The sequence below is a fragment of the Streptomyces sp. NPDC002306 genome, from assembly GCF_053593435.1.
Genome location: NZ_JBSFCK010000003.1, coordinates 1 through 57671, shown reverse-complemented (window position 1 = coordinate 57671; position 57671 = coordinate 1). Strand labels below are relative to the sequence as shown.

The following is a 57671-nucleotide window of genomic DNA, read 5'->3' as shown; positions in this document are numbered from 1 at the left end:
CGAGGGTTCATGGGGGCAACTCCGAGCAGTTTCGGGAAAGCGGTCCCGCTGCCGAACTCTAAGTGGCTCCATACCGAGGGGTACGAGGTTTGAGTTATTGCGTTGTTATCAAAGGACAATGAGCCTGGGTCTGGTGTCCCTTAGTGGCTGTTACGCGAAGTAATCTTTGACCTTGGTTCAGCTTTCGTCGGGCGTTCCTGCTGTCCAGGAGACATACGGAAGCGCGTCGCGGCGTGCTCAGGGCCTGCGGTACCCTAACTCCATGCGTGCTGTACGCCTTCTGCTTAGCGAGCCGCGCTGATCAGTCCCGACCACCGGTGAGATCGTGGTCGGCATCGGCGCGGCGTCCCCTCCTGTGCGAGGGGCTTTTTTGTTTCCGCAGGCAGAGACGATCGATGGAGCTTTGAGGATCATGAGCGAGACGAACCCCGCTGCCGCCGCCGTGCCGGCGGAGGCCGCGCCGCACCGCTACACGGCAGTCATGGCCGCCGAGATCGAGGCACGCTGGCAGGACTTCTGGGACGCCGACGGCACCTACGCGGCGCCGAACCCGAAGGGCGACCTGGCCGGTGACCCCGAGCTGGTCGCCAAGCCCGAGAAGTTCATCATGGACATGTTCCCGTACCCGTCCGGTGCGGGCCTGCACGTCGGTCACCCCCTCGGTTACATCGCCACCGATGTCTTCGCCCGGTTCCAGCGCATGACCGGCCACAACGTCCTGCACACCCTGGGCTTCGACGCCTTCGGCCTGCCCGCCGAGCAGTACGCCGTGCAGACCGGCACGCACCCGCGCGTGTCGACCGAGGCCAACATCGAGAACATGAAGGACCAGCTGCGCAGGCTGGGCCTGGGCCACGACAGGCGCCGGTCGTTCGCCACGATCGACCCGGACTACTACAAGTGGACCCAGTGGATCTTCCTGCAGATCTTCAACTCCTGGTACGACGACGAGGCGGACAAGGCCCGTCCGATCGCCGAGCTGATCACGCAGTTCGCGTCCGGTGACCGTGCCGTACCGGGCCACACGCGCGCGTGGAACGAACTGACCTCCGTCGAGCGCGCCGACGTCCTGAGCGACTTCCGCCTGGCGTACGCCTCCGAGGCGCCGGTCAACTGGTCTCCCGGACTGGGCACCGTGCTGGCCAACGAGGAGGTCACGGCCGACGGCCGCTCCGAGCGCGGCAACTTCCCCGTCTTCAAGGCCAAGCTGCGCCAGTGGAACATGCGCATCACCGCCTACGCCGACCGGCTGCTGGACGACCTGGACGCGCTGGACTGGCCCGAGGCCATCAAGCTGCAACAGCGCAACTGGATCGGCCGTTCCGAGGGCGCCCGCGTCGACTTCCCCATCGACGGCGACCACGTCACGATCTTCACCACGCGCCAGGACACCCTGTTCGGCGCGACCTACATGGTGCTGGCGCCCGAGCACCCGCTGGTCGACAAGTTCACCCCGGCCGCCTGGCCGGAGGGCACCCACGAGGTGTGGACCGGCGCGCACGCGACCCCGGCCGAGGCCGTCGCCGCGTACCGCGCGCAGGCCGCGTCGAAGTCCGACGTCGAGCGCCAGGCCGAGGCCAAGGACAAGACCGGTGTCTTCACCGGCGCGTTCGCGACCAACCCGGTCAACGGCGAGCGGATCCCGGTCTTCATCGCCGACTACGTACTGATGGGCTACGGCACCGGCGCGATCATGGCCGTCCCGGCGCACGACAGCCGCGACTTCGCCTTCGCCCGCGCCTTCGAGCTGCCGATGCGCTGTGTCGTCGAGCCGAGTGACGACCGGGGCACGGACGCCTCGACCTGGGACGACGCCTTCGCGTCCTACGACGCCAGGATCGTCAACTCGGCGAGCGACGCGGTCTCCCTGGACGGCCTGGGCGTCGCCGACGCCAAGGCGCGCATCACCGAGTGGCTGGCCCGCAAGGGCATCGGCGAGGGCACCGTCAACTTCCGCCTGCGCGACTGGCTGTTCAGCCGCCAGCGTTACTGGGGCGAGCCCTTCCCGATCGTCTACGACGAGGAGGGCACCGCCCACGCCCTGCCCGAGTCGATGCTGCCGCTGGAGCTGCCGGAGGTCGAGGACTACTCGCCGCGCACCTTCGACCCGGACGACGCCGACACCCAGCCCGAGACCCCGCTGTCGCGCAACGAGGACTGGGTCAACGTCACCCTGGACCTGGGCGACGGGCCGAGGAAGTACCGGCGCGAGACCAACACCATGCCCAACTGGGCCGGTTCCTGCTGGTACGAACTGCGCTACCTGGACCCGCACAACGACCGTCAGCTGGTCGACCCGGAGATCGAGCGCTACTGGATGGGCCCGCGCGAGGGCCGGCCGCACGGCGGTGTCGACCTGTACGTGGGCGGTGCCGAACACGCCGTGCTGCACCTGCTGTACGCGCGCTTCTGGTCCAAGGTGCTGTACGACCTGGGTCACGTCTCCTCGGCCGAACCGTTCCACAAGCTGTTCAACCAGGGGATGATCCAGGCCTACGTCTACCGCGACAGCCGCGGTATCGCGGTACCGGCCGCCGAGGTGGAGGAGCGCGACGGCGCGTTCTACTACCAGGACGAGCGGGTCACCCGGCTGCTGGGCAAGATGGGCAAGTCCCTGAAGAACGCGGTCACCCCGGACGAGATCTGCGCCGAGTACGGGGCGGACACCCTGCGCCTGTACGAGATGGCGATGGGCCCGCTGGATGTCTCCCGCCCGTGGGACACGCGCGCGGTGGTGGGCCAGTTCCGGCTGCTGCAGCGGCTGTGGCGCAACATCGTCGACGAGGCGACGGGCGAGGTCACCGTCTCCGACGCCGAGCCCGACGAGGAGGCGCTGCGCGCCCTGCACAAGGCGATCGACGGTGTCCGCCAGGACCTGGAGGGGCTGCGCTTCAACACCGCCATCGCCAAGGTCACCGAGCTGAACAACCACCTGACCAAGGCGGGCGGCGCGCTGTCGCGGTCCGTCGCCGAGCCGCTGGTGCTGCTGGTCGCCCCGCTGGCCCCGCACATCGCCGAGGAGCTGTGGCGCAGGCTGGGCCACACCGACTCGGTCGTCCACCGGGACTTCCCGGTCGCCGATCCGGCGTACGTCGTGGACGAGACCGTGACCTGCGTCGTGCAGATCAAGGGCAAGGTCAAGGCCCGCCTGGAGGTCTCCCCGGCCATCTCCGACGAGGAGCTGGAGAAGGTGGCGCTGGCCGACGAGAAGGTCGTGGCGGCGCTGGACGGCGCGGGGATCCGCAAGGTGATCGTGCGGGCGCCGAAGCTGGTGAACATCGTTCCGGCGTAGGCGCCTGGATCCGGGCCGGGGTCCGGACCTGGACCCGCGTCGGCGTCCGGGCCGGGGTCTGAGCTCGGGGTAGTCCCCTACGGGCAGGTTCGGGGTTCCGTCGGAACTCCGGGCCTGCCCTTTGCGTTTACCGTTGAAGAGCGTCGCGGTGTGTGCCGCGGCAGTCCGAGGAGGAGCACCGTGGCAACAGTGATCACCATCTTCGCCGTGCTCTTCCTGCTCTTCGTGGTGCTCGGCGCCTACGCGACGGTGAAGGCGGTCGGCGCCGCCAAGCGCGGTGTGGACCGCACCCTCATCCAGGCGCGCCGCACGGTCGAGGACCACACCCTGCGGGCCAAGTCGTTCGCCCAGCCGGGACCGGCGGGCGAGATCGCCCAGCTCCGGCTCCAGCTGCGCACCTCGATGCGCGCCACTCAGGAGGCACTGCACGCGGGCGTGGCGGAGGACGAGTCGCTCAAGGAGTCCCTCGGCCTCTTCGAGCGGCTCAGCTCGCACGGGCGCGAACTGGACCACGACCTCAAACGCATGGAGTCCGAGCCGGACCGGGCCACACTGGCCGAGCGGCTGCCCGGACTGCGGGAGCGCACGGAGCGCGTCACCAGGTCGGCGGACTCCCTGCGCTGGGCGGTCCGCGACCGGGCACGCCAGTTCGCGGACGACGACCTCGACTCCCTGAGCGCGCAGATCGACGTCGAGGCGGGCGCACTGCGCCATTGGACCACCACGGAACCCACCCCCGCGTCGGCCCCGTGGCCCGAGACGCCCGAGGCCGACGCCACGACGAACAGCCAGACCTGGCCCGAGCCCCCGCGGTCCGCCGCGCCGGACGAGCCGACGCGGCCCGCCATCACTCCGCCGGGCCGACGCCCCGCGTACCCCTGGCAGAAGAAGCCCCGCCCCGAGAGCACCACCTGATCCGGCCACACCGGTCCGGGGGACGGGGCCGGGCTGCCGCCCAGGCGCTACGGCAGGTAACCTCCAGCTCATGTCCCGCCATGTCGCGATCGTCACCGATTCAACGGCCTACCTGCCGCCCCGGACGATGGAGCGCCACGGCATCACCGCGGTACCCCTGACCGTGGTCCTCGGCGGCCAGGCGTTCGAAGAGGGGACCGAGATCTCGACCCGCTCGCTGGCCCAGGCACTTCAGAAGCGGCGCCCCGTCACCACGTCGCGCCCCAGCCCCCAGCAGTTCGCGGAAACCTATCGCCGGGTCGCCGAGGCCGGTGCCACCGGCATCGTCTCGCTCCATCTCTCGGCCGAACTGTCCGGGACCTACGATGCCGCGGTCGTCGCGGCACGCGAGGCACCGGTGCCCGTGCGAGTGGTGGACACCAGCATGATCGCGATGGCGCTCGGTTTCTGCGCGCTCGCCGCGGCCCGGGCGGCGGAGTCGGGTGGCACCGTCGACGAGGCCGTCGCGGCGGCGGAGAAGCGGGCCGCCGGCACCTGCGCCTACTTCTACGTCGACACCCTCGACTATCTGCGTCGCGGCGGCCGGATCGGCGCCGCGCAGGCCCTGCTGGGTTCCGCGCTCGCGGTGAAGCCGCTGCTGCAACTGGACGGCGGCCGGATCGAGCCGCTGGAGAAGGTCCGCACGGCGTCGAAGGCGATCGCCCGCCTCGAGGAACTCGTGGCCGACCGGGCGGGCAGCGCCCCCGTCGACATCGCCGTCCACCATCTCGCCGCCCCCGACCGGGCCTCCGCCCTCGCGGACCGCCTGAGGACGCGACTGGCCGGGCTCGCCGACCTGCACGTGAGCGAGGTCGGAGCGGTGATCGGGGCGCACACGGGGCCAGGCCTGCTGGGGGTCGTGGTCTCGCCGCGGTGACGGGCTGGAGGCCCGGTCGGGGGCGGCGAGATGGCTGAGACCCGCCCTCCGCTTCCGGCAGGTGATTCACCCGTGTGAGGGGTGGAGTTATCCATAATCGGGCGCTGATCCCCTGAATTCGAGCAAGATCATCGCAAATTGCCGAGATGTCGGATCCTCGTGCCATGGCACTTCGATCACGCTCACGCACACGATCCGCGACCAGCGGCCCAGGCCGCGGCCCCACTTCGGACGGCCGGACCCGAACTCGCTCCGACATCGGCCCCCACCCCCACCCCCGTTCCCGCCCCGGCCGAGCGGCCGCCCGCCACCGCTCCCGCCATCGGCACGCACCCGCGGAGGAACTCCGCCGACGGGCGGAGATCCTCTTCGCCGAACACGCGGGGAAGCGGCGGGAACCGGAGACGCATGCCGGTGAGGGTGGGGCGGAGGCGGATCCCCGCGCCGGGGATGGGCCGGAGTTCGAGGCGGATGTCCGCGCGGGGAATGGACCCGAGTCCGAGGGGGATGTCCGCGCAGGGAATGGACCCGAGTCCGAGGCGGATCTTCAGCCTGCGGCGGCCTCTCGGCCCGGGATGGCTCTCCGCGACGGCTTAGGACACCGATCCGGGACGGATCCCCGTGCCGAAGCGGCCTCTTGGTCCGGGGCAGATCTCCGCGTCGACGGGGGACCCCGGCCCGGGGCGGGGCCCGAGTCCCAGGCGGTGGTGGGCACAGACGCCGATGTCAGCGCCGACTCCGCTCGTGCGCCCGGGACTTGGCGGGAGCGTGTGGGGCCCGCGTTGCGGGAGCGCATGCCGGTGTGGTTGCAGACGAGGTGCGGTCTGGAGCGCGGGAACGTGGTCGCGCTCACGGTGCTGCTCGTCGTCGCCGCGGGTTTCGCCGTACAGCACTTCTGGACCGGGCGTACCCAGTCCGTAAGGGCACCCGAGGTGGTGCGGGCGGCTGCCGCGTACGGGGAACGGGTGCCGGGCGGGCGAACCGACCCCGCCGCCTCGGCCGGTGCGTCGAACACGGCGGGCACGGAGGCGAGTAGGGAAGAAAGGGCGGCCGGTCCCGGTGCGGCCGGGACCGAGATCGTGGTGGACGTCAGCGGCAAGGTCCGTGTCCCCGGGATCCATCGGCTGCCCGCCGGCTCCCGGGTGGCCGACGCGCTCCGCGCGGCCGGCGGAGTGCGCCCCGGAACCCCCACCGACGGCCTCAACCGCGCCCGGTTCCTCGTGGACGGGGAACAGGTGGTCGTCGGCGGCCCCGCACCGGTCGCGGTGGCCGGGACCGGCGTGGGCGGCGCCACCGAGGGGCTGGGTGGTGGCACCCCGCCCGGGGCGCCGGTTTCGCTGAACACCGCCACCGTGGACCAGCTCGACACCCTGCCCGGCGTGGGGCCCGTACTGGCCCGGCACATCCTCGACTACCGCGCGCGGCAAGGCGGTTTCCGCTCCGTGGACGAGCTGCGTGAGGTCAACGGCATCGGCGAGCGCCGCTTCGCCGATCTACGCGATCTCGTACGGCCATGAACGCTCGTACGGCCATGAACGCCGCCCCGCGCCCCGGTTCCCGGGGTTCCCCCTCGCACCCCCGCCGAGCCGTGCACGCCGACTCCGGTGCCCGGCTGGGAGCCGCCCACCCACGGCAGGAAGGACCGACGGATCTCCGGCTGGTGCCACCGGCGCTCGCGGCCTGGGCGACGGCCGCGCTGACGCTGGACGCACCGCCCGCGCGGGTCATCGGCATCGTGGTCGTCTGCCTGTCCGCGGCCGGCGTCCTGCTGGCGGCACGTCGGCGGGCCGGATCCGGCCGACGCGCGTACGGGCCGGGCACCTGGCCGCGGGTGACGATCGCGGCCGCGCTGCTCTGCGTCGCCGCGGCCGCCGCCTCGGCAGGGCTGCACGGAGCGGATCTGCGCCGGGGGCCGGTGCCCGGACTTGCCCGGCAGTACGCCACTGTCACCGCCGAGGTCGAGGTCACCTCGGACCCTCGGCTCACCAGGCCGCGGGCCGCGGGCGACCGGGCGGCTCCGGTCTCCGCACTGATCGAGGCCGACGTGCGAGGTATTGAGGAGGCGGGAGGGCCGTCGGCGTCGGCCCGGACACCGGTGCTGCTCATCGTCGAGGTGGGCGCGCGGGACCCGGGACCGGATGAGCGCGCGCGGCTCACCGAGGAGGGCCCGGCGGGCTCACCCTGGCTGGGACTGCTGCCGTCGACACGACTGCGGGTGACCGGGCGGCTGGCTCCGCCGACGACGGGCGGCGACCGGGTCGCGGCCGTGCTGCGGGTGCGGGAGCGGGCGGCGCCGGAGGTGGTGGACGGACCGTCGGCGGCCCAGCGGTTCGCGGGGCGGTTGAGAGCGGGGCTGCGGGAGGCCACCGACGGGTTGCCGGCCGACGCGCGGGCGCTGCTGCCGGGCCTGGTCGTCGGGGACACCTCACGGATCACCCCTGAACTGGACGAGGCTTTCGAGGCCACCGACCTGACGCACACGCTGGCGGTCTCCGGAAGCAACCTGACGATCCTCCTGGCCCTGCTCCTCGGGCCGCCCGGTCTGGCCCAGCACGTCGAGCGGCGCGGCCTGGCACCCCGCCTCGGCGTCCCGCTGCGCACGACGGCGCTGCTCGGCGGTGCGCTCGCCCTCGCGTTCGTGGTCGTGTGCCGACCCGATCCGAGTGTGCTGCGGGCGGCGGCCTGCGGCACGGTCGCGCTGCTCGCCCTGGCGACGGGCCGCCGCAGATCGCTGCTCCCGGCGCTGGCGACGGCGGTGCTGCTGCTGGTGCTGTACGACCCGTGGCTGGCGCGCAGCTACGGCTTCCTGCTCTCCGTGCTGGCCACGGGCGCGCTGCTCACACTGGCGCCGCGCTGGAGCGCCGGGTTGCGGCGGCGCCGGGTGCCGCCGCGTCTGGCGGAGGCGTCGGCCGCCGCGGCCGCGGCCCAGGTGGTGTGCGCGCCGGTCGTCGCCGTGCTGTCGGCGCGGGTGAGCCTGGTGGCGGTGCCGTGCAATCTGCTCGCGGAGTTCGCGGTCGCGCCGGCCACCGTGCTGGGCTTCGCGGCGCTGGCGGCGGCACCGGTGGTGATGCCGGTGGCCAAGGCGCTGGCCTGGTGCGCGAGTTGGCCCGCCGGGTGGATCGCGGACGTGGCCCGGTTCGGGGCGGCGCTGCCCGGCGGGGGAGTGGACTGGCCCGGCGACTGGACGGGCGCGCTGTTGCTCGCCCTCGTCACGGCGGTGGTCGTGGGCGCGGGACGGCCACTGTCGCGCAGGCCCCGGCTGGCCGCTGCCTGCGGGGTGGCGCTGCTGCTCGTGGTGGTGCAGCCACCGCCACTGACCAGGGTGATCACGGGGTGGCCGCCGCCGGGCTGGCGGTTCGCCATGTGCGATGTGGGACAGGGCGACGCGACGGTGCTGGCGGCGGGCAAGGGCACCGGCGTGGTGGTGGACGCGGGGCCCGACGCGGTGCTGGTCGACCGGTGTCTGCGCACGCTCGGCGTCACCAGGGTCCCGCTGGTGGTGCTCACCCACTTCCACGCCGACCATGTCGCCGGACTGCCGGGCGTGCTGCGCGGACGTGAGGTGGGCGCGATCGAGACGACCGGCTTCGCGGAGCCCGTGGAACAGGCCGAGTTCGTGCGGAGGGAGGCCTCGGCGCACGGTGTGCCGCTCACCGTGGCCGCCGCCGGGGAGCGGCGGCGCATCGGTGACCTCGCGTGGGAGGTGCTGTGGCCGCGGTCGTGGCCCGCACCGGACCCGGACGGCCCCAACGACGCCAGTGTCACGCTGCTGGTGCGGTCGGGCGGCCTGCGGCTGCTGTTGCTCGGAGACCTCGAACCCCCGGCCCAGCAGGCGCTGCTGCGATCGACGGCGGGCGGGTCGCTGGGCGGGGTGGACGTGCTCAAGGTGGCCCATCACGGCTCGGCCTATCAGGACCCGGATCTGATACGGGCGGTGTCGCCCCGGGTGGCGCTGATCTCGACGGGCGCGGACAACACGTACGGGCACCCGGCCCCCAGCACGGTCGCGGCACTGCGGGCCGGGGGAGCGGTGGTGCTGCGGACGGACGTGGACGGGGCGTTGGCGGTGACCGGTGTGGGAGCGGAGTTGCGGGTGAGGGGAGACTGAGGCCATGCATTCTACCCAGGTTCTCGCTTATCTCCACCGCCTCGGGGTCGAGCGACCCGAGCACCCCACCGCCGATGTCCTGCGGCGACTGCACCTGCGCCACCTGCGGACCGTGCCCTTCGAGAACCTGTCGATCCATCTCGGCGAGGAGATCGTGCTGGAGGAGGAGCGACTGGTGGACAAGCTGGTCGGCGCCGGACGGGGAGGGTTCTGCTACGAGGTCAACGGGGCGTTCGGGGCGCTGCTGGCCGCGCTGGGGTTCGAGGTCACGCTGCTGGCGGCGCGGTCGTACGGGGAGGAAGGGCGGCTGGGGATCCCGTACGACCATCTCGCGCTGCGGGTGGGGACGCGGGACGAGGGCGAGTGGCTGGCCGACGTGGGCTTCGGGACGCACAGCCACCTTCCGTTGCGGTTCGGGGAGCGGGGCGCGCAGGAGGATCCCGGTGGGGTGTTCCGTATCGCCGAGGCGGGGCCGGACGCGGCCGGAGCGCGGGGCGGGGCGGCAGGGGAGGCCGCGGCCCGCGACCTGGACGTGATCCGGGACGGCAAGCTCCGGTACCGCCTGGAGACGCGCCCCCGGGTGCTCGCCGACTTCACGGCCGGGGCCTGGTGGCACAGCACCTCGCCCGCGTCGCACTTCACCCGGTCACTCGTCTGTTCGCGGCTCACGGAGGACGGAGGGAGGATCACGCTCGGCGGGCGGCGGCTCACGGAGACGTCCGCCGACGCGCGGCGCACCGAACGCGACCTGGGCGGCGACGAGGAGGTGCTCGCGGTGTACCGGGAGCGGTTCGGGATCGAACTCCGCGCGGTGCCCGTTGTCGCCGGTCGTGTGTGACGGCGACGCGCCCGGTGCGGTGCGACAGCCGGCTCCGTGGCGGCGCGGACCGTGCGGGCGGGGCTCGCGGTCGTGTGGGCGGACAGGGATGCGCGGCCGGGTGAGGCGAGCGGGGTGCGCGCGGAGTCGGGAGAGGGAGGCTCGGCCGGCTCGTGGGGACGGGGCGGGCAGGGCAGGGGATCGGCGGGTGTCGCCGTGCCGGAGAATGGCTCCGTGAGTGATGTGAGACATGTGCTGGTGCTGCCCGACCGCGATGCCGCGGAGGAGGCGGCGGAGGCGCTCGGGGAGCGGTTCGCGCTCGACGAGGAGCCGCAGTTGGTGCGGGACGCGCTGGCCGGTGAGGACGACGCCGAGGACGCGCAGTGGCTTCTCGTCCTGCGGGACGAGGCCGGCCGGCTGGATCCGAGGGAGCTGGACGCGTTCGTGGGGGAATGGGACGGCTGGCGCGAGGAGCCGTAGCCCCGGGGGTCGGTCTGACGGCCCCCGGCCACGGCCGGCTCGGGCGCGCGGGCACCGGCGCTGTGCGATGGCCGTCCGGCCGTCCCGCCGTCCGCGCCGTCCCGCCGTCCGCGCCGTCCCGCCGTTCGTTGTCAGTGGGGCGTGCCATGCTTGGCGCGATGGCCAGGAAGACTGCGAATGACGATCCTCTCGCCCCCGTGACGCTTGCCGTGGGCCAGGAGGACCTCCTGCTCGACCGTGCCGTGCGGGAGGTGGTGGCCGCCGCGCGGGCCGCCGACGCCGACACGGACGTACGGGATTTGACCTCGGACCAGTTGCAGCCCGGCACGCTCGCCGAGCTGACGAGTCCGTCGCTCTTCGCGGAGCGCAAGGTCGTGGTCGTACGCAATGCGCAGGATCTGTCCGCCGACACGGTCAAGGACGTGAAGGCGTATCTCGGGGCGCCCGCCGAGGAGATCACGCTCGTTCTGCTGCACGCGGGCGGCGCCAAGGGCAAGGGGCTGCTGGACGCCGCGCGCAAGGTGGGGGCGCGGGAGGTGGCGTGCCCCAAGATGACGAAGCCGGCGGACCGGCTGGCGTTCGTGCGGGGCGAGTTCCGGGTGCTGGGCCGGTCGGCCACGCCCGAGGCGTGCCAGACCCTCGTCGAGGCCATCGGGAGCGATCTGCGGGAGTTGGCGGCGGCGGCGGCCCAGCTGGTCGCCGACATCGAGGGCACGATCGACGAGGCCGTCGTCGGGCGGTACTACACCGGGCGGGCCGAGGCGTCGAGCTTCACGGTGGCCGACCGGGCCGTCGAGGGGCGGGCGGCGGAGGCGCTGGAGGCGCTGCGGTGGTCGCTGGCGACCGGGGTGGCGCCGGTGTTGATCACGAGCGCGCTGGCCCAGGGGGTGCGGGCGATCGGGAAACTGTCCTCGGCCCGCGGTGGGCGGCCGGCCGATCTGGCGCGGGAGCTGGGGATGCCGCCGTGGAAGATCGACCGGGTGCGGCAGCAGATGCGGGGGTGGACTCCGGACGGGGTCGCCGTGGCCCTGCGGGCGGTGGCCGAGGCCGACGCCGGGGTCAAGGGCGGCGGTGACGATCCGGAGTACGCCCTGGAGAAGGCGGTCGTGACGATCGCCCGCGCGGCACGTTCCAGGGGACGGGCGTAGGTCCACGCGAGGTCGGGGTCCCTCGCCCGCGCGGCTGAGTCCGGGGGGACGCCGAAGGCCCCGGCGCTCGTCCTGGGGAAGGACGGGCTCCGGGGCCTTCGGTTCAAACCGGGAGATCCGCGCCCGCGTGGCGAACGCAGGCCGCGCGCGGATCGATGGGTGCCGGACGGGAGCGGATGAGAGAGGGCCCGCTCTGGGTCCTTCCGGCGGTCAGATCAAAGAAGAGGTTCAGCCCTTGAGGGACGCGACCTTGGTGGCCAGCGCCGACTTCTTGTTGGCGGCCTGGTTCTTGTGGATGACACCCTTGGCGACGGCCTTGTCGAGCTGACGCGCGGCAGCGCGCTGGTACTCGGTGGCCTTCTCGGTGTCACCCGCGGCAGCGGCCTCGCGGGCCTTGCGGATCGCGGTCTTCAGGGAGGACTTGACGGCCTTGTTGCGCAGCCGGGCCTTCTCGTTGGTCTTGATCCGCTTGATCTGGGACTTGATGTTCGCCACGAATGAGCCTTTGCAGGTTCTGGCACGGGGCCGCTCGGGTCCCGTGCCGATGATTTTCTTGGGGTGTGTCTCGTGCTGAGAGGGCAAGAGACACAGCTATTCACACTACCAGGGGCTCTCCGAGTGGCCCAAACCGGTCCCAGGTCGCCGCGCGTGGGACCATGGAGGCTACGTAACGATCCGACCCGAGACCGCAGACACTGCGGACGCCTCAAGAATCAGGACCCTGCGTGCCCGCGATCCCTAGCCATGTGCCCGAGCCGAGCCGTACCGACCCGGCGCTGATCCGCAACTTCTGCATCATCGCGCACATCGACCATGGCAAGTCCACGCTCGCCGACCGGATGCTCCAGCTGACGGGTGTGGTCGACCAGCGGCAGATGCGCGCTCAGTACCTCGACCGCATGGACATCGAGCGCGAGCGCGGCATCACGATCAAGTCCCAGGCGGTGCGTCTGCCCTGGGCCCCGACCACGGGTCCCGACCAGGGTGCGACGCACATCCTCAACATGATCGACACCCCCGGGCACGTCGACTTCACCTACGAGGTCTCACGGTCGCTGGCCGCCTGTGAGGGAACCGTCCTCCTCGTCGACGCCGCCCAGGGCATCGAGGCGCAGACCCTCGCCAACCTGTACCTGGCGATGGAGAACGATCTCGCGATCGTGCCCGTGCTGAACAAGATCGACCTGCCGGCCGCGCAGCCCGAGAAGTTCGCCGAGGAGCTCGCCAACCTGGTCGGGTGCGATCCCGACGACGTGCTGCGGGTGTCCGCCAAGACCGGCCTCGGTGTGGACGCGCTGCTGGACAAGGTCGTCGCGACCGTTCCGGCGCCGGTCGGGGTCGCCGACGCGCCCGCCCGCGCGATGATCTTCGACTCGGTGTACGACTCCTACCGGGGCGTCGTGACGTATGTGCGTGTCATCGACGGCCAGCTCACCAAGCGTGAGCGGATCCGGATGATGTCCACCAACGCCACGCACGAACTGCTGGAGATCGGCACCAACTCGCCGGAGATGCTGCCGGCCGACGGTCTCGGCGTCGGCGAGGTGGGCTACCTCATCACCGGTGTGAAGGACGTCCGCCAGTCCAAGGTCGGTGACACCATCACCACCCTGCACAAGGGGGCGACCGAGGCGCTCGGCGGGTACAAGGACCCCAAGCCGATGGTGTTCTCGGGGCTCTATCCGCTCGACGGCTCCGACTACCCCGAGCTGCGTGACGCGCTGGACAAGCTCCAGCTCAACGACGCCGCGCTGGTGTACGAGCCGGAGACCTCCGCGGCCCTCGGTTTCGGGTTCCGCGTCGGCTTCCTGGGCCTGCTGCACCTCGATGTGATCCGGGAGCGGCTGGAGCGCGAGTTCGGGCTCGACCTCATCGCCACCGCGCCGAACGTGGTTTACCGCGTCCTCATGGAGGACGGCAGCGAGCACACGGTCACCAACCCGAGCGAGTTCCCCGAGGGGAAGATCAACGACGTGTACGAGCCGGTCGTGCGCGCCACGATCCTCGCGCCGTCCGAGTTCATCGGCTCGATCATGGAGCTGTGCCAGACCCGGCGCGGCACTCTCCTGGGCATGGACTACCTGTCCGAGGACCGGGTCGAGATCCGCTACACGCTCCCGCTGGCCGAGATCGTCTTCGACTTCTTCGACCAGCTGAAGTCCAAGACCCGCGGTTACGCCTCGCTCGACTACGAGCCCACCGGCGAGCAGACCTCCAGCCTGGTCAAGGTCGACATCCTGCTGCACGGCGACAAGGTGGACGCCTTCTCGGCGATCACGCACAAGGACGCGGCGTACGCGTACGGCGTGCGGCTCGTCGCCAAGCTGCGAGAGCTCATCCCGCGGCAGGCCTTCGAGGTGCCCATCCAGGCCGCGGTCGGCTCCCGGGTCATCGCGCGCGAGACCATCCGCGCCATCCGCAAGGACGTCCTCGCCAAGTGCTACGGCGGTGACATCTCCCGTAAGCGGAAGCTGCTGGAGAAGCAGAAGGAGGGCAAGAAGCGGATGAAGATGGTGGGTTCCGTGGAAGTTCCGCAGGAGGCCTTCATCGCCGTGCTCTCCAGCGATGACAGCGCGGGAGCGGGCAAGGGCAAGAAGTAACCACGGGTTACCCGCGGGTACATCGCCGAAACGGACGCAATCGGGGCCCGTCGTACGAAAGTGCGGCGGGCCCCCGTGCATGCGGGCGGTCGCTCTCTGTACGAAGTGACAGGCCGCGGCCTCTTACGCAGCCGCCGGTCGCGGCTTAGTCTGATCTCTGCTCGCTAGTTACTCGCGAGTTAAACAACAGTCACAACCACACCCCGTGAGCAGACCCAGCCGCACTGAGCCAGCCGCACCGTCGCGGGCCCCGGAGGATGTCGTGAGCGACACACAGACACTGATCGAGAACCGTCCGCCGTCCGTCGCGGGCCTCTTCCTGGACCGCGTGGCGGCCACCCCGGACGCCGAGGCCTACCGCTATCCGGTGGTCGCGGCCCCGGGGCAGGGCCCGGACGACTGGAAGTCGCTCACCTGGGCGCAGGCCGCCGAGCGGGTCTACGCGATCGCCGCGGGCCTGATCGAGCTGGGTGTGGGGCCCGAGCAGCGGGTGGCCCTGGCCTCCTCGACCCGCGTCGAGTGGATCCTCGCCGACCTGGGCATCCTGTGCGCCGGTGCCGCCACCACCACGGTCTACCCGCAGACCAACGCCGACGAATCGGCGTTCATCCTCTCCGACTCCGCGAGCCGGGTGCTGATCGCCGAGGACGCGGCGCAGCTCGCCAAGGTGCGGGAGAAGCGCGCCGAGCTGCCCGAGCTGACCCATGTCGTGGTGATCGACCCGGCCGGCGTCGAGACCGGCGACTGGGTGCTCTCGCTGGCCGAGCTGGAGCAGCGCGGTGCCGCGTACCTGGAGAAGCACCCCGAGCTGATCAAGGAGCGGGTCGCGGCGATCACCAAGGACCAGCTCGCCACCCTCATCTACACCTCCGGCACCACCGGCCGCCCGAAGGGCGTGCGTCTGCCGCACGACAACTGGTCGTACATGGCGAAGGCGATCGCCTCGACCGGCCTGGTCGGCGCCGACGACGTCCAGTACCTGTGGCTGCCGCTCGCGCACGTCTTCGGCAAGGTGCTCATCTCCGGCCAGATCGAGGTCGGGCACGTCACCGCCGTCGACGGCCGCGTCGACAAGATCATCGAGAACCTTCCGGTGGTCCAGCCGACGTACATGGCGGCCGTGCCGCGCATCTTCGAGAAGGTCTACAACGGGGTCGCGGCCAAGGCGCGGGCCGGTGGCGGCGCCAAGTACAAGATCTTCCAGTGGGCCGCCGAGGTGGCCCGCGAGTACGCCAAGGTCACCCAGGACAACTTCCGGCGCACCGGCAACCGCACGGCGCCGTTCGGGCTGTCCGCCAAGCACAAGGTCGCCGACGCGCTCGTCTACGCCAAGATCCGCGAGGCCTTCGGCGGCAAGCTGCGTGCCTGTGTCTCGGGCAGTGCCGCCCTCGCGCCCGAGATCGGCTACTTCTTCGCCGGCGCCGGCATCCACGTCCTCGAGGGCTACGGGCTCACCGAGTCCTCCGCGGCCTCCTTCGTCAACCCCGGCGAGGCCTACCGCACCGGCACGGTCGGCAAGCCGCTGCCCGGCACGGAGGTGCGCATCGCGGAGGACGGCGAGATCCTGCTGCGCGGCCCCGGCATCATGGAGGGCTACCACGGGCTGCCCGACAAGACCGCCGAGGTGCTGGAGTCGGACGGCTGGTTCCACACCGGCGACATCGGCGAGCTGTCGGCCGACGGCTATCTGCGGATCACCGACCGCAAGAAGGACCTCATCAAGACGTCCGGCGGCAAGTACATCGCGCCCGCCGAGGTCGAGGGCCAGTTCAAGGCGGTGTGCCCGTACGTCTCCAACATCCTCGTGCACGGCGCCGACCGTAACTTCTGCACGGCGCTCATCGCGCTCGACGAGCCGTCGATCCTGGAGTGGGCGAAGGAGAACGGGCTCGCGGGCAAGTCGTACGCCGAGGTCGTCGCCGCGCCCGCGACGGTCGCCCTCGTCGAGGGGTACGTCACGGAGCTCAACGAGGGGCTCCAGCGCTGGCAGACCATCAAGAAGTTCCGGCTGCTGCCGCGGGACCTCGATGTGGAGCACGGCGAGATCACGCCCAGCCTGAAGCTGAAGCGGCCGGTGGTGGAGCGGGAGTACAAGCATCTGATCGACGAGATGTACTCCGGGTCGCGCGAGGCGTAGGGATTCGCGAGGCGTAGGGATTCGCGAGGCGTAGGGATTCGCGAGGAGCGAGGGAGGCGGGGAACTGTTCGTGGCCACGGGTTCGCCGTGGCCGGCCGCACGGTTCACCGCGCCCCGCCCCACGCTCCCACCTCAGGAGTCGTGCTCCCAGGTCAGGACACGCGCTCCCGCGTCAGGACACGCGGCCTCTGCCGATCAGGTGACGTAGCTCCCTGACCCGGGTGCGCAGGGTCTCCAGGTCCGGGGGATCGTCCCCGGACAGCTGGTCCTCCAGCGCGGCCAGTTCTCTGCTCAGCCGGCCGAAGCCGGCCTGTTCTCCGGCCAGCAGCCGCTCCAGCTGGCGGTTCTTGCGGTGCAGGTCCAGGAAGACCGAGACCTTGGCGCGCAGCACCCACGGGTCGAACGGTTTCGTCAGATAGTCGGCGGCGCCGGTCGCGTAGCCGCGGAAGGCGTAGCCGGAGTCGTCGTCCGCGCCGGTCAGGAAGATGATCGGGACGTCCTTGGTCTGGTCGAGCCGTTTGATGTTGGCGGCGGTCTCGAAGCCGTCCATGCCCGGCATGCGGACGTCGAGCAGGACGAGCGCGAACCGCTGCCGCAGCAGCGCCTTCATCGCCTCCTCGCCCGAGCGGGCCCGGACGAGCGGCTGGTTGAGAGACCCCAGGATGGCTTCCAGCGCGATCAGGTTGTCCTCCATGTCGTCGACGAGGAGGATGCCCGCGCGTTCGTCGGTCGTTGCCCCAGCACTCATGATCACGGTGCCTCACTCGATGCGTGCCCCTCCGACTCCTCGGGCGCATCGGGCTCCGCGGGGCCGGTGTTCCCGGGGTCGAGGAGGGCGCAGACGACCGTCAGCAGCCGGTCCACGTCCACCGGTTTGGGGACGTAGTCGTTGGCGCCCCGCGCGATGGACTTCTCGCGGTCGCCGGGCATCGCCTTGGCCGTCAGGGCGACGATGGGCAGCCCGGTCCAGCGCGGGGTGCGGCGGATCGCGGCGATGGTCTCGTAGCCGTCCATCTCCGGCATCATGATGTCCATCAGGACGAGTTCGACGTCCGGGTTGCGCTCCAGGGTCTCGATGCCCTCGCGGCCGTTCTCCGCGTAGAGGACCGGCATGCCGACCCGGCCCAGGACGTGGGTGAGCGCGAAGACGTTGCGGATGTCGTCGTCCACGATCAGCACCCGCCTGCCGTGCAGCACCTGACTCGCGCGGCCGGACTGCCAGGCCTCCAGCTTGGTCGGCAACGGCCAGGAGTCGTCGCTCTCGTGCGGGGCCGCGTACGGCTCGGCGGCCGACTGCTCGGGGACGGCGACCGGGACGCGCTCGTCCAGCGCGTGCTCGTCGAGGGCGCGACCGTCCAGCGCGCGCTCGTCCAAGGCACGTTCGTCCAGAGCGCGTTCGTTCAGGACTCGGTCCCGCGTGGCTCGGTCTCGTGTGGCTCGGTCCTGCGGGGCGTGGCCGTTCGCCGAGCGACCGGGGCTGGCCACGGGGACGTACAGGGTGAAGGTCGAACCCTTGCCCGGGTCGCTCTCCGCGACGATCCGGCCGCCGAGCAGGCCCGCGATCTCCCGGCTGATCGACAGGCCGAGGCCCGTGCCGCCGTACTTGCGGTTGGTCGTGCCGTCGGCCTGCTGGAACGCCTCGAAGATCACCGGGAGTTTCTCGGGGGCGATACCGATACCGGTGTCCGACACCGCGAACGCGATCACCTCGTCGCTGACCTGGACGAAGCGGTGCTCGGGGTCCGCCACCCGGCTCACCCGCAGTTCCACCCGGCCGGACGCGGTGAACTTGATCGCGTTGGAGAGCAGGTTGCGCAGGATCTGCTGGAGGCGCTGCTCGTCCGAGTACATCTCGCGCGGCACGGCCTCCCCCACCGACAGCTCGAAGGCGAGGCCCCGGTCGAGGGTGAGCGGGCGGAAGGTGGCGTGGACGTAGTCCAGCAGCTTGATGAGGGGGAGCTTCTTGGGCCGTACGTCCATCCGGCCGGCCTCGATCTTCGACAGGTCCAGGATGTCGTTGATCAGCTGGAGCAGGTCCGAGCCCGAGCGGTGGATCGTCGACGCGAACTGGACCTCCTGGTCGGAGAGATGGCCGTCCGGGTTGTCGGACAGCAAGCGAGCCAGGATCAGCAGGGAGTTCAGCGGGGTGCGCAGCTCGTGCGACATGTTGGCCAGGAACTCCGACTTGTACTGCGAGGACGTCGCCAGGAGCGCGGCCTTCTCCTCCAGTTCCGCGTTTGAGCGCTGCAACTCGGCCTGCTGCTTCTGGAGTTCGTCCGAGCGGTCCTGGAGCTGCGTCGCCAGTCGCTGGGACTCGCCGAGCAGTGACTCCGTGCGGGAGTTGGCGATGATCGTGTTGATGGCCACGCCGATGGTGTTCACGAACTGGTCGAAGAAGGCCAGGTGCACGTCCGAGAAGCGGGAGAAGGACGCCAGCTCGATCACACCGAGGAGCTTGTCCTCGAACAGGATCGGGATGATGACGATCGTGGTGGGGGCCGCCTCCCCCAGACCGCTGTTGATCTTGATGTAGTGCGGCGGGGCCTCCTCGACGAGGATCCGTTTCTTCTCCCGGGCCGCCTGACGGACCAGGCCGTGCACCGGGAGGCCGCCCGTCTCGACGGTCGCGCCCTGCGCCGAGCCGTAGCCCGCGATGAACGCGAGACCCTTGGCCGGAACGGCGGTGCGCACGCCCGCGCCGTCCTCGGGATCGGCCAGGTAGAAGGCGCCGTACTGGGCGTTGACCAGCGGGGTCAGCTCGCGCAGGATCAGGTCGGCGACCTCCATCAGGTCGCGGTGGCCCTGCATCAGGGCGGCCAGCCGGGCGAGGTTCGACTCCAGCCAGTCCTTCGCGCGGGTCGTCTCGCGCAGGTTGGCCACCATCAGGTTGATGTTGTCCTTCAGCTCGGCGACCTCGCCCTGCGTCTCCACCGTGATCGAGCGGGACATGTCGCCCTGCGCCACCGCCGAGGCCACCTCGGCGATCGCCCGGACCTGGGTGGTCAGGTTCAGGGCGAGTTCGTTCACGTTCGTCGTCAGCCGCTTCCAGGTGCCGTACACGCCCTCCACCCGTGCCTGGCCGCCCAGTTGTCCCTCGGAGCCGACCTCACGGGCCACCCGGGTCACCTCGGAGGAGAACGAGGAGAGCGTGTCCACCATGGTGTTGATGGTGGTCTTCAGCTCCAGGATCTCGCCGCGCGCGTCCACGTCGATCTTCTTCGACAGGTCGCCCTGCGCCACCGCCGTCGCCACCTGGGCGATGTTGCGGACCTGTGAGGTCAGGTTGTCGGCCATGTAGTTGACGTTGTCGGTCAGGTCCCGCCACACGCCCGACACGCCCAGCACCTGGGCGCGTCCGCCCAGCCGCCCGTCGGTGCCGACCTCGCGGGCCACCCGGGTGACCTCGTCGGCGAAGGCGCGCAGCTGCTCCACCATCGTGTTGACGGTGTCCTTGAGTTCGAGGATCTCGCCGCGCGCGTCGACGGTGATCTTCTTTGACAGGTCGCCGTTGGCCACGGCCGTGGTCACCTGGGCGATGTTGCGCACCTGCGAGGTCAGGTTCAGCGCCATGAAGTTGACGTTGTCGGTGAGGTCCTTCCAGACCCCCGACACGCCCCGCACCTGCGCCTGGCCGCCGAGGTTGCCCTCGGTGCCGACCTCGCGGGCGACGCGGGTGACCTCGTCGGCGAAGGCGGAGAGCTGGTCGACCATGGTGTTGATGGTCGACTTCAGTTCGAGGATCTCGCCCTTCGCCTCGACGGTGATCTTCTTGCCCAGGTCGCCCTGGGCGACGGCGGTGGACACCAGGGCGATGTTGCGGACCTGCGAGGTCAGGTTGTCCGCCATGAAGTTGACGTTGTCGGTGAGGTCCTTCCAGACCCCGGAGACGCCCCGCACCTGGGCCCGCCCGCCGAGGTTGCCCTCGGTGCCGACCTCGCGGGCGACGCGGGTGACCTCGTCGGCGAAGGCGGAGAGCTGGTCGACCATGGTGTTGATGGTCGACTTCAGTTCGAGGATCTCGCCCTTCGCGTCGACGGTGATCTTCTGGCTCAGGTCGCCGTTGGCCACCGCCGTGGTCACCTGGGCGATGTTGCGGACCTGAGAAGTGAGGTTCGAGGCCATGAAGTTGACGTTGTCGGTGAGGTCCTTCCAGACGCCGGAGACGCCCCGCACCTGGGCCCGGCCGCCCAACTGGCCCTCGGTACCGACCTCGCGGGCCACCCGGGTGACCTCGTCGGCGAAGGCGGAGAGCTGGTCGACCATCGTGTTCACGGTCAGCTTCAGTTCGAGCAGCTCACCGGTCGCCTCGACGGTGACCGTGCGGGTCAGGTCGCCCCGGGCCACCGCCGTGGTCACCAAGGCGATGTCACGGACCTGGGCGGTCAGCCGGGACGCCATCGTGTTGACCGCCTCGGTCACGTCCCGCCAGCTTCCCGACAGGCCCTGCACCTTGGCCCGGCCGCCGAGCCGGCCCTCGGTGCCGACCTCGCGGGCCACCCGGGTCACCTCGCCGGTGAACAGCGACAGCTGGTCGACCATCTTGTTCACGGTCCGGCCCAGCCGGCGCAGATCACCGCGCAGCTGCCGGCTGCCGTCGTGCAGGTCGACCCGCTGGGTCAGATCGCCGCCCGCCACCGCGTCCAGCACCCGCGTGGCGTTCGCGGCCGGCGCCACCAGGGCGTCGAGCACCTGGTTCACGTCGTTCACCCGGGAGGTCCAGGCGCCCGGACCCGGGCTCGCCGACACCCGCTCGTCGAGCCGGCCGTGCCGGACGAGCTCCCTCTTGACGCGCTGCACCTCGGAGTTGAAGTGCGTGCTGCGATCCATGATCTGGTTGAAGGCCGCGATGAGTTCGGCGACCATCCCCTGGCCGGATTCCGGCACCTTGGTGAAGTCGCCGTCCCGTGCCGCGGTCATCGCGGCGAGCAGAGGGCGCAGTTCGGATGCTCGGATATGGTCGGGTTTCTGTCCGTCTTCGAGCACACGCGTAGCACTGTTCTCACTCATGGCGGCCCACTTCGGTAACTCGGTGCTTATGGGCGTGGCCAGTCTGTCACTCTGTCGGCATCGACCGAGGCGTATTCGTCCGAACCGTTCGGGGAGCTGTCCATGGGGGCCATTCCGACGCAACGGGAGACCCTTCCCCTTGCCTCCGAAGCTTCCGGCGCCTCCGACGTGTGCGCGCCGGAGCGCGCGCAGGTGCGCGCGACCCTGTCCGGAAGTTCCCTGGCGCCCGGCTCCGCCCGCGCCCTCGTGCGCGCCGCGCTCGGCGAGTGGGCCACCCGCGGCCTGCCCGGCACCGCCCACCTCACCGACCTCCTGGCCGACGACGTCACGCTCGTCGTCAGCGAACTCGTCACCAACGCCGTCGTCCACGCCGGCACCGACGTCGGGCTGGTGTGCCGTCTGGAGGAGCCGACGGGCGCCGTCGTCGTGGAGGTCTCCGACCAGCACCCCTCACGTCCTCCGCGCGACGGCGCCGCCGAACCGCCCTTCGAGACACCGGAGTACGGGCGCGGCCTGCGCCTGGTCGCCACCCTCGCCGAGGCCTGGGGCGTCACCTACAGCCGGGGCACCAAGACGGTGTGGGCACGGCTGCCCGCCGAGCCGGAGGCGGACCCGCGGGCGTACGACCCCGAGCGCGCTCCGGCGTTCGCGCTGGGCGTGGCCGAGAGCCTCGCCCCCGAGCCCCATCGGGCCGACCGGGACCGGGACTGGCTGGGCCGCGGCGCCCTGTCCTTCCTCGCCGAGGCTTCCGACCTGCTCGCGGGCCAGCTCGACGAGGACCTGGTGGCCGCGCTCACCGGCCAGCTGATCGTGCCGCGGCTGGCCGACTGGTGCGCGGTGTGGCTGGAGGACGAGGCCACCGGCCGGGGCGGCTGGAGCGACGCGGCGGGCGCCGGGCCACGGCTGGCCCGGGTCTGGCACGGCAGCGAGAACGTCATCGAGGAGCTGCGCACGGCCCTGGAGAAGGACCCGCCGCGACCGCCGGACGCGATACGTTCCGGGCCCGTGCCGTTTCCCTGGCCCGGGGTGGCGCCGGGCGGGAGCGTCGCCCGCGGGTCCCGGGGGGCGCACGGTACGGCGCTCGCCTACCGCCTGGTCGCCGGCGGGCGCCCGCTGGGCACCCTGGTCATCGGGCGGGCCGGACTGGCCCGCTTCCCCGACGAGGTCACCGGACTGGTGGAGGACCTCAGCCGCCGGGTGGCGCTGGCCATCGGGGCCGCCCGCCAGTACGCCCGCCAGGCCACCATCAGCGCCGTCCTCCAGCGCGGCCTGCTGCCCGGCGCCGTCGCCGAGATCCCCGGGGTGCGCAGCGCCCTCGTCTACGAGCCCTGCGACAAGGGCGGCCCCAGCGGCGACTTCTACGACCTCTTCCCGGCCGGTGACGGCCGCTGGTGCTTCGCCGTCGGCGACGTCCAGGGCAAGGGCCCCGAGGCGGCCGTCGTGATCGGCCTCGCCCGGCCCTGGCTGCGGCTGCTGGCCCGCGAGGGCTACCGCGTCGCCGACGTCCTGGACCGGCTCAACCAGCTCCTCCTGGACGACGCGACGGAGGCCGCCGACGCCGCCGCCCGCGCCCTCGTCGGCCCGGCCGGCCCGGGCGACGGCCCGCAGACCCGCTTCCTCTCCCTGCTCTACGGCGAGCTCGTCCCCTTCGACGGCGGTGTCCGCTGCACCCTCGCCTCCGCCGGACACCCGCTGCCGCTGCTCCTCGGCCCCGACGGCGGCGTCCGTACGGTCGCCCGGCCGCAGACCCTCCTCGGGGTCGTCGAGGACGAGACGTACACCAGTGACGCCTTCGAGCTGCTCCCCGGCGACAGCCTGCTCTGCGTCACGGACGGGGTGACCGAGCGGCGCTGCGGTCCGCGCCAGTTCGACGACGGCGACGGCCTCGCCACGGCGTTCGCCGGCTGCGCGGGTCTCGACGCGGAACTGATCGCTGAGCGCATCAGGCGCCTGGTCCACGAGTTCGGCGGCCGGCCACCGGAGGACGACCTGGCCCTGCTGGTGCTCCAGGCGGAATAGCCAGGGCGTCCCGGGGCCACGGCGTGGCCGGTGCGGGTGCGGGTGCGGGTGCGGGTGCGGGTCCGCGCTCCGCCCGGTTCGGTCCGCCTGGCCCGGGGACCATCCGAGCGTGCGGGACAATGGGGGACATGCCTTCCGCACTCCCCGACGGCGAGCCCGTCCCCGGCGACGGCGTGCTCCCCGCCTCCGCGCTCGCCGGAGCCGCCGGCCGCCCCCTCGGGTTCTACCTGCACGTCCCCTACTGCGCGACCCGCTGCGGCTACTGCGACTTCAACACCTACACCGCGACCGAGCTGCGCGGCACCGGCGGCGTCCTCGCCTCCCGCGAGAACTACGCCGACACCCTGATCGACGAGATCCGCCTGGCCCGCAAGGTCCTCGGTGACGACCCGCGCGAGGTGCGCACGGTCTTCGTCGGCGGCGGCACGCCCACCCTGCTGCCCGCGGACGATCTCGTCCGGATGCTGGACGCGATCCGCGCCGAGTTCGGGCTGGCGGCGGACGCGGAGATCACGACGGAGGCGAACCCGGAGTCGGTGGACCCGGCCTATCTCGCCACGCTCCGGCACGGCGGCTTCAACCGGATCTCCTTCGGCATGCAGAGCGCCAGGCAGCACGTCCTGAAGATCCTCGACCGCACCCACACCCCCGGCCGGCCGGAGGCCTGTGTCGCCGAGGCGCGCGCGGCGGGCTTCGCACACGTCAACCTGGACCTGATCTACGGCACACCCGGCGAGTCGGACGACGACTGGCGGGCCTCCCTGGACGCGGCGCTGGGGGCCGGCCCCGACCACGTCAGCGCGTACGCCCTGATCGTCGAGGAGGGCACCCAGCTCGCCCGCCGCATCCGGCGCGGCGAGGTCCCCATGACGGACGACGACGTCCACGCGGACCGGTACCTGATCGCGGACGAGGCGCTGTCGGCGGCGGGCTTCGACTGGTACGAGGTGTCGAACTGGGCGACCTCCGAGGCGGCCCGCTGCCTGCACAACGAGCTGTACTGGCGCGGAGCCGACTGGTGGGGCGCGGGACCCGGCGCGCACAGCCACGTCGGCGGGGTGCGCTGGTGGAACGTGAAGCACCCGGGGGCGTACGCGGCGGCGCTGGGGGGCGGCCGTTCACCGGGCGCCGGGCGGGAGATCCTCTCCGACGAGGACCGGCGGGTGGAGCGGATTTTGCTGGAGCTGCGGCTGCGGGAGGGCGTACCGCTGGACCTGCTCCACGAGGCCGGCCGCACGGCCGCGCGACGGGCCCTGTCGGACGGGCTGCTGTCGCCGGAGCCGTACGAGGCGGGCCGCGCGGTGCTCACCCTGCGCGGGCGACTGCTGGCCGACGCGGTGGTGCGGGACCTCGTGGACTGAGGCGGCGACGCGGGGATCCGGCGGACCGAGGCGGTCGTACGGGACCTCGTGGACCGAAGGGGCGTCCGCGGCCGGGCCGCCACACCCTCCGACCACGAGGCCTTGTGGCCGCCACACCCTCCGACCACGAGGCCCTGTGGCCGTCAGACCGTCACGAAGTCGATCAGTTCCTCGACCCGCCCCAGCAGCTCCGGCTCCAGATCCTTGTACGACCGCACGCGGGACAGGATCGCCTGCCACGCGGCCCCCGTGTTCTGCGGCCACCCCAGTTCCCGGCACACGCCGGTCTTCCAGTCCTGCCCGCGCGGGATCCGGGGCCAGGCCTCGATCCCCAGGGACGACGGCTTCACCGCCTCCCAGATGTCGATGTACGGGTGGCCCACCACCAGTGCGTGCGCGCTCGTCACCGACGCGGCGATCCGGGACTCCTTGGAGCCCGGCACCAGGTGGTCCACCAGCACGCCCAGCCGGGCGTCCGGTCCGGGGGAGAAGGCGGCCACGATCGAGGGCAGGTCGTCCACGCCCTCCAGGTACTCCACGACCACGCCCTCGATGCGCAGGTCGTCCCCCCACACCTTCTCGACCAGCTCGGCGTCGTGCCGGCCCTCGACGTAGATGCGCCCGGCGCGGGCCACCCGGGCCCGTGCGCCGGGCACGGCGACCGAGCCGGACGCCGTACGGGCGGGGCGCGGCGGGCCGCCCGCGGCGGGCCGGACCAGCGTCACCACCCTGCCCTCCAGGAGGAAGCCCCGCGGCTCCAGGGGGAACACCCGGTGCTTGCCGAAGCGGTCCTCCAGCGTCACCGTGCCCGCCTCGCAGCGGATCACCGCGCCGCAGAAGCCCGTACCGGGCTCCTCGACCACCAGACCGGGCTCGGCGGGGACCTCCGGCACCGGCTTGGGCTTCTTCCACGGCGGCGTCAGGTCGGCTGAGTACGAGCGCATTCGGATGACGATAGGAGAAGCCGTCGGCGAGGGCTCACGACACGCCGAAACGCTCCGCGAGCGCGTCCCGCTGCGCCCGCACGAAGGCCGCGTCCACCACCGCCCCGTGACCGGGCACGTACAGCGCGTCCTCGCCGCCCAGGGCCAGCAGCCGGTCCAGCGCCGCGGGCCAGCGCGCCGGAACCGCGTCGGGGCCGGCCTGCGGCGCGCCGGACTCCTCGACCAGGTCGCCACAGAACACCACCACCGGGTCGCCCGGCACCACGACCGCGAGGTCCCGGGCGGAGTGCCCCGGGCCCACGTCGGCCAGCAGGACGGACGGGCCACCGGCCGGTTCCAGGCGCAGACCGCCCCGGACGGCGTGATGCGGACGCGCGAGAGCGTCGGCCGCCTCCCGCGCGGCCGTGGCGTCGAGGCCGTTGCGCACCGCGTCCGCGCGCATCTCCTCACGCCCGTCCCCGAAAGCGTCACGTGCGACGGCGTCACGTCCGACTGCGTCACGTCCGACGGCGTCCGGTCCGTCGACGGCGTCCGGTCCCGCGAGGCCGTCCGGTCCCGCGTCCGCGCTCTCGCCCGCCGCCGCCCACACCGTTGCGTCCGCGAACGCCGCCGCCCCGAAGACGTGGTCGAAGTGGGGGTGGGTGAGTGCGAGAAAGCGCACACGGCACCCGGCGATCGCCTCCGCCTGCCCGCGCAGCCGGGCGCCCTCCGCCAGACTCGAACCGGCGTCGACCAGCAACGCGGAACCGGCCCCCACGACCAGCCCCACCGTGCAGTCCCACACCGGCAGACGGCACCGGCCGACCCCCTCGGCCAGCCGCTCCCACCCCAGCTCTTCCCAAGTCACCGTCATGCGGCGACGCTAGCGGTAGGAGCGGGCCCGCCACGACGTCGCAGGCCCAGCCTTGCCCGGGGCGTACCCCACGGCCGTACACTGGCTCGGGGAACGCTGGCACTCGCACGCGCAGAGTGCCAGGAACCGGGACGACACGGGAAGACGGCCGAGGCGACGACATGCTGGAGGTGTGCGCGAGATGCTGAGCGAACGCAGGCTCCAGGTGCTGCGCGCCATCGTCCAGGACTACGTCGGCACCGAGGAGCCGGTGGGCTCCAAGGCGCTCACCGAGCGGCACAACCTCGGTGTCTCGCCGGCCACCGTGCGCAACGACATGGCCGCCCTGGAGGACGAGGGGTACATCGCCCAGCCGCACACCAGTGCCGGGCGCATCCCCACCGACAAGGGCTACCGGCTGTTCGTCGACAAGCTCGCGGGCGTCAAACCGATGACGGCGCCCGAGCGGCGCGCGATCCAGAACTTCCTCGACGGGGCCGTCGACCTCGACGACGTAGTGGCCCGGACCGTGCGGCTGCTCGCGCAGCTGACGCGGCAGGTCGCCGTCGTGCAGTACCCGTCGCTGACCCGGTCCACGGTGCGGCACGTGGAGCTGCTGTCGCTGGCCCCGGCGCGCGTGATGCTGGTGCTGATCACCGACACCGGCCGGGTCGAGCAGCGGGTGGTCGACTGCCCGGCGCCGTTCGGCGAGACCTCCCTGGCGGATCTGCGGGCCCGGCTGAACAGCAGGGTCGCGGGGCGCCGGTTCGCGGACGTGCCGCGGCTGCTGGAGGACCTCCCGGACGCCTTCGAGGCGGAGGACCGCGGTACGGTCTCGACGGTGCTCTCCACCCTGCTGGAGACGCTCGTCGAGGAGAACGAGGAGCGGCTGATGATCGGCGGCACCGCCAATCTGACCCGCTTCGGACATGACTTCCCTCTCACGATCCGCCCGGTGCTGGAGGCGCTGGAGGAGCAGGTCGTGCTGCTGAAGTTGCTTGGCGAGGCGGGTGATTCGGGCATGACCGTACGCATCGGTCACGAGAACGCCTATGAGGGACTCAACTCCACTTCCGTGGTCTCGGTCGGCTACGGTTCGGGCAACGAGGCGGTCGCCAAGCTCGGTGTGGTGGGACCGACCCGCATGGATTACCCGGGAACGATGGGAGCGGTACGCGCAGTGGCACGGTACGTCGGACAGATCCTGGCGGAGTCGTAGGTGGCCACGGACTACTACGCCGTTCTCGGCGTGCGCCGCGACGCGTCGCAGGAAGAGATCAAGAAGGCCTTCCGGCGGCTCGCGCGCGAGCTGCATCCGGACGTCAACCCCGATCCGAAGACCCAGGAGCGGTTCAAGGAGATCAACGCCGCTTACGAGGTGCTGTCGGACCCGCAGAAGAAGCAGGTCTACGACCTCGGCGGCGACCCGCTCTCCCAGGCCGGCGGGGCCGGCGCGGGTGGCTTCGGCGCGGGTGGCTTCGGCAACTTCTCGGACATCATGGACGCCTTCTTCGGCACGGCGTCGCAGCGCGGGCCGCGCTCGCGCACGCGCCGCGGCCAGGACGCGATGATCCGGCTCGAGATCGAGCTGGACGAGGCGGCCTTCGGCACGACGAAGGACATCCAGGTCGACACGGCGATCGTCTGCTCCACCTGCAACGGTGAGGGCGCGGCGCCGGGGACGAGTGCCCAGACGTGTGACATGTGCCGCGGTCGCGGTGAGGTGTCGCAGGTCACGCGGTCCTTCCTGGGCCAGGTCATGACGTCCCGCCCCTGCCCCCAGTGCCAGGGCTTCGGGACCGTCGTCCCGACGCCCTGCCCGGAGTGCGCGGGCGACGGCCGGGTGCGCTCCCGTCGGACGCTGACGGTGAAGATCCCGGCCGGTGTCGACAACGGCACGCGGATCCAGCTTGCCGGTGAGGGCGAGGTCGGGCCCGGTGGCGGTCCGGCCGGAGACCTGTACGTCGAGATCCACGAGATGCCGCACGCGATGTTCCAGCGGCGCGGGGACGACCTGCACTGCACGGTGACGCTCCCGATGACGGCGGCGTCCCTCGGCACGAAGGTGCCGCTGGAGACGCTGGACGGCATGGAGGAGGTCGACATCCGGCCCGGCACCCAGTCCGGCCAGTCGATCCCGCTGCACGGCCGGGGCGTCACGCATCTGCGCGGCGGTGGCCGGGGCGACCTCATCGTCCACGTCGAGGTCCAGACCCCGAACAAGCTCGACCCCGAGCAGGAGCGCCTGCTGCGGGAGCTGGCCAAGCTGCGCGGGGAGGAACGCCCGCAGGGGCAGTTCCAGCCCGGGCAGCAGGGGCTGTTCTCCCGGCTGAAGGACGCGTTCAACGGCCGCTGACGGCCGGTCCGCGACCGGCGTCGGTCCACGACCGACGCCGGTTCGCCGCCGGTGTCCGCCCGCCTCCGGACGGGCCGAGACCGGCCCCGCGCCGCGGTGAAGGCCCGATTCGGACTTGTTCGAAGGACGTGACAACATGCCGTCATGTCCTCCGCACTGACCGATCTCTGCGCCCGTCCGATCGTGCAGGCCCCCATGGCGGGCGGTGTCTCCGTGCCGCGGCTCGCCGCCGCCGTCTGCGAGGCGGGCGGTCTCGGGTTCCTGGCCGCCGGGTACAAGACCACCGACGGCATGTACCAGGAGATCAAGGAGCTGCGGAGCCTCACGGCCCGCCCCTTCGGCGTGAACCTCTTCATGCCGCAGCCGGAGTACGCGGAGACCGGAGCCGTAGAGGTCTACGCCCACCAGCTGGCCGGCGAGGCCGCCTGGTACGACACGGAACTCGGCGACCCGGAGAGCGGCCGGGACGACGGATACGACGCCAAGCTCGCGGTGCTGCTGGACAACCCGGTGCCGGTCGTCTCCTTCCACTTCGGCGTCCCGAGCCGGGACGTGCTGGACTCGCTGCGCCGGGCCGGCACCTTCACCCTGGTCACCGCCACCACGGCCGAGGAGGCCCTCGCCGTGGAGCGCGCGGGCGCCGACGCGGTCATCGTGCAGGGCGTGGAGGCGGGCGGCCACCAGGGCACCCACCGTGACCTCCAGGAGATCGACGGCTCCGGCATAGGACTGCTCGCGCTGCTCGCGCAGATCCGCGAGACGGTGAGCCTGCCGCTGGTCGCCGCCGGCGGCATCATGCGCGGCGGCCAGATCGCCGCCGTGCTCGCGGCCGGCGCCGCCGCCGCGCAGCTCGGCACGGCGTTCCTCGCCACCCACGAGTCAGGCGCGGCCGCCGTGCACAAGCAGGCGCTCACCAACCCGCTGTTCGTCCGCACGGAGCTGACCCGCGCCTTCTCCGGACGGCCGGCCCGCGGCCTGGTCAACCGCTTCCTGCGCGAGCACGGGCCGTACGCGCCCGCCGCCTACCCGGAGGTCCACCACCTCACCTCGCCGCTGCGCAAGGCCGCCGCCAAGGCCGGTGACGCCCAGGGCATGGCGCTGTGGGCGGGCCAGGGCCACCGCATGGCCCGCGAACTGCCCGCCGGGCGGCTGGTCGAGGTGCTGGCCGCCGAACTGGACGCGGCGGTGACGGCTTCGTCGGCCCTGCCGGGGTCGACCGCGTTTCCCGGGGAGGGTGCCCGATGACCGCGCCGGTGTTCGTGGTCGGGCACTTCGACGCGGGCGGCGGCGGACGGTACGTCCTCGACGGCGCCGAGGGGCGGCACGCGGTCTCGGTGAAGCGGCTGCGGCCGGGGGAGGACGTGATCCTCACCGACGGCGCCGGGCGCTGGGCGGACTGCGTCGTGCTGGACACCGAGGGCAAGGACCGGCTGATCGTCCAGTTGGACACCGTGTCGGAGGAGCCGGCCCGGGAGCCCCGCATCACCGTCGTACAGGCGCTGCCCAAGGGCGACCGGGGCGAGGTCGCCGTCGAGACCATGACCGAGGTCGGGGTCGACGCGATCGTGCCGTGGGCCGCCTCGCGCTGCATCACGCAGTGGAGGGGCGAGCGCGGGCTGAAGGCGCTCGGCAAGTGGCGGGCCACCGCCCGCGAGGCCGGCAAGCAGTCCCGGCGGGTGCGGTTCCCCGAGGTCGCGGACGCCCTGTCGACCAAGCAGGTGGGCGCGCTGCTGGCCGGGGCCGCCTTCGCCGCCGTACTGCACGAGAGCGGTGACGCGCCGCTGGCCGCCGCCGAACTGCCCGCCGAGGGCGAGATCGTGCTCGTGGTCGGGCCCGAGGGCGGGGTCTCCCCCGAGGAGCTGGCACTGTTCGAGGAGGCGGGGGCGCGGCCGTACCGCCTCGGCCCCAGCGTGCTGCGCACCTCCACCGCGGGGACCGCGGCCGCGGCCCTGCTTCTCGGCCGCACCGGCCGCTGGTCATGACCGCCTGGAGGACACCGTGGAACTCGCCCAGGTCCGGCTGCTCGTCACCGACTTCGCCGCCTGCTACCGGTTCTACGCCGACGTCCTCGGCCTGAAACCGCAGTCGGGGGCCACCGACGGGCCGTACGAGAAGTTCAGCCCCGCCGCCGGATCCGCGGGCATTGCCCTCCAGGACCGGGCGATGATGGCGGGCGTGCTCGGCGAGCTGGGCGACTCGGCGACGGGCCACCGCTCCCTGGTGGTGCTGCGCGTCGACGACCTGGACACCTACTGCGCGCGGATCGCCTCCCGGGGCGCGACCCTGCTGCACGGCCCGGCCGCCCTGACCGACCGGATGCGGGTGGCCCACCTCAAGGACCCGGAGGGCAACCTCGTGGAGCTTCAGGAGTGGCAGCTGCTGCGCGGCTGACACCGGCGGAGTCGAACAGTCCGGCGCAACCTCGTCCCTTCGGTGACGGCACGCGGTCTACCGCCCGGCGGCCAGGAGTGGCACGCTGCCGTCCATGGGGGCTTTGAGACGGATTCGGGCCCGCCCGCGCGGGACGCGGGCGATGGCCGTGACGGTGCTCGCGGTGACCGCCGCGGCCGGTGTCGTGGCGTGCGATCCGGGCGGCCTGGGCTCCGCCTCGGTGGCGTACACGACCGACCAGACCGCGACGAAGGAACTCCAGCGCCGGAAGGTGGACGTGCAGTGGCTGAGCTGCACCGCCGACTTCGGTGACGCGACGGCCACGGCCGGCGCGAACACCGTCGCCACCGTCGACTGCCAGGGCCGGACGGACGACGGCCGGGACATCACCGTCACCGGGAAGGTCACCCGGGCCGTCGACGGGGCCTGTGTGCGCGGGGACCTGACCGCCCGGGTGGGCGGCAAAGAGGTGTTCCGGGTCAGCGGCCTCGGTGACTGCGACGCCACGCACTCGCCCGTCGGCGGAGGTCCCGGCGGTCAGCAGGGGCGGCCCACCACCACGGTGACCGTCACCAGGACCGTCTGGTGCGTGGACGATCCGCATTGCCGGCCGGTCGAAGGCAAGTGAACGGCCCCCTGTCGGCGGGCGGCGCCGCTGCATAGGGTGATCGTGTGACCCAGCCTGCTGCCTCCGCGCCCACGTCGGCTTATCCCCGTTTCCCGCACCTGCACGGCGAGTTGGTCGCCTTCACCGCCGAGGACGACGTGTGGCTCGCGCCCCTCGACGGCGGACGGCCCTGGCGGGTCAGCGCCGACAACATGCCCGTGACGCTGCCGCGGATCTCGCCCGACGGCACCACCGTCGCCTGGACCTCCACCCGGGACGGCGCCCCCGAGGTGCACATCGCCCCCGTCGACGGAGGCCCCGCCAAGAGGCTTACATACTGGGGCAGTTCGACGACCAGGGTGCGCGGCTGGACCCCGGACGGCGAGGTCCTCGTCACCAGCAGCGAGGGGCAGGCGAGCCCGCGCCGCAGCTGGGCGCGCGCCGTCCCGCTCGACGGCGGACCGGCGGCCGTCCTGCCCTACGGGCCCGTCGGTGACGTGGCGTTCGGGCCGCACACCGTGCTGCTGTCCGCGCCGATGGGCCGCGAGGCCGCCTGGTGGAAGCGCTACCGGGGCGGTACGGCGGGCAAGTTGTGGATCGACCGCGACGGCGACGGCTCGTTCACACGGCTGCACGAGGAACTGGACGGCAACCTGGAGTTCCCGGCGTGGGCGGGCGAGCGCATCGCCTTCCTCTCCGACCACGAGGGCACCGGCGCCCTGTACTCGTCCCTCGCCGACGGCTCCGGCCTGCGCCGGCACACCCCCGAGGGCGACGGTTTCTACGCCCGGCACGCCGCGAGCGACGGCCGCCGTGTCGTCTACGTCTCGGCCGGTGAGCTGTGGCTGCTGGACGACCTCGACGGGGCCGAGCCGCGCCGGCTCGACATCCGGCTCGGCGGACAGCGCACCGACCGCCGGCCCCGCCCGGTGAACGCCGCCCACTGGTTCGGCTCGGCCGCCCCCGACCACACCGGACGCGGCAGCGCGGTCGCCGTGCGCGGCGCCGTCCACTGGGTCACCCACCGCGCGGGACCGGCCCGCGCGCTCGCCGCCCGGCCCGGCGTACGGGCCCGGCTGCCCCGGACCTTCCGCGCGGAGGGCGAGGAGTGGGTGGTGTGGGTGACGGACGCCGAGGGCGACGACGCCCTGGAGTTCGCGCCCTCCACGGGCCTCGCCCCCGGCGCGACCGCGCGCCGGATCGCCGCCGGACAGCTCGGCCGCGTCCTCGACCTGGCGATGGCGCCCGACGGCACCCGGGCCGCCGTCGCCGCGCACGACGGGCGGCTGCTGGTCGTGGAGCGGGAGACCGGCGAGGTCCGCGAGGTCGACCGCAGCGAGTACGGCGACGTGGCGGGCCTCACCTTCTCGCCCGACTCCGCCTGGCTCGCCTGGTCGCACCCCGGCCCGTACCCGCTGACCCAGCTCAGGCTCGCCGACACCACCGATCTGTCGGTGACCGAGGCGACCCCGCTGCGCTTCCAGGACTACGCCCCCGCGTTCACCCTCGACGGCAAGCACCTCGCCTTCCTGTCGAACCGCTCCTTCGACCCGGTCTACGACGAGCACGTCTTCGACCTGGCGTTCGTGGAGGGCGCCCGGCCGCACCTGATCACGCTCGCCGCGACCACGCCGTCGCCGTTCGGGCCGCAGCGCCACGGCCGCCCCTTCGAGGCCCCCGACAAGGACGAGACGCCCGACAGCGAGGGCACCCCGGCGACCCGGATCGACCTCGAAGGCCTCGCCGACCGCATCGTGCCCTTCCCGGTCGAGGCCGCCCGCTACTCCACCCTGCGCGCCGCCAAGGACGGTGTGCTGTGGCTGCGCCACCCGGTGCGCGGTGTCCTCGGCGCCTCCCGCGCCACCCCGGACACGCCCGACCCCAAGACCGAGCTGGAGCGCTACGACCTGGCCCAGCAGCGCATCGAGCACCTCGCCGCCGACGTCGACGACTTCGACGTCACCGGCGACGGCAAGCGGCTGCTGCTGTGGACCGACGGCCGCCTCAAGGTCGTCCCCAGCGACCGGCGGGCCTCGACGGACGACGACAGCGACTCCAACATCACCGTCGACCTCTCCCGGGTACGGCAGACCGTCGACCCGGCGGCCGAGTGGCGGCAGATGTACGACGAGACCGGCCGGGTCATGCGGGACAACTTCTGGCGCCCGGACCTGGGCGGCGTCGACTGGGACGGCGTCCTGGACCGCTACCGGCCGGTCCTGGACCGCCTCGCCACCCACGACGACCTGGTCGACCTGCTGTGGGAGGTACAGGGCGAACTCGGCACCTCGCACGCCTACGTCACCCCCAACGGCGGTCACGGCCACGGCGCCCGTCAGGGTCTGCTCGGCGCCGACATCTCCCGGCACCCGGACGGCGTCTGGCGCATCGACCGCGTGCTGCCCTCGGAGACCTCCGACCCGAAGGCCCGCTCCCCGCTGGCCGCGCCCGGTGTGGCGGTGCGTGCCGGGGACGCGATCGTCGCGGTCGCCGGGCATCCGGTGGACGCGGTGACCGGCCCCGGACCGCTGCTGGTCGGCACCGCGGGCAAGGCGGTGGAGCTGACGGTCTCCCCGGCCGGCGGCGGCGACCTCCGGCACGCGGTCGTCGTCCCGACCGCGGACGAGGAACCGCTGCGGTACCACGCCTGGGTCGCCGACCGGCGGGCGTTCGTGCACGAGCGTTCCGGCGGCCGGCTCGGCTATCTGCACATCCCCGACATGCAGGCGCCCGGCTGGGCGCAGATCCACCGGGACCTGCGCGTCGAGGTGATCCGCGACGGGCTGGTGGTGGACGTCCGGGAGAACCGGGGCGGCCACACCTCCCAGCTGATCGTGGAGAAGCTGGCGCGGCGGATCGTCGGCTGGGACCTGCCGCGTGGCATGCGGCCCATGAGCTATCCGCAGGACGCGCCCCGCGGACCGGTCGTCGCCGTCGCCAACGAGTTCTCCGGCTCCGACGGCGACATCGTCAACGCCGCCATCAAGGCGCTGGGCATCGGACCGGTCGTCGGCACCCGCACCTGGGGCGGTGTCGTCGGCATCGACAGCCGCTACCACCTGGTCGACGGGACCCTGATCACCCAGCCCAAGTACGCCTTCTGGCTGGAGGGTTACGGGTGGGGCGTGGAGAACCACGGCGTGGATCCCGACGTGGAGGTGGTGCAGCGCCCGCAGGACCACGCGGCCGGCCGGGACGTCCAGTTGGAGGAGGCGGTCCGGATCGCGCTGGAGGCGCTGGAGGAGACGCCCGCCAAGACCCCGCCGAGCCTGCCGGGCCTGGAGTGACACAGGGGCTCGCTACGATGCTCCGGTACGACGTCGACCGCGCGAGGAGGGCACACGTATGGCAGGGGAGCCGCAGGACGACTGCCTGTTCTGCAAGATCGTCGCGGGACAGATCCCGGCGACGATCGTCCGAGAGACGGAGACGACCGTCGCGTTCCGGGACATCAACCCCCAGGCGCCCACGCACGTCCTGGTGATCCCCAGGGCGCACCACGCGAACGCGGCCGAGCTCGCCGCCGCCGACCCGGCGCTCGCCGCCGACGTGCTGCGCGAGACGAAGGCGGTCGCGGACGAGGAGAAGCTGGACAGCTACCGCGTCGTCTTCAACACCGGTGCCGGCGCGGGCCAGACCGTCTTCCACGCCCACGCGCACGTCCTCGGCGGGCGCGGCATGCACTGGCCCCCCGGCTAGGCCACCGTGTCCGTACGCGAACTGGTGGTCCTCGGCACCGCCAGCCAGGTCCCCACCCGGCATCGCAACCACAACGGCTACCTGCTGCGCTGGGACGGCGAGGGTCTCCTCTTCGATCCCGGCGAGGGCACGCAGCGCCAGATGGTGCGTGCCGGGGTCGCGGCCCACGACCTGCACCGGATCTGTGTCACCCACTTCCACGGCGACCACTGCCTCGGCCTGCCCGGGGTGATCCAGCGCATCAATCTCGACCGGGTGCCGCACCCGGTGACCGCGCACTACCCGCGCTCCGGGCAGCGTTTCTTCGACCGGCTGCGGTACGCGACCGCCTACCGGGAGTCGGTCGGGCTCACCGAGGCACCGGTGGACTCCGACGGACACCTCGCGGTGACCCCGTCGTACACGCTGGAGGCCCGCAAGCTGTCGCATCCCGTCGAGTCCTACGGCTACCGGCTCGTCGAGCCCGACGGCCGCCGCATGCTGCCCGAGCGGCTCGCGGCGCACGGGATCAAGGGCCCGGACGTGGGCCGGATCCAGCGCGAGGGCGCGATCGGAGCCGTCACGCTGGACGACGTCAGCGAGGCGCGGCGCGGCCAGCGGTTCGCGTTCGTGATGGACACCCGGCTGTGCGACGGCGTGTACGCGCTGGCCGAGGGCTGCGACCTGCTCGTCATCGAGTCGACCTTCCTCGACGAGGACACCGGCCTCGCCGTCGAACACGGTCACCTGACCGCCGGGCAGGCGGCCCGGGTCGCGCGCGAGGCGGGCGTACGGCATCTCGTGCTCACGCACTTCAGCCAGCGTTACGACGACCCCGACGAGTTCGAACGGCAGGCACGGGCGGCCGGCTTCGAGGGAGAGCTGACCGTCGCCCACGATCTGCTGCGGGTACCGGTTCCGAAACGACGATAAAACACCCGTACGATGCTTTGATGCCCCTCCCCAAAGCTGAGCTGCACCTCCATATCGAAGGCACCCTGGAACCCGAGCTGGCGTTCGCGCTCGCCGCGCGCAACGGTGTCACCCTGCCGTACGCCGACACGGAAGAGCTCCGCACGGCGTACCGGTTCGATGATCTCCAGTCCTTTCTGAACCTGTACTACGAGCTCATGGCCGTGCTGCGCACCGAGCGGGACTTCGAGGACCTGGCGAACGCCTACCTGGCCCGCGCCGCCGCGCAGGGGGTGCGGCACGCGGAGATCTTCTTCGACCCGCAGGCCCACGTCGCCCGGGGGCTGGCGATAGGCACGGTCGTCGAGGGGCTGTGGCGGGCGCTCGGCCGCAGTGAGGAGAACCACGGCGTCTCCACCCGGCTGATCCTGTGCTTCCTGCGCGACGACTCCGCCGAGTCGGCCCTGGCGACCCTGGAGGCGGCCGGGCCGTACCTGGACCGGATCACCGGCGTCGGCCTGGACTCGGCCGAGGTCGGCCACCCGCCGGTGAAGTTCCGCGAGGTGTACGAGCGCGCCGCCGCCCTCGGGCTGCGGCGCGTGGCGCACGCCGGTGAGGAGGGCCCGCCGCGGTACATCACCGAGGCCCTGGACGTGCTCGGCGTCGAGCGCGTCGACCACGGCCTGCGCTGCATGGAGGACCCGGAACTGGTCGAGCGGCTGGTGCGTGAGCGCGTCCCGCTGACCCTGTGCCCGCTGTCGAACGTCCGGCTGCGCACGGTGGACGTCCTCGCGGACCACCCGCTGCCCGCGATGCTGGACGCGGGCCTGCTGTGCACGGTCAACTCCGACGACCCCGCCTACTTCGGCGGCTACGCGGGCGACAACTTCGACGCCGTGCGCGCCGCCCTCGGCCTGACCGACGACCGGCTGCGCGAACTGGCCCGCAACTCCTTCCTCGCCTCCTTCCTGGACGACGACGAGGAACGCCGAGCCCGCTACCTGGCCGAGGTCGAGACCTACGACTTCACGACCTGACGACCCCGGAGAACCACACGACCGGGCGGCCCCCGAAAGGGGCGCGGGGAACTGCGCGACCGGCCCCCACCGGCCCGCAGCCAGACGACCCCTCACGACCGCAGGGCGTCGCTTCACGACGGACGTGAGTCGGCCGACTCGAAAGGGGCGCGGGGAACTGCGCGACCGGCCCCCACGGACCCGCAGCCGACGACTCCTCACGGCCGCAGGGCGTCGCGACACGACCGAGGCGAGTCGGCCGACCTGAAAGGGGCGCGGGGAACTGCGCGACCGGCCCCCACGGACCCGCAGCCGACGACTCCTCACGGCCGCAGGACGTCGCGACACGACCGAGGCGAGTCGGCCGACCTGAAAGGGGAGCGGGGAACTGCGCGCCCGGCCCCCACCGGCCCGCAGCCAGGCGACTACCCAGGCCCGGAGGCCAGATGGCGGCCTCACCCGCCGGGTGTCGCCGCGGTCAGTCCGTCGTGCCGTAGGCCCCCCGCGCGGGAACCGTGGGGGAGTCCACCGTCACCTCGACGACGGGCAGCGCGCCGCCCCGCCGCCGGACCACGCTCGCCAGCAGCGGGCGCCCGGCGGTGTGCAGGGCGACCGCGGTCATGGGCACGGCGACCGCGAGCAGCCCGACCGCGAGCATCGCCCCCATGCCGGGGAACCCGGCCCGCGCCGAGAGCACACTCCCGGTCAGCGGACCGGCCGCCGTGCCCAGCGAGGACGCCGACCCGACGAGCACCGCCCAGCGGCCGCGCGGGTCCAGGGAGGCGGCGAGGCCGATGAGGTACGAGAGCACCACCGGATACAGTGCGTTCCAGGCGATCTCGCCCGTCGCGAAGGTCGTGAGGTCGGTCGCGGACGCGCTGACCACGACACAGCCGGCGATCAGCGCGGTGCCCGCCCCGATCGGCAGCGCCCGCCCCAGCCGGGGCCCGAGCGCCCCCGCGCCCAGGACCCCGAGCAGCCCGGCCCCCAGCGCGGCGGCGAAGACGACACCGACGGTGGTCTCGGTGAGGTGCGCCTGGTTCAGCCCGATCCGGCCGCTGACCCCCCACAGGGAGTTCTGGACGAGGGACCAGCAGGGCATGGCCGCGGCGAGGACGAGCCCGGCGCGCAGCTGGGGGAGCCGGGCCCGTTCGCGCCGGGCCGGCGGCGGGGCCGTACGGCCCGGGAGACGGCCCGTCAGGGGCCAGACGGCGAGCGCGGTCAGGGCGATCGCGGCCAGCGGCTGGCCGTGTCCCGGACCGAGGTGCGGCACCGTCAGGTAGACGGCGCCCGCGAGCGCGGAGACGCCGAGCAGCCCGAGCGTCGAGGCGCGGTGCGGATCGCGTTCGGCGGCGATCCGGGTGGCGGCGACCGCGGTGACCGTACCGGAGCCGAACCCGCCCACCAGCGCGCCGAGGACGACGGCCGGTACGACGCCGGTGAGGGCGGCGCCGCCGTAGCCGAGCACGGCCAGGACGATGCCGACGCGGGCCAGCCGGCGTGCCCCGATCCGCTCCACCCGGGACGCGAGGACGAACCCGGCCGCCGCCGAACTCAGCAGCAGCGCGCTGCCGACGGCTCCGGCCTGGGTGGCCGACAGCGGCAGCCCCGAGTCCAGCCTGCCGACGGTGGTGGGCAGCAGATACGGGGCGAGGTACCCGGTCGCGAACAGGGCGACGACGGGCCAGGGAGTGGTGCGAGGGGCGAACACGGGCGTTCCCGGGGCATGCGAAGGGGGCGGCACAAGAGGGGGGTGGGGCGCCGACCGTCGACGGACGGGAACGCGCGGGCAATTTGTATCAAGCACGCGCTGCGAGCAGAAGGGTGGGGGGCGTGATGTGGAACACGTTGGGTTTGGGGCGGGGAAGGCCGGGTATGAGGGCCCGCCTTCCAGGGGGTGGAGGCGGCGCCTACCGCCAGCTCACCGCGCCTCGCGCGCCCGCTCCCGGCGCCACCGTCTCGATCTTCGCCCGGGTCTCCCGCATCACCGCGACGATCCGCTCCTCGTGCTCCGGCGTGAGCCGGGCCACCGGCACCGAGCAGCTGATCGCGTCCTGCGCGGGCACGTCGTAGCGCAGGGCGAAGCCGAAGCCGGTGATGCCCAGGACGCTTTCCTCGCGGTCGACGGAGTGGCCGCGGGCCCGCACTCCGGCGAGGTCGGCGGCCAGCGCGTCGCGGGTCGTGCGGGTGTGCGGGGTGAGGGCCTCGTACGGGCCCCCGGGCAGTTCCCCGTCGGGCCGTTCCGCCAGCAGCGCCTTGCCCAGCGCGCCCGCGTGCGCGGGGAGCCGGCGGCCCACCCGGCTGATGGTGCGCAGGTAGGCGTGCGACTCGCGCGTCGCCAGATAGGCCACGTCACGGCCGTCCAGCCGCCCGAGGTGGATCGTCTCGCCGAGCGCTTCCGAGGCCTCGTCGAGGTAGGGGTGGACGAGCCGGACGCGCGGGTCGGAGTCGAGATAGCCGGTGCCGGTGAGCAGGGCGTGGATGCCGATGCCGTAGAGCGAGCCGGTGTCGTCGGTGCGGACCCAGCCGCGCGAGATCAGCGTCTGGAGCAGCGCGTACATCGAGCTGCGCGGCACCCCGAGCGCGTCCGCCAGCTCCTGGAGCCGGGCCGGCCGGTCCCCGCGCGCCGCGAGCAGTTCCAGCAGCTCGACCGTCCGCGCCGCGGACTTCACCTCGCGCACGCCCCCTGTCTCCGACATGCGCCGATGGTAATGCGGGCCGGCCGGCCACATCCCGGACCATTGACTGCCCTCGTTCGCCTATCTAACCTTCATCTCCATACGTAGATGACATCCATAGAGGGAGATGACTGACGGTGAGCCCCGACACCGGTACGGCGGCCACGGACGTGACCGAGCGGCTGGCGGAGGGAATGGCGCGCGGTGTGCTGTCCTTCCCGCTGACCAGCTTCCACGAGGACGGCTCCCTCGACCCCGACGGCTGCCGCGCGCACCTCGCGGCCCAGCTCGCCGCCGGACCCGGCGCCCTCTTCCCCGCCTGCGGCACCGGCGAGTTCTTCTCGCTCGACGAGGACGAGTACCGCCAGGTCGTCACCCTCGCCGTCCAGGAGACGGCCGGCCGCGTGCCCGTCGTCGCCGGGGTCGGCTACGGCTGGGCCCAGGCCGTGCGGTTCGCCCGGATCGCCGAGGAGGCGGGCGCCGACGCCCTGCTCGTCCTGCCCCACTACCTGGTCGCCGCCCCGCAGGACGGCCTGGTCGCCCAGCTCGGACAGATCGCGGCCCGCACCCGGCTCCCGCTCATCGCCTACCAGCGCGGCCAGGTCACCTTCACCCCCGCCTCCCTGCGCCGCGTCGCCGCCCTCCCCGCCGTGATCGGGCTCAAGGACGGCCACAGCGACCTCGACCGACTCCAGCGCCTCACCCTCGCCGCCCCCGACGGCTTCCTCTTCTTCAACGGCGCCGCCACCGCCGAGATCCAGGCCCGCGCCTACGCCACCGTCGGCGTCCCCGCCTACTCCTCCGCCGTGCACGCCTTCGCGCCCGAGATCGCCGACGCCTTCTTCGCCGCCCTGCGCGACGGCGACGACAAGACCGCCGACCGGCTGCTGCGCGACTTCTACGTCCCCTTCGTCGAACTGCGCGACCGGGTGCCCGGCTACTCCGTGTCCCTCGTCAAGGCCGCGGCCCGGCTGCGCGGCCGCCCCGTCGGGCCCGTCCGCGCCCCGCTCACCGACCCCTCGGCCGCCGACCTGGCCGAGCTGCGCACCCTGCTCACCGCCGGACTCGACCTCGTAGGAGCCACGCTGTGACCCGCGACCTGACCATCACCGAAGTACGGCTCACCCCGATCCTGGTGGCCGACCCGCCGCTGCTGAACACCCAGGGCGTGCACCAGCCGTACACCCCACGACTGATCGTCGAGATCGTCACCGCCGACGGGGTCACCGGACTCGGCGAGACCTACGGCGACACCAAGTACCTGGAGCTGGCCCGGCCCTTCGCCGACCGGCTCGTCGGCCGGCGGGTCAGCGACCTCAACGCGCTGTTCGACCTCGCGGACGAGGTCGCCGTCGACGGCTCCCGCGTCTCGCGCCAGGTCGACGTCGGCGGCCTGCGCGGTGTGCAGACCGCCGGCAAACTGCGCCTGTCCGTCGTCTCCGCCTTCGAGGTGGCCTGCCTCGACGCCCTCGGCAAGGCCCTGGACCTGCCCGTGCACGCGCTGCTCGGCGGGAAGGTCCGCGACACGGTCGAGTACAGCGCGTACCTGTTCTACAAGTGGGCCGGCCACCCCGTGGGCGTGGCCGGCGAACAGGACGACTGGGGCGCCGCCGTCGACCCGGCCGGGATCGTCGAACAGGCCCGCAGGTTCACCGAGCGGTACGGCTTCACCTCCTTCAAGCTCAAGGGCGGTGTCTTCCCGCCGGACGAGGAGATCGCCGCCGTACGCGCCCTCGCGAAGGCGTTCCCCGGGCATCCGCTCCGCCTGGACCCCAACGGCGCCTGGAGCGTGGAGACCTCGCTGAAGGTGGCGAAGGAGCTGGGCGACGTCCTGGAGTACCTGGAGGACCCGGCGCTCGGCACCCCCGCGATGGCCGAGGTGGCCGCCGGGACCGACGTGCCGCTCGCCACCAACATGTGCGTGACGACCTTCGGCGAGATCCAGGAAGCGTTCACCAAGGGCGCCGTGCAGGTCGTCCTCTCCGACCACCACTACTGGGGCGGACTGCGCAACACCCAGCGACTGGCCGCCGTCTGCAGCGCCTTCGGCGTCGGCATCTCCATGCACTCCAACACCCACCTGGGCATCAGCCTGGCCGCCATGACCCAGGTGGCGGCCACCGTCGCCGGCCTCCACCACGCCTGCGACTCCCACTACCCCTGGCAGTCGGAGGACGTGCTCACCGAGCGCCTCACCTTCGAGGGCGGCGCGGTCACCGTCTCGGACGCCCCCGGCCTCGGCGTCGAACTCGACCGCGAGCGCCTGGACTTCCTCCACCGGCGCTGGCTGGAAGCCGACAGCGCGCTGCGCGACCGCGACGACGCGGCGGCGATGCGCGTCGCCGACCCCGGCTGGACCACCCCCGCCGTGCCCCGCTGGTGACTCCGGGGCCGGTCCGGGACGGGAGGCGGCCGGCGGCGGCCCGGGGACTCGGCCCGCCGTCGGCCGACGTGCTGCGCGGTGTTTCGTCAGTGCTGTGGTGCACACTGGCCAGATCCGCACCACGTCAGGGAGCGCCACGTGCACGGAGAGGGACCGCAGCACTGCCAGGCCCACGTCGATCCGCTGTCCGCCCTGCGCGCACCGGGCGACCCACCCTGGGACGTGTACCTGACCGGCACGGTGTTCCTGGACATCATCTTCACCGGGCTCGACTCCGCCCCGGTGCGCGGGACGGAGTCCTGGGCCCGGGGCATGGGGTCGAGCCCCGGGGGCGTCGCCAACATGGCGACCGCGCTCGCCCGCCTCGGCCTGAGAACGTCCCTCGCGGCCGCCTTCGGCGACGACCACTACGGCGAGTACTGCTGGGACGCCCTGGCACAGGGTGAGGGCATCGACCTCTCGCCGTCCCGCACGGTCCCCGGCTGGCACTCCTCGGTCACCGTCTCCATGGCCTACGAGGGCGAGCGCACGATGGTCTCCCACGGCCACGAGCCGCCCCCCGAGGAGACCGCCCCCGAGCACGCCCCCCGCGCGCGTGCCGCCGTCGCCTCGCTCACGCCGGGCCGCACCGCCCACTGGATCGCCCAGGCCGCCCGCGAGGGCACCCGCATCTTCGCCGACGTCGGCTGGGACGACACCGGTGCCTGGGACCTGGCGGCGCTGGCCGACCTCCGGCACTGCGAGGCCTTCCTGCCGAACGCGGAAGAGGCGATGCGCTACACCGGCGCCGACTGCCCCCGCGCCGCCGCCCACGCCCTCACCGCGCACGTACCGCTCGCCGTCGTCACCCTCGGCGCGGACGGCGCGTACGCCGTGGACCGGCGCACCGGCGAGAGCGCCGAGGTCCCGGCGATCGCCGTGGAGGCCCTCGACCCGACCGGCGCCGGCGACGTCTTCGTGGCCGGCTTCGTCACCGGCACCCTGGCGGGCTGGCCGCTGGCCGACCGGCTGGCCTTCGCGGGCCTGACCGCCGCCCTCTCCGTCCAGGAGTTCGGCGGCTCCCTGTCCGCCCCCGGCTGGGCGGAGATCGCGGCCTGGTGGCGCCGGGTGCAGTCGGTCGAGGGGCAGGATCCGGCCGCCCTGCGCCGGTACGCGTTCCTGGACGGCCTCATCCCGGAGGAGGAGCCGGTCAGGCCGTGGCCCCTGCGCAGGGCGGTGCCGACGATCGGGTTCGGCCGGTCGGCGTGAGCGGTTCGGCCGGTCGGCGTGAGCGGTACGGCGGTCGGTGGGTAGCGGTACGGCGGGTCGGAGGGTAGCGGTACGGGCGGTGTCCGTGCGACGTCCGTGCCGAAAAGCCCTACGGCGTTGTCGGCCCCCCGTCGTACTCTTGGAATCGCGAGGCCGCCCTCAGCTACGCGGCCGTGACGAGGAGGAACCGCAGGCCTACAGCGCCGGCCCATGACTCAGACACCCACAGCTCGCACGCCTGCGCAGCCGCAGGCGAGAGCACAGTTCACCGTCCCCGCCCAGCACCCCATGGTGACCGTGCTGGGATCAGGCGACTCCCTGTTGCGCGTGATCGAGACGGCCTTCCCGGCGGCCGACATCCACGTCCGGGGCAACGAGATCAGCGCAGTCGGCGACCCGCGGGAAGTCGCCCTCATCCAGCGCTTGTTCGACGAGATGATGCTGGTGCTCCGCACCGGGCAGCCGATGACGGAGGACGCAGTGGAACGCTCGATCGCGATGTTGAGGGCGAGCGAGAACGGGACGAGCGACGGCCAGGAGACCCCGGCCGAGGTACTGACGCAGAACATCCTGTCCTCGCGAGGCCGCACGATCCGCCCCAAGACCCTCAACCAGAAGCGGTACGTCGACGCGATCGACAAGCACACGATCGTCTTCGGCATCGGCCCCGCCGGCACCGGCAAGACCTACCTGGCCATGGCCAAGGCGGTGCAGGCCCTGCAGTCCAAGCAGGTCAACCGCATCATCCTGACCCGCCCCGCGGTGGAGGCGGGCGAGCGCCTCGGCTTCCTGCCCGGCACGCTCTACGAGAAGATCGACCCGTATCTGCGCCCGCTGTACGACGCGCTGCACGACATGCTCGACCCCGACTCGATCCCCCGCCTGATGGCGGCGGGCACGATCGAGGTGGCGCCGCTGGCCTACATGCGTGGCCGTACGCTCAACGACGCCTTCATCATCCTGGACGAGGCCCAGAACACGAGCCCCGAGCAGATGAAGATGTTCCTCACCCGGCTCGGCTTCGAGTCGAAGATCGTGATCACGGGTGACGTGACGCAGGTGGACCTCCCGAACGGCACGAAGTCCGGGCTCCGCCAGGTGCAGGACATCCTGGAGGGGCTGGACGACGTCCACTTCTCCCGGCTGTCGTCCCAGGATGTCGTCCGGCACAAGCTGGTCGGCCGTATCGTCGACGCGTACGAGAAGTACGACAGCGAGAACGGTACGGAGAACGGCACCCACAAGGGCGGCCGTAACAAGCGGAAGTAGACAAGCCAGCACCATGTCGATCGACGTCAACAACGAGTCCGGAACCGAGGTCGACGAGCAGGCGATCCTCGACATCGCCCGTTACGCCCTCGCGCGGATGCGCATCCACCCGCTCTCCGAGCTCTCGGTGATCGCCGTGGACGCCGACGCCATGGAGCAGCTGCACATCCAGTGGATGGACCTGCCGGGGCCCACGGACGTCATGTCCTTCCCGATGGACGAACTGCGTCCGCCGTCGAAGGACGACGACGAGCCCCCGCAGGGCCTCCTCGGCGACATCGTGCTCTGCCCGGAGGTCGCCGAACGGCAGGGCGCGGAGGCGGCCACCCAGCACTCCATGGACGAGGAGCTCCAGCTGCTCACCGTCCACGGAGTGCTGCACCTGCTGGGCTACGACCACGAGGAGCCCGACGAGAAGGCCGAGATGTTCGGCCTCCAGGCCGCCATCGTGGACGGCTGGCGCGCGGAGAAGGGCCTGACCGGGCCGTCCCCGGCTCCGACCGTCTCATGAGCGCGCAACTCGTCCTCGGCGCGATCGCCCTGGTCGTGGTCGCGTGGCTCGCCGCCTGCGCGGAGGCGGGCCTCGCGCGCGTCTCCAGTTTCCGCGCCGAGGAGGCGGTCAAGTCCGGCCGCCGCGGCAGCGCGAAGCTGGCCCAGATCGCCGCCGACCCGACCCGCTACCTCAACGTGGCGCTGCTGGCCCGCGTCGCCTGCGAGATGGCGGCGGCCGCGCTGGTCACCTACGCCTGTCTGAAGGAGTTCGACGGCACGGCCGAGGCGCTCCTGGTGGCCATCGCGGTCATGGTCCTCGTGTCGTACGTCGCCGTCGGCGTCTCCCCGCGCACCATCGGCCGCCAGCACCCCCTGAACACGGCGACGGCGGCGGCGTACGTCCTGCTGCCGCTGGCGCGGATCATGGGCCCGATCCCCTCGCTGCTCATCCTCATCGGCAACGCGCTCACCCCCGGCAAGGGCTTCCGCCGGGGTCCGTTCGCCTCCGAGGCGGAGCTGCGGGCGCTGGTGGACCTGGCCGAGAAGGAGTCACTGATCGAGGACGACGAGCGCCGTATGGTGCACTCCGTCTTCGAACTGGGCGACACGCTCGTGCGGGAGGTGATGGTCCCGCGCACCGACCTCGTGGTCATCGAGCGCTACAAGACCATCCGCCAGGCCCTCACCCTGGCCCTGCGGTCCGGTTTCTCGCGCATCCCCGTCACGGGCGAGAGCGAGGACGACGTCGTCGGGATCGTGTATCTGAAGGACCTGGTCCGCAAGACGCACATCAGCCGGGACGCGGAGAGCGAGCTGGTGTCGACGGCCATGCGGCCGGCCGCGTTCGTGCCCGACACCAAGAACGCGGGCGACCTGCTGCGCGAGATGCAGCAGGACCGCAACCACGTCGCCGTCGTCATCGACGAGTACGGCGGCACGGCCGGCATCGTCACCATCGAGGACATCCTCGAGGAGATCGTCGGCGAGATCACCGACGAGTACGACCGTGAGATCCCGCCCGTGGTGGAGCTGGCCGACGACCGCTACCGGGTCACCGCCCGCCTCGACATCACCGACCTCGGCGAGCTGTACGGGCTGGAGGAGTACGACGACGAGGACGTGGAGACCGTCGGCGGACTGCTCGCGAAGGCGCTGGGCCGGGTCCCGATCGCCGGGGCGTCGGCCGCGGTGGAACTCCCCGACGGACGGGAACTGCGGCTGACCGCGGAGGCGTCCGCCGGCCGCCGGAACAAGATCGTGACGGTGCTGGTGGAGCCGGTCGGCCCGGCGGGTCCGGCGGACGACGAGGAGACGAAACCGGAGTGACCCCCAAGGAGCTGCGCGCCCTGTGCCTGTCCTTCGAAGCGGCCGTGGAGGACTTCCCGTTCAACCCGGAGACCTCCGTCTTCAAGGTCGCGGGCAAACTCTTCGCCCTGTCGGCCCTGGACGCGCGGCCCCTGACGGTCAACCTCAAGTGCGACCCCGACGACGCGGTCCGGCTGCGCGGCCTGCACCCCGGTCTGGTCGTCCCCGGCTATCACATGAACAAGCGCCACTGGAACACCGTGACGGCCGGCGGCGAGCTTCCCGACCGGCTGGTCCGCGAGCTCGTCGAGGACTCCTACGACCTGGTGGTGGCGGGGCTGCCGAGGGCGGAGCGGCTGCGGCTGGACCGGCCGTGACCTCCCCGGCCGGCGCCGTCACGTCAGCGCGCGCGGACCCTCGGCCGGGCCCCGCGCGGTTCTTCGTATGCTCGGGGCATGACTGACAGCAACGCGCTCGACCCCGAGGACCGCAAGATCGTCACCCTGGCCCGGTCCGCCCGCGCCCGCAACGGCGTGCCCGAGGGAGCGGCCGTACGGGACGAGACCGGACGTACGTACGTGGCCGGAACCGTCGCGCTCGACTCGCTGAAGCTGAGCGCCCTGCAGACGGCGGTGGCCATGGCGGTGGCGTCCGGCGCGAAGTCGCTGGAGGCGGCGGCCGTGGTGACCGAGGCGGAGTCCGCGTCCGCGGCGGACCGGGCGGCGGTCCGGGATCTGGGCGGACCGGCCACGCCGGTGCTGGTGGCCTCGCCGGACGGGACGGTCCGGGCGACGGTCACGGCGGGCTGAGGAGCAGTCCGGAATTCGTCCTTGCCCTTCCCTGTCTCTCGCGCATCAATGGAACCGGTGGTTCCGACGGTCCGTCAGATCCGACGCCGCGCAGTGTGTCCGCACCCACCTGCCCGGGACGGTCGCGTCGGAGCACCTCCCGTCCACCCCACAGGACATTCCCGGAACAGGGAAGGGACCAGGATCCACATGACAGGAAAGCGCATACGCACGGGTGCGGCACTCGCGGTCGGGGCCCTCGCGGTCACGGGGCTCGCGTTCGCGCCCACCGCCGCCGCCGTCACCCCGCAGACGGCGACGATCACCGCGAACTGCGGCTTCTTCGGCGGCGGGGCGGCGACGCTCACCGCCACCCAGAGCGGCACCGCCGCCACCATCACCCTGACGTCCTCCGCGATCAAGGCGCCGATCGGGATCGCGCAGGACTCGATCAGCACCGTCCTCACCCTGCGGGGCGGGGCGTCCGGCACCACCGCCTTCACCGGCGCGAGGAACCCGGCGATGGCCGCCGGGGACGACATCACCGTCGGCCCGCTCGACGGGACCGTGGCCTCCGGCGACAGCCTGGAGGCGTACGGGGGACAGGTCCGGATGACGATCTTCGGGATCACCGTCACCTGTACGGCGAGCGGCGCGCAGTCGCCGGGGCCGTTCGTCTTCGACTGAGCGCGAACCCGGCTCAGTGGCAGGGAAACTGATGGATCGTCAGTTTCCCTGCCGCATCTCCATTGACTTCTCACGTCGGCTGCACATCAATGGCCCCCTGTCGGCGCAGACGAGCCGCTGCGCCCGCATCCCTCAGAGGGGGCAAGCATGGGTCCGACACCCCGAAGATCCCGATGGCGCCGGTGGGCGTCGCTGCTCGGGGCGACCGCGCTCGCGGTCACCGCGGGGGGCGCACTGGCCTGTCCGGCCGGAGCCGCGTCCACGAACGTGGACTTCGCCACGCACTGCATCCCGCCCGCGATCGCGGGCATCCCGCCGATCGACGGCACCACCACCGCGAAGGTCGCGGTGGACAAGGCCAGCCCCAAGGTCGGCGACACCGTCACCGTGACCTACACGGTGGTCACACCCGCCGCGAGCAACCCCACCGATCTCGCCCTGCCGGCCGACATCATGACGCCGACCGGGAAGGTCACCCTGGGCGGGGCGCAGACGGGCAGCGTCACGGTCACGGGACCGAAGAAGAACGACCCGGTGCCGGGGCGGGGAGCCTTCCCGTCGTTCTCCATGACCGGCACGTTCACGGTCACCGCGGCCGGCGCGATCACGCTCTCGCCCGGCGACTACAACATCCACACCAGCTACATCCTGGAACTGGACACCCCCTGCACGGTCATCACCCCGCCCGCGCCGGTCTCCGAGACCGTCACCGCGACGGACGTGACCCAGCCCAACACCCGTTCCATCAGCCTGGGTTCGGCCTCCGGCAACCCCGGTGACAGCGTCACCGTCAACGGTGGCAACTTCACGCCGGGGGCGACCGTCACCCTGGCCGGCCGGGCCGGAAGCGCCCAGACCGCGGACACCGCGACCGTGACCGCCGACGCCCAGGGCGCCTTCAGCGGCTCACTCGTCGTCCACGACAAGACGACCACCGGGGTCGTCGCGTACGAGGGCGGCGCGTGGAATCCGGACAAGGGCGCCGGGCCCGCCGCCTATGTCGTCATCGACGACACCCCCGTACCCGAGGGCAGTCAGAAGCTGACCGCCACCGTGAACGCGGGCACGCTGTCCATGTCCCAGGCCGGGGACGCCGTGCAGCTGACGGCGGTCGACTTCGGCAAGGGCGGGGCCTCGACCGGGTCCCTGCGGACGGTGACCGTCAAGGACTTCCGCGGCGGCCCCGCGGGCTGGTCCCTGACCGGCAAGGTCACCGCCTTCACCGGTCCCGGCGCCTCGATCGACGCCGGCAAGCTGAGCTGGACCCCCGCCTGCGCCACCAAGGCGGGCAGCCCGAGCACCTGCCAGGCCGGTTCGACGGGCACGGTGGGCGCCTCGGGAGCGACGCTGGCCGGCACCCCCGACGGCACGCTCACCGGCGGCGAGTTCACCGTCGACGCACAACTGTCGTTGAACGTACCTGAGTTCACCCCGCCGGGCGCGTACTCCGGCATCCTCACGCTCACGCTCACCTGAGCCGCACACCCGCGGTGGCCGGGCGCCGCACCACAGGTCCGCACCCGCCCGTCCACCTGGGTCTCGTCACGTCCGTACGTCCGTGGGGAGTCCGCACTCATGCCCGCACCCGCCCCCTTCCTCTCCCGCCTCCCCGCCCCCTTCCTCTCCCGTCTCCGCGCCCCTCTCCTTCTGCTCCCCCTCCTGCTGGGCCTCTTCCTCGTCGGCCCCGCCGCGCCCGCGCAGGCCGCCGACAACGGCAGCTGGTCCGTCTACCCCGCCTCCTCGGCCGTCGCCGCGCGCCCCTACTTCTACCTCTCCGCCGACCCGGGCCAGACGATCGAGGACGAGGTGGTCGTCGCCAACAAGACCGGCGCGCCCCTGACCTTCCGCCTCTACGCGGCCGACGCCTACAACACCGCCCGGGACGGCGGGTTCGCCGTGCGGACGGTGAAGGAGACGATGCGGGGGGTCGGTGCCTGGGCGAAGCCGGCGCGCTCCCGGGTCACCGTCCCCGCCCACGCGGCGGTCACCGTCCCGGTCACGCTCCGGGTGCCGAAGGACGCCGAACCGGGCGACCACCCGGGGGCCGTCGTGGCGCTCGACGAGCGCGTCGACACCGGCGGCGGATCGGTCGCCGTCGGAGTGCAGCGGGCCGTCGGCGCCCGTGTCTACCTGCGGGTGAGCGGCCCCACGCTCCCCGCGATCTCCGTCGAGGACGTCCACGTCACGCATCACCAGCCGCTCGTGCCCGGCCTCGGGGACAGCACGGCGAGGATCTCCTACACCCTGCACAACACCGGCAACATCACCCTCGACCCGAAGGTGGAGCTGCGGGCGCGGGGCCTGTTCGGCCGTACGCTCCTGTCCCGCGCACTGACGAGGATCCCCGCCGAGCTGCTGCCCGGCCAGCGTGTCCGGCTCAGTGAGCCCTGGTCCGGGGCGCCGCAGCTGGACCGGGCCGACGTCACGCTGACGGCCAGCGCCCAGGGCACGCGGGAGTCGGCGGGCGCGTCGTTCCTGGCGCTGCCGTGGCTGCTGCTGGCGGTGGCCTCCGCCGTGGCGGTGGCGGGTGGAGTGCTGCTGGTCAGAGCGCGTCGGGGCCGCGCTCGTCGGTCCGTACCCGTACGACCGTCTCGACCGGCACCGACCACACCTTCCCGTCCCCGATCTTCCCCGTCCGCGCGGCGCTGACGATCGCGTCGATGACGGCGTCCGAGTCGGCGTCCTCCACCACGACCTCGATCCGGACCTTGGGCACGAGGTCGACCTGGTACTCGGCGCCGCGGTACACCTCGGTGTGGCCGCGCTGACGGCCGTAGCCGCTGGCCTCGGTGACGGTCAGACCGTGTACACCGAGCTCCTGGAGCGCGGTCTTGACCTCGTCGAGGCGGAACGGCTTGACGATCGCGGTGATGAGCTTCATGCCTGCGGCACGACCTTCTGGGCGGAGGGGACGGCGGGGCCGACCGGGGCGCCGTGGCCCGGGCCACGTGATCGTAAGCCGTCGCGACGCGCACCGTAAGGTCCCGGCCGGTGTGCTCGCGCCGGTCCCGCGCGCGCGACCGCGAAGGCCCGCCGAACCCCGCCGCCGGCGGCGATCCGCGCTGCGTGCAGCGGGGGCTCGTGGATCAGGGACAATGGGCGCCATGAGCGTTCGTACCGAGTCATCCGAACAGCCGGCCGAGGCCCCCCACCGCGCCGGCTTCGCCTGCTTCGTGGGCCGTCCCAACGCGGGCAAGTCCACCCTCACGAATGCTCTGGTCGGCCAGAAGGTGGCCATCACGGCGAACCAGCCGCAGACCACGCGGCACACCGTGCGGGGCATCGTGCACCGGCCCGACGCCCAGCTGATCCTGGTGGACACCCCCGGGCTGCACAAGCCGCGCACGCTGCTGGGCGAGCGGCTCAACGACGTCGTGCGCACGACGTGGGCCGAGGTCGACGTGATCGGCTTCTGTCTGCCGGCGAACGAGAAGCTCGGTCCTGGTGACCGCTTCATCGCGAAGGAACTGGCGTCGATCAAGAAGACGCCGAAGATCGCGATCGTCACGAAGACCGACCTGGTGGACGGCAAGACACTGGCCGAGCAGCTCATCGCGATCGACCAGCTCGGCGTGGAGCTCGGCTTCGAGTGGGCCGAGATCGTCCCGGTGTCGGCGGTCGCGGACCAGCAGGTCGACCTGCTCGCCGACCTCATCGTCCCGCTGCTGCCCGAGGGACCCGCGCTCTACCCCGAGGGCGACCTGACGGACGAGCCCGAGCAGGTGATGGTGGCGGAGCTGATCCGCGAGGCGGCGCTGGAAGGGGTGCGCGACGAGCTGCCGCACTCCATCGCGGTCGTGGTGGAGGAGATGCTCCCGCGCGAGGACCGCCCCGCCGACAAGCCGCTGCTCGACATCCACGCCTTCGTCTACATCGAGCGGCCCAGCCAGAAGGGGATCATCATCGGCCCCAAGGGCAAGCGGCTCAAGGAGGTCGGCATCAAGTCCCGCAAGCAGATCGAGGCACTGCTGGGCACGCCGGTCTTCCTGGACCTGCACGTGAAGGTCGCGAAGGACTGGCAGCGCGACCCGAGGCAGCTGCGCAAGCTCGGCTTCTGAGCCGGCGCTCCCCGGCTTCCGAGCCCGCGGACCCCGGCCGCTCCGTCCGCGGGCCCCGGCTTCTCCGTCCGCGGGCCCTGTTTTTCAGTCCACCCCCCGGATCCGCCCCACCAGCACCGCCCCGGCCAACCCGATCACCGCCGCCACCAGGTACAGAACCCGGTAGCCGCCGAGATACGTCACGATCGGCGCGGCCAGGGCGGGGGCGGCGACCTGGGGGAGGGCGTTGGCGATGTTGATCACGCCCAGGTCCTTGCCCCGGTTCAGGGCCTCGGGCAGCACGTCGGTCATCAGGGCGAAGTCGACGGAGGTGAACACGCCGAAGCCGATCCCCAGGACCGCCGCCGCGACGATCGCGCCCGCCCAGGTCTGCCAGCCGGCCAGCGCCGCCGTGGCCACCGCCATCAGCACGCCCGACCAGATGACGAAGGGCTTGCGGCGGCCGACCCGGTCCGACCAGACCCCGCCGACGACGACCGTCGCGAGGAGGGTCAGGGCGTTGACCGCCGTGAGGATCAGGACGCCCTGGTCGGGGTCGGGGTGGTGCAGACGGTCCCGCAGGTAGTAGAGCAGGTACAGCAGCACCAGCGCGTTGCTCAGATTGATCAGGAAGCGGGTCAGCCAGGCCCAGGCCAGGTCCGGATGGCGGCGCGGGCTCAGCCAGAAGCCGGCCAGGAAGGCGCGCGCGGACCAGGCCGGCCGCCGCGCGCGCGACAGACGCGGATCGTCGTGGCACAGGACGTACGGCAGGACGCCCACGGCGGTGAACACCGCGCACGCCGCGTAGCCCGCCCCGATGCCGCCCGCCGCCGTCGCCAGGCCGGTGCCGCCGACCACGCCCAGGATCTGGGCCGCGCCCAGCCAGCCGCCCACGGCGCCCCGTTGGGACCGCGGCACGTGGTCGGGGACCGCCGCCGTGATCGCCGCGAAGGCCGCGTTGAGGGTCAGCTGGACCAGACACCAGGCCGCCGTCATGGTCCACACGCCGTCCGCGCCCGCGAGCAGCAGCAACGACAGCGCGCCGCCCGCCGCGCCGGCCACGATCCACGGTGTACGGCGGCCCCGGCGGGCCGTGGTGCGGTCCGACAGGGCGCCGAACAGCGGGTTGGCGACCAGGGACACGACCGCGCCCACGCCGGTCACCCAGGCCAGCATCGCCTCCTTCGACAGGCCGGAGCCGGGCGCGAAGTCCTCGGTCTGGGAGGCCAGCAGGATCTGGAGCGGGCCGAACCAGCCGACCCAGATGGCCCCGTTGGCGAGCGCGAGGGCCGCGGTCCAGCCCCGGCCGACCCGTTCGACGGGCTCGGCGAGCGCCCGCGGGGGCCGGGTGTCCGTCATCTCTGGGCCCGCAGCACGTCCCGGAACCAGGCGTACGACGCCTTCGGGGTCCTCGCCAGGGTCCGGTAGTCGACGTGGACGAGACCGAAGCGGCGCGCGTAGCCCTCCGCCCACTCGAAGTTGTCCAGCAGCGACCACACGAAGTAGCCCCGCACGTCGACGCCCGCCTCCACCGCGCGGTGCAGCGCCCGCAGATGGCCGTCCAGGTAGGCGATGCGGTCCTGGTCGTCGAGGCCCTCGTAGGAGCAGCCGTTCTCGGTGATGACGACGGGCGGGAGCCGGTCGCCGTAGCGCTCGTGGAACGTGGTGAGTACTTCGGTGAGGCCCTCCGGCACCACCGGCCAGCCGAAGTCCGTCACCGGCGTGCCCTCGATCTCCTGCACGGAGAAGGGGAGTTCGGCCGGCATGACGACACCGCCGAACTCGATCTCCGCGCCCTGCGGGGCGCCCACCTTCGTCGGGGCGTAGTAGTTGACGCCGTACCAGTCGATGGGTTCCGCGATGACCTTCAGGTCCGACTCCACGTCACCCGGCATCAACTCGCCCAGCCCCTCGGGGTACTGGCCGAGCAGCAGCGGTTCCGCGAAGAGGCGGTTCAGCAGGACGTCGTAGAAGGCGGCGGCCTCCAGATCGGCCGGTTCCGGTGAGGCGGGCCAGACCGGGCCGTGCGAGTTGGCGATGCCGATGTCCGTGGCGCCGGCCGCCCGCAGCGCCCGTACGGCCAGCCCGTGGGCCAGCAGTTGGTGGTGGGCGACCGGCAGGGCGTCGAAGAGCAGCTTCCGGCCGGGGGCGTGGACGCCGAGGGCGTGTCCCAGCAGGGTGTGCTCCGCGGGCTCGTTCAGGGTGATCCACTTGCCGACGCGGTCGCCGAGCCGGTCGGCGACCCGTGCCACATGGTCGGCGAAGCGGGCCGCGGTGTCCCGGTCGAGCCAGTCCAGTCCGGCCGGGAGGTCCCAGTGGAAGAGGGTGGGCACGGGCCGGACGCCCGCCGCGCACAGCTCGTCCACCAGACGGTCGTAGAAGTCCAGGCCGCTGCCGTCGCCGAAGCGGACCCGCGGCCAGGAGACGGAGAAGCGGTACGCGTCCACGCCCAGGCCGGCGAGCAGGGCCACGTCCTCGCCGTAGCGGTGGTAGTGGTCGCAGGCCACCGCCGCCGTCGAGCCGTCCTTCACCCGCCCGGGCTCGGCCGTGAACGCGTCCCACACGGACGGCTCACGCTGGTCGGCCGCCCCTTCGATCTGATGGGCCGAGGTCGACACGCCCCACAGGAAGCCGGCCGGGAACTGGGGCATCGGATGCGCCGCGTCGCGCGATTCAGTCGCCATGGGCCGGATCATCCGTACCGTCGGTAACGGAAGTCAACGGGCAGGCGTGAACAAGCGGTTAGGCTCCCTCCTTCAGTACGCGGGAGACCAGCGTCCGCTGTTCCGCGGTCAGCCGGGGGTCGGCCGCGTACACCGTCCGGCCGTCGACCGTGATCTCGTAGCCGAAGCCGTCCGGTACCCCGGCCGGTGGCGTGCCCCGGCCCACGGCCAGTGCCTTCTCGGCCAGGGCCTGCCACTCGTGCGCGTCGGGCCGCCCCGAGGTGTCCACCTCGGCGTGCCGCTCGATGCCCGCGAATCCGCCCGTGCGCCTGATCTGAATACGCATGGGTCCGTGTCTAGTACGGAACTAGAGCGTGCGCACCCCCACCTGTTCCCAGGCCTTCAGCACCGCCTGGAGCTCCTCGCCCTCGCCGTACCGCGCCCGCGCGGCGGACACCGTGAGCGTGCCGAAGTCGGCGAACAGGGCGTCCTCCTTCAGTTCGCCGCCGGTCAGCACGTCGTACCAGACCTGGCCCGCCCGTTCCCAGGCGTGGCCGCCGAGGGCGGTGGCGGCGAGGTAGAAGGCGTGGTTGGGGATGCCGGAGTTGATGTGGACACCGCCGTTGTCGCGGCCGGTGCGCACGAAGTCGTCCATCGTCGCGGGCTGGGGGTCCTTGCCGAGGACGTCGTCGTCGTACGCCGTGCCCGGCTCCTTCATCGAGCGCAGCGCGGTGCCGGTGACCCGCGGGGCGAGCAGGCCCGCGCCGATCAGCCAGTCGGCCTCGGCGGCCGTCTGGCCGAGCGTGTACTGCTTGATGAGCGAGCCGAAGACGTCGGACAGCGACTCGTTGAGGGCGCCGGGCTGGCCGAAGTAGGTGAGGTTGGCCGTGTACTGCGTGACGCCGTGGGTGAGTTCGTGTCCGATGACGTCGATCGGGAGGGTGAAGTCGAGGAAGATCTCGCCGTCGCCGTCCCCGAACACCATCTGCTCGCCGTTCCAGAAGGCGTTGTTGTAGTCGCGGTCGTAGTGCACGGTCGCGTCCAGCGGCAGGCCGGCGCCGTCGATCGAGTCGCGCGCGTACGCGTTCAGGTACAGCTCGAAGGTGGCGCCCAGGCCCGCGTAGGCGCGGTTGACCGTGGCGTCCCTGGTCGGGTCGTCGCCCTCGCCGCGGACCTTCCTGCCGGGCAGGTCGGTGTGGTGGCGGGCGTCGTACAGGGTGCGCTGCGGCTTGTCGGGCGCGGTCGCCGGGGCGACCGCCGGGGCGCCCACGACGGTGGTCAGCCGGCGGTGGGTGCGCTCGAAGGCGTCGCGCTCCAGGGAGCGGCGGGCGGGACCGGACAGCGCGGGGTCCTCGTGCTGGGCGAGCTTGTCGAGGACGTGGGGCGGGACGATTGTGCAGAAGACGGGCTCGGAGCCCCCGTGTGTCGTCATGCCCGGCACCTTTGCACTGCGTTATGCCGCTGTCACTACCCGCAACCATGATTGGTGAAATACGGGGACAAAGGGTTCTGGTGAAGGTCACGGAGTGGTATGGAGCACTCTTTGTCTCTTTTGTTCGCTATGTTCCGCCGGTCCCGCATACTGGAACAGGCCCGCACATCAGGTGCGGCTCGGCTAGGCTGCGGAGCATCATGCGTTTCGGGCTGCTTCTCCTTAGCTGCCGCGGCGAGGGCCTGTAGTCGAGGCCGACCCCCTCCCCGCGGAGCTTGGCGTTGCGTCGTCGGCCGTCCTGTCGGACACCTTCTCGAGGAGCCCACGCAATCATGGCGAACCGTCAGCAGCCCAGTTCCCTGCCGACCCACAAGTACGGCCGTTACGAGCAGGTCGACATCCCTGACCGCACCTGGCCGGACCGGCGGATCACCGAGGCCCCCCGCTGGCTCTCCACCGACCTGCGCGACGGCAACCAGGCACTGATCGACCCGATGTCGCCCGAGCGCAAGCGCCGGATGTTCGACCAGCTGGTCAAGCTGGGCTACAAGGAGATCGAGGTCGGCTTCCCGGCCTCCGGACAGACCGACTTCGACTTCGTGCGCTCGATCATCGAGGAAGAGGGCGCGATCCCGGACGACGTGACGATCTCCGTACTGACCCAGGCCCGCGAGGACCTGATCGAGCGGACCGTGGAGTCGCTGAAGGGCGCCCGCCGCGCCACCGTCCACCTGTACAACGCCACCGCCCCGGTCTTCCGCCGGGTCGTCTTCCGCGGCTCCAGGGACGAGATCAAGCAGATCGCCGTCGACGGCACCCGTCTGGTCGTCGAGTACGCGGAGAAGCTGCTGGGCCCCGAGACAGAGTTCGGGTACCAGTACAGCCCCGAGATCTTCACCGACACCGAGCTGGACTTCGCCCTGGAGGTCTGCGAGGCGGTCATGGACGTCTGGCAGCCCGGACCGGGCCGCGAGATCATCCTGAACCTGCCCGCGACGGTCGAGCGTTCGACGCCCTCCACGCACGCGGACCGCTTCGAGTGGATGCACCGCAACCTCTCCCGCCGCGAGCACGTCTGCCTGTCCGTCCACCCGCACAACGACCGCGGTACGGCCGTCGCCGCGGCCGAGCTGGCGCTGATGGCCGGCGCCGA

The 57671-nt window shown here is 72.3% G+C and carries 47 protein-coding genes and 1 pseudogene (1 of these 48 running past the window's edge); 35 read left to right on the top strand and 13 right to left on the bottom strand.

Annotated features, from left to right (window positions below; translation table 11 throughout):
- A protein-coding gene (locus tag ACWCQK_RS07955; protein WP_451153084.1) for a cytochrome b/b6 domain-containing protein crosses the window boundary here: on the bottom strand, positions 1-11 show its start. It extends 1285 nt beyond the left edge of the window; only the first 11 of its 1296 coding nucleotides appear in the window; its start codon is at positions 9-11; its stop codon lies off the left edge, out of view.
- A 401-nt stretch (positions 12-412) separates the two neighbouring features.
- Here ACWCQK_RS07955 and leuS point away from each other — a divergent pair, with 401 nt between their 5' ends.
- From leuS to holA, 8 genes are all read left to right on the top strand, one after another.
- Positions 413-3292 carry a leucine--tRNA ligase gene (gene leuS, locus ACWCQK_RS07950; RefSeq protein ID WP_451153082.1) on the top strand — a complete coding sequence of 960 codons (2880 nt, stop codon included), beginning with the start codon at positions 413-415 and terminating at the stop codon, positions 3290-3292.
- Between the two features lie 189 nt (positions 3293-3481).
- The gene (locus tag ACWCQK_RS07945; RefSeq protein ID WP_451153903.1) at positions 3482-4207 is read left to right on the top strand and encodes a hypothetical protein; all 726 of its coding nucleotides are present in this window, start codon (positions 3482-3484) and stop codon (positions 4205-4207) included.
- Positions 4208-4277: 70 nt separating this feature from the next.
- On the top strand, positions 4278-5123 hold the full coding sequence (locus tag ACWCQK_RS07940) for a DegV family protein (RefSeq protein WP_451153080.1): 846 nt from the start codon (positions 4278-4280) through the stop codon (positions 5121-5123).
- A gap of 257 nt (positions 5124-5380) precedes the next feature.
- Positions 5381-6640 carry a helix-hairpin-helix domain-containing protein gene (locus tag ACWCQK_RS07935; protein WP_451153901.1) on the top strand — a complete coding sequence of 420 codons (1260 nt, stop codon included), beginning with the start codon at positions 5381-5383 and terminating at the stop codon, positions 6638-6640.
- Between the two features lie 14 nt (positions 6641-6654).
- Complete coding sequence (locus tag ACWCQK_RS07930; RefSeq protein ID WP_451153899.1) at positions 6655-9231, top strand: ComEC/Rec2 family competence protein; 2577 nt, start codon at positions 6655-6657, stop codon at positions 9229-9231.
- A 4-nt stretch (positions 9232-9235) separates the two neighbouring features.
- The gene (locus tag ACWCQK_RS07925) at positions 9236-10069 is read left to right on the top strand and encodes an arylamine N-acetyltransferase family protein (protein ID WP_451153078.1); all 834 of its coding nucleotides are present in this window, start codon (positions 9236-9238) and stop codon (positions 10067-10069) included.
- Positions 10070-10282: 213 nt separating this feature from the next.
- Complete coding sequence (locus ACWCQK_RS07920; protein ID WP_451153076.1) at positions 10283-10528, top strand: hypothetical protein; 246 nt, start codon at positions 10283-10285, stop codon at positions 10526-10528.
- Positions 10529-10686: 158 nt separating this feature from the next.
- Positions 10687-11676: a DNA polymerase III subunit delta gene (holA, locus tag ACWCQK_RS07915; protein ID WP_451153074.1), complete on the top strand. Its 990-nt coding sequence runs from the start codon at positions 10687-10689 to the stop codon at positions 11674-11676.
- Between the two features lie 228 nt (positions 11677-11904).
- Here holA and rpsT read toward each other — a convergent pair whose 3' ends face one another.
- On the bottom strand, positions 11905-12171 hold the full coding sequence (gene rpsT, locus ACWCQK_RS07910; RefSeq protein WP_385782112.1) for a 30S ribosomal protein S20: 267 nt from the start codon (positions 12169-12171) through the stop codon (positions 11905-11907).
- A gap of 230 nt (positions 12172-12401) precedes the next feature.
- Here rpsT and lepA point away from each other — a divergent pair, with 230 nt between their 5' ends.
- Together lepA and ACWCQK_RS07900 are read left to right on the top strand one after the other, a co-directional pair.
- Positions 12402-14276 carry a translation elongation factor 4 gene (gene lepA / locus ACWCQK_RS07905; RefSeq protein WP_451153072.1) on the top strand — a complete coding sequence of 625 codons (1875 nt, stop codon included), beginning with the start codon at positions 12402-12404 and terminating at the stop codon, positions 14274-14276.
- 262 nt (positions 14277-14538) lie between these two features.
- Positions 14539-16413, top strand: coding sequence for an AMP-dependent synthetase/ligase (locus ACWCQK_RS07900; RefSeq protein WP_451153070.1), 1875 nt, complete (start codon positions 14539-14541; stop codon positions 16411-16413).
- A 172-nt stretch (positions 16414-16585) separates the two neighbouring features.
- On the opposite strand, the gene ACWCQK_RS07895 is transcribed toward ACWCQK_RS07900, so the two are convergent.
- Together ACWCQK_RS07895 and ACWCQK_RS07890 are read right to left on the bottom strand one after the other, a co-directional pair.
- Positions 16586-17161 carry a response regulator gene (locus tag ACWCQK_RS07895; protein ID WP_451153068.1) on the bottom strand — a complete coding sequence of 192 codons (576 nt, stop codon included), beginning with the start codon at positions 17159-17161 and terminating at the stop codon, positions 16586-16588.
- 2 nt (positions 17162-17163) lie between these two features.
- On the bottom strand, positions 17164-21420 hold the full coding sequence (locus ACWCQK_RS07890; protein ID WP_451153066.1) for a HAMP domain-containing protein: 4257 nt from the start codon (positions 21418-21420) through the stop codon (positions 17164-17166).
- Between the two features lie 102 nt (positions 21421-21522).
- Between ACWCQK_RS07890 and ACWCQK_RS07885 the strand changes: the two genes are divergently transcribed.
- Both ACWCQK_RS07885 and hemW read left to right on the top strand, forming a co-directional pair.
- Entirely contained in the window at positions 21523-23439 is a 1917-nt protein-coding gene (locus ACWCQK_RS07885) for a SpoIIE family protein phosphatase (protein ID WP_451153064.1), read from the top strand.
- Positions 23440-23567: 128 nt separating this feature from the next.
- The gene (gene hemW / locus ACWCQK_RS07880; RefSeq protein WP_451153062.1) at positions 23568-24800 is read left to right on the top strand and encodes a radical SAM family heme chaperone HemW; all 1233 of its coding nucleotides are present in this window, start codon (positions 23568-23570) and stop codon (positions 24798-24800) included.
- A 143-nt stretch (positions 24801-24943) separates the two neighbouring features.
- Here hemW and ACWCQK_RS07875 read toward each other — a convergent pair whose 3' ends face one another.
- Positions 24944-25744, bottom strand: a complete 801-nt coding sequence (locus tag ACWCQK_RS07875; protein ID WP_451153060.1) for a DUF3097 domain-containing protein — start codon at positions 25742-25744, stop codon at positions 24944-24946.
- Positions 25745-25778: 34 nt separating this feature from the next.
- Positions 25779-26597: an MBL fold metallo-hydrolase gene (locus tag ACWCQK_RS07870; RefSeq protein WP_451153058.1), complete on the bottom strand. Its 819-nt coding sequence runs from the start codon at positions 26595-26597 to the stop codon at positions 25779-25781.
- 181 nt (positions 26598-26778) lie between these two features.
- On the opposite strand from ACWCQK_RS07870, the gene hrcA reads away from it, so the two are divergent.
- The 10 genes from hrcA (at position 26779) to ACWCQK_RS07820 (ending at position 37557) form a co-directional block, all read left to right on the top strand.
- The gene (gene hrcA, locus ACWCQK_RS07865) at positions 26779-27795 is read left to right on the top strand and encodes a heat-inducible transcriptional repressor HrcA (protein WP_451153897.1); all 1017 of its coding nucleotides are present in this window, start codon (positions 26779-26781) and stop codon (positions 27793-27795) included.
- Positions 27796-28932, top strand: a complete 1137-nt coding sequence (gene dnaJ, locus ACWCQK_RS07860; RefSeq protein ID WP_385782135.1) for a molecular chaperone DnaJ — start codon at positions 27796-27798, stop codon at positions 28930-28932.
- Between the two features lie 144 nt (positions 28933-29076).
- The gene (locus tag ACWCQK_RS07855) at positions 29077-30177 is read left to right on the top strand and encodes a nitronate monooxygenase (RefSeq protein WP_451153056.1); all 1101 of its coding nucleotides are present in this window, start codon (positions 29077-29079) and stop codon (positions 30175-30177) included.
- Positions 30174-30914, top strand: a complete 741-nt coding sequence (locus ACWCQK_RS07850) for a 16S rRNA (uracil(1498)-N(3))-methyltransferase (RefSeq protein WP_451153054.1) — start codon at positions 30174-30176, stop codon at positions 30912-30914. Before ACWCQK_RS07855 ends, ACWCQK_RS07850 begins: the two co-directional genes overlap by 4 nt.
- A 16-nt stretch (positions 30915-30930) precedes the next feature.
- Positions 30931-31323 carry a VOC family protein gene (locus ACWCQK_RS07845; protein WP_451153052.1) on the top strand — a complete coding sequence of 131 codons (393 nt, stop codon included), beginning with the start codon at positions 30931-30933 and terminating at the stop codon, positions 31321-31323.
- A 142-nt stretch (positions 31324-31465) separates the two neighbouring features.
- Positions 31466-31951 (top strand): hypothetical protein, encoded by a 486-nt coding sequence (locus tag ACWCQK_RS07840; RefSeq protein WP_451153050.1) that lies wholly within the window; start codon positions 31466-31468, stop codon positions 31949-31951.
- A 44-nt stretch (positions 31952-31995) separates the two neighbouring features.
- Positions 31996-35217 (top strand): S41 family peptidase, encoded by a 3222-nt coding sequence (locus ACWCQK_RS07835; RefSeq protein WP_451153048.1) that lies wholly within the window; start codon positions 31996-31998, stop codon positions 35215-35217.
- 58 nt (positions 35218-35275) lie between these two features.
- Positions 35276-35629, top strand: coding sequence for a histidine triad nucleotide-binding protein (locus tag ACWCQK_RS07830; protein WP_451153046.1), 354 nt, complete (start codon positions 35276-35278; stop codon positions 35627-35629).
- Positions 35630-35635: 6 nt separating this feature from the next.
- Positions 35636-36541 carry a ribonuclease Z gene (locus tag ACWCQK_RS07825; RefSeq protein WP_451153044.1) on the top strand — a complete coding sequence of 302 codons (906 nt, stop codon included), beginning with the start codon at positions 35636-35638 and terminating at the stop codon, positions 36539-36541.
- 20 nt (positions 36542-36561) lie between these two features.
- Entirely contained in the window at positions 36562-37557 is a 996-nt protein-coding gene (locus ACWCQK_RS07820) for an adenosine deaminase (RefSeq protein ID WP_451153042.1), read from the top strand.
- A gap of 457 nt (positions 37558-38014) precedes the next feature.
- Here the strand turns inward: ACWCQK_RS07820 and ACWCQK_RS07815 are convergent, their stop codons facing one another.
- Positions 38015-39247: an MFS transporter gene (locus ACWCQK_RS07815; RefSeq protein WP_451153040.1), complete on the bottom strand. Its 1233-nt coding sequence runs from the start codon at positions 39245-39247 to the stop codon at positions 38015-38017.
- Positions 39248-39446: 199 nt separating this feature from the next.
- Complete coding sequence (locus ACWCQK_RS07810) at positions 39447-40235, bottom strand: IclR family transcriptional regulator (protein ID WP_451153038.1); 789 nt, start codon at positions 40233-40235, stop codon at positions 39447-39449.
- Positions 40236-40408: 173 nt separating this feature from the next.
- Here ACWCQK_RS07810 and ACWCQK_RS07805 point away from each other — a divergent pair, with 173 nt between their 5' ends.
- The 11 genes from ACWCQK_RS07805 to ACWCQK_RS07755 all read left to right on the top strand — a co-directional run bounded on the left by ACWCQK_RS07805 (position 40409) and on the right by ACWCQK_RS07755 (position 51035).
- Entirely contained in the window at positions 40409-41305 is an 897-nt protein-coding gene (locus ACWCQK_RS07805) for a 5-dehydro-4-deoxyglucarate dehydratase (protein ID WP_451153895.1), read from the top strand.
- Complete coding sequence (locus ACWCQK_RS07800) at positions 41302-42597, top strand: glucarate dehydratase family protein (RefSeq protein ID WP_451153036.1); 1296 nt, start codon at positions 41302-41304, stop codon at positions 42595-42597. The genes ACWCQK_RS07805 and ACWCQK_RS07800 overlap by 4 nt, the downstream gene beginning before the upstream one ends.
- A 138-nt stretch (positions 42598-42735) precedes the next feature.
- Entirely contained in the window at positions 42736-43845 is a 1110-nt protein-coding gene (locus tag ACWCQK_RS07795; protein WP_451153034.1) for a carbohydrate kinase family protein, read from the top strand.
- 210 nt (positions 43846-44055) lie between these two features.
- Positions 44056-45114, top strand: coding sequence for a PhoH family protein (locus ACWCQK_RS07790; RefSeq protein WP_451153032.1), 1059 nt, complete (start codon positions 44056-44058; stop codon positions 45112-45114).
- A gap of 13 nt (positions 45115-45127) precedes the next feature.
- Positions 45128-45625 (top strand): rRNA maturation RNase YbeY, encoded by a 498-nt coding sequence (gene ybeY / locus ACWCQK_RS07785; protein ID WP_451153030.1) that lies wholly within the window; start codon positions 45128-45130, stop codon positions 45623-45625.
- A complete protein-coding gene (locus ACWCQK_RS07780; protein WP_451153028.1) occupies positions 45622-46932 on the top strand; it encodes a hemolysin family protein in 1311 nt (436 codons plus the stop codon). Before ybeY ends, ACWCQK_RS07780 begins: the two co-directional genes overlap by 4 nt.
- Positions 46929-47288 (top strand): MmcQ/YjbR family DNA-binding protein, encoded by a 360-nt coding sequence (locus ACWCQK_RS07775; protein WP_451153026.1) that lies wholly within the window; start codon positions 46929-46931, stop codon positions 47286-47288. The genes ACWCQK_RS07780 and ACWCQK_RS07775 overlap by 4 nt, the downstream gene beginning before the upstream one ends.
- 78 nt (positions 47289-47366) lie before the next feature.
- Complete coding sequence (locus ACWCQK_RS07770; RefSeq protein WP_451153024.1) at positions 47367-47720, top strand: cytidine deaminase; 354 nt, start codon at positions 47367-47369, stop codon at positions 47718-47720.
- A 189-nt stretch (positions 47721-47909) separates the two neighbouring features.
- Positions 47910-48386: a hypothetical protein gene (locus tag ACWCQK_RS07765; protein ID WP_451153022.1), complete on the top strand. Its 477-nt coding sequence runs from the start codon at positions 47910-47912 to the stop codon at positions 48384-48386.
- A gap of 147 nt (positions 48387-48533) precedes the next feature.
- Entirely contained in the window at positions 48534-49862 is a 1329-nt protein-coding gene (locus tag ACWCQK_RS07760; RefSeq protein WP_451153020.1) for a beta-xylosidase, read from the top strand.
- A gap of 99 nt (positions 49863-49961) precedes the next feature.
- A complete protein-coding gene (locus ACWCQK_RS07755) occupies positions 49962-51035 on the top strand; it encodes a WxL protein peptidoglycan domain-containing protein (protein ID WP_451153018.1) in 1074 nt (357 codons plus the stop codon).
- On the opposite strand, the gene ACWCQK_RS07750 is transcribed toward ACWCQK_RS07755, so the two are convergent.
- On the bottom strand, positions 50929-51267 hold the full coding sequence (locus ACWCQK_RS07750; RefSeq protein WP_451153016.1) for a P-II family nitrogen regulator: 339 nt from the start codon (positions 51265-51267) through the stop codon (positions 50929-50931). The two genes, ACWCQK_RS07755 and ACWCQK_RS07750, sit on opposite strands and share 107 nt — an antisense overlap.
- A 214-nt stretch (positions 51268-51481) precedes the next feature.
- On the opposite strand from ACWCQK_RS07750, the gene era reads away from it, so the two are divergent.
- A complete protein-coding gene (gene era, locus ACWCQK_RS07745) occupies positions 51482-52444 on the top strand; it encodes a GTPase Era (protein WP_451153014.1) in 963 nt (320 codons plus the stop codon).
- Positions 52445-52528: 84 nt separating this feature from the next.
- On the opposite strand, the gene ACWCQK_RS07740 is transcribed toward era, so the two are convergent.
- From ACWCQK_RS07740 to ACWCQK_RS07725, 4 genes are read right to left on the bottom strand one after another with little or no spacing between them, the layout of a single operon-like run.
- Positions 52529-53782, bottom strand: a complete 1254-nt coding sequence (locus ACWCQK_RS07740) for an MFS transporter (RefSeq protein ID WP_451153012.1) — start codon at positions 53780-53782, stop codon at positions 52529-52531.
- The gene (locus tag ACWCQK_RS07735; protein ID WP_451153010.1) at positions 53779-55119 is read right to left on the bottom strand and encodes a GH1 family beta-glucosidase; all 1341 of its coding nucleotides are present in this window, start codon (positions 55117-55119) and stop codon (positions 53779-53781) included. Before ACWCQK_RS07735 ends, ACWCQK_RS07740 begins: the two co-directional genes overlap by 4 nt.
- Positions 55120-55165: 46 nt before the next feature.
- The gene (locus tag ACWCQK_RS07730) at positions 55166-55432 is read right to left on the bottom strand and encodes a protealysin inhibitor emfourin (protein ID WP_451153008.1); all 267 of its coding nucleotides are present in this window, start codon (positions 55430-55432) and stop codon (positions 55166-55168) included.
- A gap of 21 nt (positions 55433-55453) precedes the next feature.
- Positions 55454-56518 carry a M4 family metallopeptidase gene (locus ACWCQK_RS07725; RefSeq protein ID WP_451153006.1) on the bottom strand — a complete coding sequence of 355 codons (1065 nt, stop codon included), beginning with the start codon at positions 56516-56518 and terminating at the stop codon, positions 55454-55456.
- A gap of 332 nt (positions 56519-56850) precedes the next feature.
- On the opposite strand from ACWCQK_RS07725, the pseudogene ACWCQK_RS07720 reads away from it, so the two are divergent.
- Positions 56851-57671, top strand: a pseudogene (locus ACWCQK_RS07720) (2-isopropylmalate synthase); the annotation flags it as partial.

Coding starts and splice junctions, on each gene's coding strand:
- ACWCQK_RS07895 (WP_451153068.1), bottom strand. CDS start 17,161: ATGAGTGCTGGGGCAACGACCGACGAACGCGCGGGCATCCTCCTCGTC.
- ACWCQK_RS07760 (WP_451153020.1), top strand. CDS start 48,534: ATGGGTCCGACACCCCGAAGATCCCGATGGCGCCGGTGGGCGTCGCTG.
- ACWCQK_RS07730 (WP_451153008.1), bottom strand. CDS start 55,432: ATGCGTATTCAGATCAGGCGCACGGGCGGATTCGCGGGCATCGAGCGG.
- ACWCQK_RS07885 (WP_451153064.1), top strand. CDS start 21,523: ATGGGGGCCATTCCGACGCAACGGGAGACCCTTCCCCTTGCCTCCGAA.
- ACWCQK_RS07940 (WP_451153080.1), top strand. CDS start 4,278: ATGTCCCGCCATGTCGCGATCGTCACCGATTCAACGGCCTACCTGCCG.
- ACWCQK_RS07740 (WP_451153012.1), bottom strand. CDS start 53,782: ATGACGGACACCCGGCCCCCGCGGGCGCTCGCCGAGCCCGTCGAACGG.
- ACWCQK_RS07875 (WP_451153060.1), bottom strand. CDS start 25,744: ATGCGCTCGTACTCAGCCGACCTGACGCCGCCGTGGAAGAAGCCCAAG.
- hemW (WP_451153062.1), top strand. CDS start 23,568: ATGCCTTCCGCACTCCCCGACGGCGAGCCCGTCCCCGGCGACGGCGTG.
- leuS (WP_451153082.1), top strand. CDS start 413: ATGAGCGAGACGAACCCCGCTGCCGCCGCCGTGCCGGCGGAGGCCGCG.
- ACWCQK_RS07930 (WP_451153899.1), top strand. CDS start 6,655: ATGAACGCCGCCCCGCGCCCCGGTTCCCGGGGTTCCCCCTCGCACCCC.
- ACWCQK_RS07840 (WP_451153050.1), top strand. CDS start 31,466: ATGGCCGTGACGGTGCTCGCGGTGACCGCCGCGGCCGGTGTCGTGGCG.
- ybeY (WP_451153030.1), top strand. CDS start 45,128: ATGTCGATCGACGTCAACAACGAGTCCGGAACCGAGGTCGACGAGCAG.
- ACWCQK_RS07870 (WP_451153058.1), bottom strand. CDS start 26,597: ATGACGGTGACTTGGGAAGAGCTGGGGTGGGAGCGGCTGGCCGAGGGG.
- ACWCQK_RS07755 (WP_451153018.1), top strand. CDS start 49,962: ATGCCCGCACCCGCCCCCTTCCTCTCCCGCCTCCCCGCCCCCTTCCTC.
- ACWCQK_RS07890 (WP_451153066.1), bottom strand. CDS start 21,420: ATGAGTGAGAACAGTGCTACGCGTGTGCTCGAAGACGGACAGAAACCC.
- ACWCQK_RS07830 (WP_451153046.1), top strand. CDS start 35,276: ATGGCAGGGGAGCCGCAGGACGACTGCCTGTTCTGCAAGATCGTCGCG.
- ACWCQK_RS07770 (WP_451153024.1), top strand. CDS start 47,367: ATGACTGACAGCAACGCGCTCGACCCCGAGGACCGCAAGATCGTCACC.
- ACWCQK_RS07725 (WP_451153006.1), bottom strand. CDS start 56,518: ATGACGACACACGGGGGCTCCGAGCCCGTCTTCTGCACAATCGTCCCG.
- ACWCQK_RS07810 (WP_451153038.1), bottom strand. CDS start 40,235: ATGTCGGAGACAGGGGGCGTGCGCGAGGTGAAGTCCGCGGCGCGGACG.
- ACWCQK_RS07855 (WP_451153056.1), top strand. CDS start 29,077: ATGTCCTCCGCACTGACCGATCTCTGCGCCCGTCCGATCGTGCAGGCC.
- ACWCQK_RS07820 (WP_451153042.1), top strand. CDS start 36,562: ATGCCCCTCCCCAAAGCTGAGCTGCACCTCCATATCGAAGGCACCCTG.
- ACWCQK_RS07790 (WP_451153032.1), top strand. CDS start 44,056: ATGACTCAGACACCCACAGCTCGCACGCCTGCGCAGCCGCAGGCGAGA.
- ACWCQK_RS07765 (WP_451153022.1), top strand. CDS start 47,910: ATGACAGGAAAGCGCATACGCACGGGTGCGGCACTCGCGGTCGGGGCC.
- ACWCQK_RS07780 (WP_451153028.1), top strand. CDS start 45,622: ATGAGCGCGCAACTCGTCCTCGGCGCGATCGCCCTGGTCGTGGTCGCG.
- holA (WP_451153074.1), top strand. CDS start 10,687: ATGGCCAGGAAGACTGCGAATGACGATCCTCTCGCCCCCGTGACGCTT.
- ACWCQK_RS07735 (WP_451153010.1), bottom strand. CDS start 55,119: ATGATCCGGCCCATGGCGACTGAATCGCGCGACGCGGCGCATCCGATG.
- ACWCQK_RS07925 (WP_451153078.1), top strand. CDS start 9,236: ATGCATTCTACCCAGGTTCTCGCTTATCTCCACCGCCTCGGGGTCGAG.
- era (WP_451153014.1), top strand. CDS start 51,482: ATGGGCGCCATGAGCGTTCGTACCGAGTCATCCGAACAGCCGGCCGAG.
- ACWCQK_RS07850 (WP_451153054.1), top strand. CDS start 30,174: ATGACCGCGCCGGTGTTCGTGGTCGGGCACTTCGACGCGGGCGGCGGC.
- hrcA (WP_451153897.1), top strand. CDS start 26,779: ATGCTGAGCGAACGCAGGCTCCAGGTGCTGCGCGCCATCGTCCAGGAC.
- ACWCQK_RS07750 (WP_451153016.1), bottom strand. CDS start 51,267: ATGAAGCTCATCACCGCGATCGTCAAGCCGTTCCGCCTCGACGAGGTC.
- ACWCQK_RS07805 (WP_451153895.1), top strand. CDS start 40,409: ATGGCGCGCGGTGTGCTGTCCTTCCCGCTGACCAGCTTCCACGAGGAC.